Raw genomic sequence first — 56,013 nt, 5'->3', positions numbered from 1 at the left:
CGGCGCGCGGTGCCGACTGCTTCCTGATCCAGAGCCACACGGCGCCGATCAACAAGTGGATCATGGAGCAGCTGATCATGATCGACGCGCTGAAGCGCGCGTCGGCCCGTTCCATCACGGTCATCGTGCCCTTCTACGGTTACGCGCGGCAGGACAAGAAGCACCGGGGACGTGAACCGATCTCGGCGCGCATGGTCGCGGACCTGATGAAGACCGCCGGCGCGGACCGCATCCTCACGGTGGACCTGCACACGGACCAGATCCAGGGCTTCTTCGACGGCCCGGTGGACCACCTGTTCGCGCTGCCGCTGCTGGCGGACTACGTGGGCCAGAAGGTGGACCGCGACAAGCTGACCGTGGTGTCGCCGGACGCGGGCCGGGTGCGGGTCGCCGACCGCTGGTGCGACCGTCTGGGTGCGCCGCTGGCCATCGTGCACAAGCGGCGCGACAAGGACGTGGCGAACCAGGTGACGGTGCACGAGGTCGTCGGTGATGTGAAGGGCCGTATCTGTGTCCTGGTCGACGACATGATCGACACCGGCGGCACGATCTGCGCGGCCGCGGACGCCCTGTTCGCGCACGGCGCGGAGGACGTGATCGTGACGGCCACGCACGGTGTGCTGTCGGGTCCGGCGGCGGACCGGCTGAAGAACTCGAAGGTGAGCGAGTTCGTGTTCACGAACACGCTGCCGACGCCGGGCGAGCTGGAGCTGGACAAGATCACGGTGCTGTCGATCGCGCCGACGATCGCGAGCGCGGTGCGCGAGGTGTTCGAGGACGGCTCGGTGACGAGCCTGTTCGACGAGCAGTGATCCTGTTCGGCCGGCGGTGACACCGGCCGGTGATCCTTTTGGGTGCGGCCTCCCTCTCCGAGTAGACTGCTGAAGTTGCTCGGCGAGGGAGGCCATACTCATGCGGTACGGCGGTCCGTAATCGACGCGCTCTTCGTAGCAGGCCGTTCGTGGCCGGGTGACCACGTCCGTTCTCTGAATTTCTACGAGGAGTGAAGATGTCCGAGGTGAAGCTCGCCGCCCAGACGCGCACCGAGTTCGGCAAGGGTGCCGCGCGCCGTGTCCGCCGTGAGAACAAGGTTCCGGGTGTGCTGTACGGCCACGGTACCGAGCCGCTGCACCTGACGCTGCCGGGTCACGAGCTGCTGATGGCGCTGCGTACGCCGAACGTCCTGATCTCGCTGGACATCGACGGCAAGACCAGCGAGCTGGCCATTCCGAAGGCCGTGCAGCGTGACCCGCTGAAGGGCTTCCTGGAACACGTCGACCTGCTGCTGGTGAAGCGCGGCGAGAAGGTCACCGTCGAGGTTCCGGTCCAGGCCGAGGGTGAGCTGGCCCCGGGTGGCAACCTGCTGGAGCACGTCCTGGTGGCGCTTCCGGTCGAGGCCGAGGCCACGCACATCCCCGAGGCCGTCACCGTCTCGGTGGAGGGCCTGGCGGCCGGTGCCTCGATCCACGCCAAGGACATCACCCTCCCGAGCGGTGTGACGCTGGCCGTCGACGAGGACGCCGTCGTGCTGCAGGTCCTGGCCGCGCAGGCCGAGGAAGCGCAGGCCGAGGAGGCCGCGGGCGAAGAGGCCGCCGAGGCCTGATCCTCACCGTCATCGTTTCGTCAGCCGCTGTTCCCGGGAGGGGCAGCGGCTGGCGCGTATCAAGGAGACATGGACGTGACGACCGATGCGGGCGGTCCCTGGCTGATCGTGGGCCTCGGCAATCCGGGGCCTGATTATGCGATGAACCGGCACAATGTCGGGTTCATGGTGGCCGATCTGCTGGCCGGGCGGATCGGGGGGAAGTTCAAGCGGGCGGGCAAGGCGCAGGCCCAGGTCGTGGAGGGGCGGATCGGTCCGCCGGGGCCGGCGAACCGCCGGGTGATTCTGGCGAAGCCGATGTCCTACATGAACCTGTCGGGTGGCCCGGTGAACGCCCTGCGGGACTTCTACAAGGTGCCGGTGGGCAATGTCGTGGCGGTGCACGACGAGCTGGACATCGACTACGGGACGCTGCGGCTGAAGCTGGGCGGCGGCGACAACGGGCACAACGGGCTGAAGTCGATCACGAAGGCGATGGGCGCGGACTACCACCGGGTGCGGTTCGGGATCGGGCGTCCTCCGGGGCGTATGCAGGTCGCGGATTTCGTGCTGAAGGACTTCTCGCCGGCGGAGCGCAAGGAGCTGGACTACTTCGTGGACCGTGCGGCGGACGCGGTGGAGTGTCTGGTGATCGAGGGGCTGGAGCGGGCGCAAAGCACGTACAACTCCTGACTTGTCGGGGCGCCGGGCGGAGCCGGAGTTGACCAGGCGTGCGGGCATGGCCAAGGATCGCGGCCATGCCTTCTGCCGTCTCCTCCTCTCAGGGTGCCGTCGCGGTGCTGCGGTTCGGGCGGCTCGCGGCGATGGGTACGGTCGCCGCGCTGATCGTCGTCGCGGGTGTCTGGGGTTCGTGGGGCACCGCGCAGTACGTGATGCTGACCAAGGGCCGCGAGCAGGGCACGATGACGGTGGCCCGGTGTTCCGACCACACGTGCAGTGGCCCGTATGTGCCGTCGACCGCGGGTTCGGCGGCCCGGAAGCGTGTCGTGATCGGCGACTCGGTGGCCGTGCGGCGAGGTGAGGTCCTCGCGGTGGCGGTGAAGCCGGAGTCCGACGAGGTGGTGCGGACGGGGCCGGCGGGCATGTTGTACGCCTGGCTTCCGCTGGCCGGTGCGCTGCTGCTGGCCTCGGTGGTGGTGGCCGGCGGGCTGCGGATGACGCGTACCGCCTGGGTGCTGGCGGGGACGGGGTTCGCGATGCTGACGGCGACGTTCTTCGCTCTGCAGTAGTTCTGGCGGGGCAGGGCCTGTTGTGCTGGGGGCGGTGTCCCCCGTACGTCTTACGTCGTACGGGGGACACCGCCCCTGTCGTCATGTGGTGCTGGTTCAGCCGGTGTTGCGCAGGCCGGCCGCCACGCCGTTGACCGTCAGCAGCAGGGCGCGGGCGAGCAGCGGGTCGGGTTCGGCGCCGTCGGCGGCGGCGTCGCGCTGGCGCTTGAGCAGGGCGACCTGGAGGTAGGAGATCGGGTCGAGGTAGGCGTCGCGGATGGCGAAGGTCTGCTTGAGGACGGGCTGGACGTCCAGCAGTTCGCTCTCGTCGGTGATCCGCAGGACCTCGCGGACGGTGAGCTCGTGTTCGGCCTGGATGGTCTCGAAGACGTGCTTCAGCTCGTCGGGTACGAGGGTGTCCACGTAGTGGCGGGCGATCCGCAGGTCGGTCTTCGCGAGGGTCATCTCGACGTTGGAGATGAAGTTGCGGAAGAAGTGCCACTGTTCGTGCATCTCGTGGAGCACGGTGTCGAGGCCCGCCTCGCGCAGTGCCTTGAGGCCGGAGCCGACGCCGTACCAGCCGGGGACGATCTGCCGGGACTGGGTCCAGCCGAAGACCCAGGGGATGGCGCGCAGTCCGTCGAGGCCGGCTCCGGAGTCGGGGCGCCGGGACGGGCGGGAGCCGAGGTGGAGGTCGGCGAGCTGGTCGACCGGGGTGGAGGCGAAGAAGTACGCGGGCAGGTCGGGGTCCTCGACCAGCCGGCGGTAGGCGGCGTGGGCGGCGTCGGAGACGACGTCCATCGCGGCGTCCCAGCGGGCGAGGGCCTCGTCGGACTGGCGGGGGGCGGTGTGCAGGGCGGATGCCTGGAGGGTGGCGGCGACGGTGAGTTCGAGGTTCTCGCGGGCGAGGGAGGGGATGAGGTACTTGTCGGAGATGACCTCGCCCTGCTCGGTGACCTTGATCTCGCCCTCGAGGGTGCCCCAGGGCTGGGCGAGGATCGCGTCGTGGGTGGGGCCGCCGCCGCGGCCGACGGTGCCGCCGCGGCCGTGGAAGAGGCGCAGGCGTACGCCGTAGCGGTGGGCGACGTCGCGCAGCCGGCGCTGGGCGCGGTGGATCTCCCACTGGGAGGTGGTGATGCCGCCGAACTTGGAGGAGTCGCTGTAGCCGAGCATGACCTCCTGGACGTCGCCGCGCAGGGCGACGAGGCGTCGGTAGGAGGGGTCGGCGAGCATGTCCTCAAGGATGGTGTCGGCGGCCTTGAGCTCGTCGGTGGTCTCCAGGAGGGGGACGATGCCGATCTTCGCCCAGCCGGCGTGCAGGTCGACGAGGCCGGCCTCGCGGGCGAGGACGGCGGCGGCGAACACGTCGTCGGCGCCCTGGCACATGGAGATGATGTAGGACTCGATGACCTCCGGGCCGAAGACCTCCAGGGCCCTCTTGGCGGTCTCGAAGACGCCGAGGGTCTTGGCGCCGGCGGCGTCGAGGGGGGCGGGCGTGGGGGCGAGCGGCCGCCGGGAGCGGAGTTCCTTGGCGAGGAGCTTGTGCCGGTACTCGCGGGGCATGTCGTCGTAGCGCCAGGACTCCTCGCCGAGCCGGTCGAAGAGCTGGCCGAGGGCGTGGTGGTGGGCGTCGGCGTGTTCGCGGACGTCCATGGTGGCGAGCTGGAGGCCGAAGGCGGCCAGAGTGCGGATGGTGCGGGCGAGGTGGCCGTCGGCGAAGAGGTGGCCGCGGTGGGCGCGCAGCGAGGTCTGGATGATCCGCAAGTCGCTGAGGAGTTCGGTGGTGCCGAGGTAGTCGCGGCCGGGCTGGTGCGTGGTGCCCTTGGCGAGGCGCTTCTTGGTGTTGACGAGCTTCTGGCGGACGCAGGTCGCCTTGAGGCGGTAGGGCTCCTCGGCGTTCAGGCGCTTGTAGCGGGGGCTGATGCCGGGCAGCCGGTCCAGGTCGGCCTGGAGGGACGCGAGGAGTTCCTCGCTGGCGCCGGTGTAGCGGATGGACTGGGAGAGCAGACCGCGCAGTTCGTCGATCATCTCCAGCGCGTCGTTGATGCCGTGCTCGTGCTGGAGGATGAGGACGTCCCAGGTGACCTGGGGGGTCACGTTGGGGTTGCCGTCGCGGTCGCCGCCGATCCAGGTGCCGAAGGTGAGGGGGCGGGTCTCGTCGGGGAGCTTGACGCCGACGCGCTCCAGTTCGGCGGTGAGGTCCTCCAGGACGTCGCCGACGGCGCCGGCGTGGAGTTCGTCCAGGTAGTAGATGGCGTTGCGCGCCTCGTCGGCGGGTTCCGGGCGGACGACCCTGAGTTCGTCGGTCTGCCAGACGAGGTCGATGTTCTCGGCGAGGCGGGTGTCGTGGCGGCGGCGGTCGCTGTCGAGGACCGGCGTCTCCAGGAGCGCGGCGATGCGCCGCAGCTTGTTGAGGACCGAGCGGCGTGCCGCCTCCGTGGGGTGCGCGGTGAAGACCGGGCGCACGTTGAGGTTGCGGACGGTGTCGCGCACGTGGTCGTGGTCGGCGTCCTTGAGCCGGTCGGCGGTGCGGGCGAGGAGTCCGCCCTCGGCGGCGCGCTTGGCGCGCAGTTCGCGGCCGCGGTGGACCTGCTCGGCGACGTTGGCCAGGTGGAAGTAGGTGGAGAAGGCGCGCACCAGCTTTGCGGCGGTCTCCAGTTCGGTGCCGCGCAGCAGTTCCGCGGCGGCCTCTCCGTCCTCGCGGGTGAGCCGGCGGACTCGCTCGACCAGGTCCAGGAGTTCGGGGCCCTCCTGCCGGACGAGGGTCTCACCGAGCAGATCACCCAGTCGGCGGATGTCGGCGCGCAACTCACTGCTGGTCGTCGTGGTCTGGTCGTCGGCACTGCTCACAGGTGCGGCTCCTTGCAGTGTTGAAGCTCGTCTGGGAGGGGACCCGGACGGGTGCCGCGCGGCGGGTGCCGCATACGGACCGGGCATCCGGGAAGAAAACAGAGCGGACCGCGCTGTCCGACCGATTCCAAGGATAGGTGTCCACGCGGACGCGCAGGCTCTTGGGCTCTTGCCGCTGAGCGACGCACTGCCATACTTACGTCGCCGTAGGTTACGGAACCGTAAGGTCTCCGGTCAGATCCCGGGGGAACCCTGGAACCTGTAGCCCGGCACCCGCCTCGACCCTCGACCCCACAGGGGACGCCGCATGACCACAAGCTCCGATGTGATGGAAGACGCCCCGCAGGCGAACGACGACACTTCGCTGCCCTTGGCGACGCTGGGCGGCGAGCGGAAGGGCTCGATCGAACAGATCACTCTGCTGCTGTTCATCACCGTCCCGTTCCTGGCGCTCGTGGCGGCGGTGCCGCTGGCCTGGGGTTGGGGTCTGAGCTGGCTCGATGTGGGCCTGCTGGTCTTCTTCTACTACCTGGGCTGTCACGGCATCACGATCGGTTTCCACCGTCACTTCACGCACAGCTCGTTCAAGGCGAAGCGGCCGCTGAAGATCGCTCTGGCGATCGCGGGGTCGATGGCGGTGGAGGGGCCGCTGGTGCGGTGGGTCGCCGATCACCGCAAGCACCACAGGTTCTCGGACGCGGAGGGCGATCCGCACTCCCCGTGGCGCTACGGGGAGACGGTGCCCGCCCTGCTGAAGGGCCTGTGGTGGGCCCATATCGGCTGGATGTTCGACGAGGAGCAGACGCCGCAGGACAAGTACGCGCCGGACCTGATCAAGGACCCGGCCCTGCGGGCGGTCTCCCGCCAGTTCGTGCTGTGGACGGCCGCGTCGCTGGGGCTGCCGCCGCTGATCGGCGGCCTGGTCACGATGTCCTGGTGGGGCGCCTTCACCGCCTTCTTCTGGGGGTCCCTCGTCCGGGTGGCGTTGCTGCACCATGTGACCTGGTCGATCAACTCGATCTGTCACGCGGTGGGCAAGCGCCCGTTCAAGTCGCGGGACCGTTCGGGGAACGTGTGGTGGCTGGCGGTCCTGTCGTGCGGCGAGTCCTGGCACAACCTGCACCACGCGGACCCGACGTCGGCGCGGCACGGTGTGGAGCGGGGACAGCTGGACTCCTCGGCGCGGATCATCCGCTGGTTCGAGCAGCTGGGCTGGGCGTACGACGTGCGCTGGCCGTCACGCTCACGTATCGATTCCCGCCGCAGCACCGACGGGGACGGCTCCCGGCGCGGGAAGGCGAACGCCGGCACGGCATGATTGACGATGTGGCGACCGACTCCAGTACTCCCAGCACCGACAAGCCGAGGCGCACCCGACGCACCCGGATGACCGGGGCGGAGCGCCGCCAGCAGCTGCTGGAGATCGGTCGCACGCTGTTCGCCGCGAAGGGGTTCGAGGGCACGTCGGTGGAGGAGATCGCGGCGAAGGCCGGGGTGTCCAAGCCGGTGGTGTACGAGCACTTCGGCGGCAAGGAGGGCCTGTACGCGGTGGTGGTGGACCGCGAGATGCGGCGCCTGCTGGACATGGTGACGAGTTCGCTGACCGCCGGGCATCCGCGTGAGCTGTGCGAACAGGCGGCCTTCGCGCTGCTGGACTACATCGAGGAGTACACGGACGGGTTCCGCATCCTGGTCCGCGACTCGCCGATCCCGCAGTCGACGGGTTCCTTCGCGTCCCTCATCTCGGACATCGCCACGCAGGTGGAGGACATCCTGGGCCGCGAGTTCAAGAGCCGCGGCTTCGACCCGAAGCTGGCCCCGCTGTACGCGCAGGCGCTCGTCGGCATGGTCGCGCTGACGGGCCAGTGGTGGCTGGACGTGCGCCGCCCGAAGAAGGCCGAGGTCGCGGCGCATCTGGTGAACCTGGCGTGGCACGGTCTGGACGGCCTGGAGCCGAAGCCGCGGCTGATCGGTCATCGCAAGAGCTGAGGCACGGGGTGCGCGATCACCCGATGTGATGACCTTTGTCGGCCTCGGCCGCTACGGTGGGTACACGGTCCGAGAATCCCGTTCATGGGAGGAATCACCATGTCTGCCGAGCCGTTCGCCGCACACGAGTCCGAGCCCGGCATCCACCTGCCTGTGCCGCCGCCCGAAGGCTTCACGGTCGACGACCTGTTCACCCTGCCGGACCTCCCGCCGCACACCGAGTTGATCGACGGGAGCTTGGTCTTCGTGAGCCCGCAGCGGAACTTCCACATGCTGATGATCTACTTGCTGGCTCACGGGCTGCGGCTGACGGTACCCGGCCATCTCAAGGTCAAGCATGAGATGACGGTCGTACTCGATCGTCGCAACGCTCCCGAACCGGACATCAGTGTGATCCGTGCGGACGCGGACACCGGACTTGAGCAGACCCGATTCCATGCGGAGGACCTGGTACTCGCCGTAGAGGTCGTGTCCCCGGACTCCGAAGCACGCGACCACGACGCCAAGCCCCTGAAATATGCGGCCGCCGGGATCCCCCATTTCTGGCTGGTCGAGATGGCCGAAGGCAACCAGCACCCGGTGGTCCGCACCTACGAACTGGACCCGGCCACCAAGACCTACACGCTCACCGGCATCCACCACGACAAGCTCGAACTCTCCGATCCGTTCGCCGTCGACATCGACATCACGCTGGACGCTCTCAGGCGTCTGTAGCCACCGGCTCCAGGAACTCCAGCCGGTTCCCCACCGGATCCTCCGAGTAGAAGCGCCGGTGGCCCGGCAGGTTGTCGTCCCAGGTCACCGCCGCTCCCCGCGCGGCGATCCGGGCGGCGTAGGCCTCGATCCCCGTGACCCGCAGCCCCGGGTGCGCCTTCCGCGCGGGCCGGAAGTCCTCCTCGATGCCCAGGTGCAACTGGACGGCCCCCGCCCGGAACCAGCAGCCACCGCGCGCGGCGAGCACCGGCGGCTTGGGGATCTCCGTCATGCCGAGGACGCCGGCGTAGTAGCCGCGCAGCAGGTCCTCGGAGCCGGGCGGCGCCGCGAGCTGGACGTGGTCGACGGCGGCCAGCATCGCTCAGTCCCCCTTCGTGGCGACGGCGAAGATACGGCGGAACGGGAACACCGTGCCGTGGGCGGTGGGCGGGTACGCCTCGCGCAGGGCCGTGCGGTAGTCGGCGAGGAACTCCTCCGCCTCGTCGCCGAGCTCGGTGAGGACGGGCCGCAGTCCGGTGCCCTTCACCCAGTCCAGGACCGGGTCCTCGCCCTGGAGCAGATGCAGGTACGTCGTCTCCCAGACGTCCGTCTCGCAGCCGAGGCCGGTGAGGTGCTCCAGATAGGCGTGAGGGGTGAGCACGGCGTCGTCATGGCGCAGGGTGTGGGCGAGGCGGTCCTTCCAGCGGGCGGAGTGGACGATCTCCCGCAGAAGCTGGTGGCTGGGGGAGTCGAAGTTCCCGGGCACCTGGAAGGCGAAGGTGCCGCCCGGCTCGAGTGCGGCCACCCAGCCGGCGAAGCGTGCCGCATGGTCGGGCACCCATTGCAGGGTGGCGTTGCTGATGATCAGGTCGTACGACTCCGGGGGCGTCCAGGTGCGGGCGTCGGCATGGGCGAAGTTGAGGCGGCCGCCGCCCGCGGTGGGGCCTTCGTGGTGGGTGTGGGCCTGATCGAGCATCTCGGGCGAGTTGTCGTAGCCGGTGATGTGCGCGGTGGGCCAGCGGTCCGCGAGCAGGACGGTGACATTGCCGGGACCGCAGCCGAGGTCGGCGATGCGGGGCGGGTTCTGGCCGCTCGGGTCGGGGACGCGGGCGAGCAGGTCGACGAAGGGGCGGGCCCGGTGCCCGGCGTGGCGCAGGTACTGGGCGGGGTCCCAAAGGGGCGCGGTGGACATGGCGGGGCCTCCTGGTGAACGGCTCGACGTCCTCGTACGGAGGCGTCGCCCCCGTTTGACGACGCCTCCGTACGCAGCGCCATCCTTGTACCCCAACTATCTCGACGTCAAGAGACTCCACATCAAGAGACTTCATGTCGACACAACCACTACACTGATCGTCATGGAGGACGAGGTCGATCGGCTGGTCGCGGCGTGGCGCCGGGAGCGCCCGGACCTCGACGTGGAACCGCTCGAGGTCCTCAGCCGGGTGAGCAGGCTGGCCCGGCACCTGGACCGTGCACGTCGGCTGGCGTTCTCCGAGCACAGTCTGGAGCCCTGGGAGTTTGACGTTCTCACCGCGCTCCGCAGGGCCGGCAGCCCCTATCAGCTCTCCCCGGGCCAGTTGCTGACCCAGACGCTGGTCACCTCGGGCACGATGACCAACCGCATCGACCGCCTGGCGAAGAAGGACCTGGTCGAGCGGCTGCCCGATCCCAGCGACCGCCGTGGGGTGCTGGTGCGCCTCACCGCCGAGGGCCGGGACCGGGCGGACCAGGCGCTCGCCGGCCTGCTCGACCAGGAGCGCGCGATCCTGTCGGAACTGAGTTCGGCACAGCGCGGTGAACTGGCCGCGCTGCTACGCCAGCTGACCGCCCCGTTCGACAACATCCCCGGCTAGGTCGACCGGTCCGACACCGGCGCGGCGGGCGAGGGCGACGGCGGCGAGGGTGGAGTGGACGCCCAACTTGCCCAGCACGTTCTGCATATGGGTGCGCACGGTGTGCGGGGAGAGGAACAGCCGCTCGGCGACGGCCTTGCGGCCCAGTCCCGCGACCATGCAGCGCAGCACCTCCCGTTCCCGGGGGGTCAGCGACTCCACCAGCCGCTCGCTCTCGGTGCGGTGCTTGCGGGCCGCGGTCAACTCGCGCAGAACGCCCGTGAGCAGGGCGGGCGGAAGGTGCGTCTCGTCGCGCAGCACACCCCGGATGACGGTGAGCAGCCGGGACAGCGAGCAGTCCTTGGCGACCCAGCCGGAGGCGCCCGCCTGCAGGGCGAGGGCCGCCCGGCGCGGGTCGTCCTTCTCGGCGAGGACGACGGTCCGCACCCCCGGCTGCGCGGAACGGACGCCGATGACCAGGGAGATGCCGTCGACGAGCCCGTCCTCGTTGGCCTCCTGGACGGGGACCGCCGGGCGCGAACCCGGAAGGTTGCCGCCGAGGTCCGCGTCGACGAGCATCACATCGAATCTGCGGCCCTCCGCGGCCGCCCGGTCCAGGCAGCGCAGAGCGGCCGGACCGCTGCCGGCGGCGGACACGTCGACATCGGGCTCGGCCGCCAGGGCGGCCGCCAGCGACTCGGCGAAGATGCGGTGGTCGTCGACGACCAGGACTCGGATGCGCACCACTGAAACCCCCACTGCTCGGGGGACGTCCGGCGCGAGCACGGCGCCCGGAATGTTCCCCGGTTGTCCGCCTGGGACGGGGCGCCGCAGCCGCACGGCCGCCGCCGTGCTGGAACTGTTACCCCCACCCCGGGCGTCGTACCCGACTGTTTCGCCCCCTGATGAGCACCGGCCCCCACCGGCGCTGTTCACAGGGTAGGGCCGTCGGCCTGGAGCGGAAGGAAATTTGCAGAACTGGTTGGCCAGGGCGTTTATGGTGTGCCGCATGTTTCGTATCGAGACAGAAGTCGACAAGGAGCGGCGCGATCTGCTCCGTACGCGGCTGATGGAGACGAACACGGCGGCCTCACCGGTGCTGCGCGCGCTGCGCGGTACGCCCGCGGAGCGTGAAGTCCCGCTCCAGGTCTGGGCGTTGGATGCGGTGGGGGAGCTGGCGGGCGGACTGGCCGGCCACACCTGGGCGGCCTGGCTGCACGTGGACTACCTGTGGGTGGACGGCCGCCGTCGCGGCGCGGGGCTCGGCTCACGGCTGCTCGCCGAGGCGGAGCGCATGGCGCGCGAGGAGCGCGGCTGCACCGCCGCGCGCCTGGAGACCTGGGACTTCCAGGCCCCGGAGTTCTACAAGAAGCAGGGCTACGACGTGGTGTGCGTGATCCCCGACTATCCGCCGGGGATCACGGAGTACACCCTTACGAAGCGCTTCGGCCGACCTGGTGCGCCCCCTCCGACGGAACCGCCGGGAACACCCGGGGCGCCGTGAAGCCGGCGGCGGCGAACGCCTCCTCGATCGCCTTGGTGACCGTGTCCGCCTCGGTGGCCTCGGTCAGGACGAGCGCCGAGCCGCCGAAACCGCCGCCCGTCATCCGGGCGCCCAGCGCACCGGAGGCGTTCGCGGTGTCCACCACCAGGTCAAGCTCCGGGCAGGAGATCCGCAGGTCGTCCCGCAGGGAGACATGACCCTCCGTCAGCACCGGCCCGATGGCCCGGACGTCGCCCGCGTCCAGCAGGGCGACGACCCGGTCGACGCGGTGGTCGTCGGAGACGACATGGCGCACATAGCGGCGCACCCGCTCGTCCGACAGGCGCCCGAGCGCGGCCTGAAGGTCCTCGTAGGCGACATCCCGCAGATGCGAGACCCCGAGCTGCCGTGCGCCCTCCTCGCACCCCTCGCGCCGCTCGGCGTACGCCCCGTCGCCCAGTGCGTGCTTCACGCGGGTGTCGACGACGAGCAGCGCGAGTCCCTGCGCGGCGAGGTCGAAGGGGATCTGCCGGACGGACAGGTCCCGGCAGTCCAGGTGCAGGGCATGGCCCTCGGTGCTGCACGCGGACGCCATCTGGTCCATGACACCGCACGGCACGCCCACGAAGTCGTTCTCGGCGCGCTGGGCGAGCCGGGCCAGCTCGGGGCGGGTCAGGCCGAGCCCGAACAGGTCGTTCAGCGCGAGGGCGGTGACCACCTCCAGCGCCGCCGACGAGGACAGGCCCGCGCCCGTCGGCACCGTCGAGGACAGATGGAGGTCGGCGCCGGTGACCGGGTGGCCCGCCTCGCGCAGCACCCAGACGACACCCGCCGGGTAGGCGGCCCAGCTGGTGTTCGTCAGCGGCCGGAGCTCGTCGACGCGCAGTTCGACGATCGGGCCGTCGATGTCCGCCGAGTGCAGCCGCAGTATGCCGTCGGTGCGGCGGGAGACCGCCGCGACCGCGGTGTGCGGCAGGGCGAACGGCATCACGAACCCCTCGTTGAAGTCCGTGTACTCGCCGATCAGGTTGACCCGGCCCGGTGCCGACCAGACCCCTTCGGGAGCCGTTCCGTACAGCTCCGTGAAGGCCTCGCGTACGCCCACCTACTGCTCCCTAGAGATGTTCTGCGCGAACTCCCAAGCGTCCGCGACGATGCCCGCGAGGTCCGCGCGGGACGGGTTCCAGCCGAGCCGCTCGCGGGCCGTGGCCGCGGAGGCGACCAGGACCGCCGGGTCGCCGCCCCGGCGCGGGGCCACCACCTCGGGGATCGGGTGCCCGGTGACCCGGCGCACGGTCTCGATGACCTCGCGCACCGAGAAGCCGTTGCCGTTGCCGAGGTTGCAGATCAGGTGCTCGCCGGGCGTGGCGGCGTCCAGCGCCAGCAGATGGGCCTCGGCGAGGTCCGCGACATGGATGTAGTCGCGGACGCAGGTGCCGTCCGGCGTCGGGTAGTCGTCGCCGAAGACCGAGATGGCTTCCCGCCGGCCCTGCGCGACCTGGAGGACGAGCGGGATCAGGTGGGACTCCGGGTCGTGGCGCTCGCCGCAGCTGCCGTAGGCGCCCGCGACGTTGAAGTAGCGCAGGGAGACCGCGCCCAGGCCGTGCGCGGCCGCCTCACCGCTGATCATGTGGTCGACGGCGAGCTTCGAGGCGCCGTAGGGGTTGGTGGGCCGCGTGGGCGCGCTCTCGACGATCGGCACCTGCTCGGGCTCGCCGTAGGTCGCCGCCGTGGAGGAGAAGACCAGCTTGCGCACGCCCGTCTCGCGCATCGCGCCGAGCAGCGCCATGGTGCCGCCGACGTTGTTGTCCCAGTACTTCTCGGGCTTCACGACCGACTCGCCGACCTGCGAGAACGCGGCGAAGTGCAGGACCGCGTCGAAGGTGGGGTCCAGCCACTTGGCGGCGTCGCGGATGTCGCCCTCGATGAGGGAGGCACCCGCCGGCACACCCTCGCGGAAGCCGGTGGAGAGGTTGTCGAGGACGACGACCTCGTGGCCCGCCTCCAGCAGGTGCTGCGCGACCACGCTGCCCACGTAGCCCGCACCGCCGGTCACCAGGTACTTCCCACTCATGAACTCGCTACCTCTCGCAGTCGCTGGGCCGCAGCTTCCGGCGGCACGTCGTTGATGAACACATTCATGCCGGACTCAGAACCTGCGAGGAACTTCAGCTTGCCGGAAGTGCGGCGGATGGTGAAAAGCTCGAGGTGGAGCGCGAAGTCGTCACGGTTGACGCCGTCGAACTCCGTCAGGACGCCGAACGGCGCCTGGTGCCAGGCGGCGATGTACGGCGTCGGACTGTCACTCTCACCGAAAATCCGGTCGAAGCGCGCCAAGAGTTCCAGATAGACCTCGGGGAACTCTGTGCGGGCGGCCTCCTCCAGGGCGAGCAGGTCCGGGACGCGGCGCCGGGGGTAGAGGTGGACCTCGTACGGCCAGTGCGCGGCGTAGGGGACGAACGCGACCCAGTGTTCACCCGTGAGGACGACCCGCTCGTCGGCCAGCTCGCGCTCCAGGACGGTGTCGAAGAGGTTCCCGCCGCCGGTGGCCTTCTTGTGGTCGGCGAGCGAGCGGAGCATGAGGGCGGTACGCGGGGTGGTGAAGGGGTAGGCGTAGATCTGGCCGTGCGGGTGGCCGAGGGTGACGCCGATCTCCCGGCCGCGGTTCTCGAAGCAGAAGACCTGCTCGACGGAGGGCAGATGGGACAGCTCCGCGGTGCGGTCGGTCCAGGCGTCCAGGACCAGGCGCGCCTGCTCCTCGGTGAGATCGGCGAAGGACGCGTTGTGGTCGGAGGTGAAGCAGACGACCTCGCAGCGTCCGGAGTCGCCGGCGAGCGAGGGGAAGCGGTTCTCGAAGACGACGACGTCGTAGGAGGAGTCCGGGATCTCGCTGAGCCGGCCCTCACGGGAGGGGCACAGGGGGCACTCGTCGGCGGGCGGGAGGTAGGTGCGGCCCTGGCGGTGCGAGGCGACGGCGACCGAGTCGCCGAGCAGCGTGTCCCGGCGGATCTCGGAGGTGGTGACGGTCCGCTCCAGCGGCCGGCGGTCGACCGCGTCCCGGACGGCGTCGTCGCGCAGGTCGTAGTAGATGAGTTCACGACCGTCGGCCAGCCGGGTCGGGGTCTTCTTCACGACACCTTGCCTTTCTGCTGCGCGGCCGGGCGCCTCATCCACTCGGATCCGCCCTTCAAACATAACCCAACACAACAAACCACAACCGACCACGCCAGTCAACATCACAATCCAACAAAGAGCATCATCAAAAGTGTTCAAATATCGAACGTCGAGGCGTAGGTTCCGCACTGATTGGTTCACGCAACGAAGCGAGTCATCATGCAGACCCCCACATATCCGGCCGCCGGCCCCACACTTCTGGCAGCCGGCCTACGACTCCCGACCAACGGCCTCGACTACACGATCCTCGGGATCTACTTCGCCGTCGTCCTGGGCATCGGCCTGGCCGCGCGCCGCTCCGTGAAGACCAGCCTCGACTTCTTCCTCTCCGGGCGGTCCCTGCCCGCCTGGATCACGGGTCTCGCGTTCATCTCGGCGAACCTGGCCGCCACCGAGATCCTCGGCATGGCCGCCAACAGCGCCCAGTACGGTGCCTACACCGTGCACTGGTACTGGATCGGCGCCATCCCGGCCATGGTGTTCCTGGGCCTGGTGATGATGCCCTTCTACTACGGCTCGAAGGTCCGCTCGGTCCCCGAGTTCCTGCTGCTCCGCTTCGACAAGTGGGCCCACCTGCTCAGTTCCGCCCTGTTCGCCTTCGCCGCCATCCTGATCGCCGGCGTGAACCTCTACGCGCTCGCGATCGTCGTCCAGGCGCTGCTCGGCTGGCCGCAGTGGGTGGCGATCGTGGTCGCCGGCTTCTTCGTCCTCGCCTACATCACCCTCGGCGGTCTGTCGTCCGCGATCTACAACGAGGTGCTGCAGTTCTTCGTGATCCTCGCGGCCCTCATCCCCCTCACCGTGCTCGGCCTGAAGAAGGTCGGCGGCTGGGGCGGACTGACACACAAGCTCAGCGCGAGCCACGGCCATGACTTCGTCACCGCGTGGGGCGGTACCGGCATCGGCCACGCCAACCCGCTCGGCGCGAACTGGCTGACGATCGTCCTCGGCCTGGGCTTCGTGCTGTCCTTCGGCTACTGGACGACCAACTTCGCCGAGGTGCAGCGCGCCCTGTCCGCGAAGAACCTCTCCGCCGCCCAGCGCACCCCGCTGATCGCCGCGTTCCCGAAGATCTTCATCGTGTTCCTGGTGATGATCCCGGGCCTGGTCGCCGCCGCCCTGGTCCCCGAGATCGGCACCTCCGGCTCCGGCCTGCAGTACAACGACGCCATCCCGTACCTGATGCAGGAGCTGCTGCCCAACGGCGTGCTCGGCATCGCGGTGACCGGACTGCTCGCCGCCTTCATGGCCGGCATGGCGGCCAACGTCTCGTCCTTCAACACCGTCTTCACCAACGACATCTGGGCGAAGTACGTGGTCAAGGACCGCGAGGACGCGTACTACGTGCGGTTCGGCCGCCTCATCACTGCGATCGGCGTGCTGGCCTCGGTAGGCACGGCGTTCCTGGCGTCGTCGTTCTCGAACATCATGAGCTATCTGCAGACGCTGTTCTCCTTCTTCAACGTGCCGATGTTCGTGGTGTTCATCGTCGGCATGTTCTGGAAGCGCGCGTCCGCGAAGTCCGGCTTCTGGGGCCTGCTCGCCGGCACGGTGACCGCGATGGTGAACTACTTCGTCATCTACAAGCACGGCATCATCGGCATCCCCACCGACCAGGGCGCCAACTTCGTCTCTGCGATCGCCGGCTTCGTGGCCGGTGCGGTGGTCATGGTGGCGGTGTCGCTGTTCACCCGGCCGAAGCCGGAGGAGAGCCTGCGGGGTCTCGTGTACGGCACCCGGTCCCCCGGCATGGCCGAGGCGCCCGCCGCGGGCGACGACGCCTGGTACCGCAAGCCGGCCCTGCTGGGCTGGGGCGCGGTCGTCATCGCCGCCGCCTGCTACATCCCGTTCTCGATCTGACCCGCGGGAGGATGGAAAGACCATGTCCGAGTACTCCGAGCACGACGTCCAGCGCACCGTCACCGAGCTGGAGGGCAAGTCCGCGACCGCGGCCCGCATCTTCGACCTGCGCCGCATCATCGGCGGCCTGTTCGTGATCTACGGCGTCATCGTCATGATCGCGGGCTTCACGGCCTCCGACGCCGAGATCGCCAAGGCCGAGGGCGTCAACATCAATCTCTGGACGGGCCTGGGCATGCTGCTGCTCGGCCTGTTCTTCCTGGTCTGGCTCAAGCTGCGGCCGACGGCCCCGCCGGTGGCGGAGGACGACACGTCCGAGTGACCCGCACGGCCGGGGCCCGACTCCGGGCCCCGGCCGGTTCCCGTTCGCCGGGAGGTCCGCGCGCCGGCTACCGAGGAGTTCCCGGGCCCGTCCCCGGCGGGGCGGGTGGTGGGCCCGCCCGGTCCAGCAGGCCGGTCCTCGCCGCGAGGGCCGCCGCCTCCAGCCGGGAGCCGACGCCCAGTTTCATCAGGACCCGCTGGACATGGGTCCGAGCCGTCGACGGGGCTATCCCCATCCCCGCCGCGATCAGCCGGGTGTCCTCGCCGTCCGCGACCCGCACCAGGACCTCCACCTCGCGCGGGGTGAGCATCTGCAGCAGCCGCTGCCCCTCGTCGTCCGGCTGCGCCGCCGGGTTGAGCAGTTCGCTGAACGCGCCCTGCAACAGCTGCGGCGCCACGGCCGCCTCACCCGCCCGCGCCTTCATGATGGCCCGCTCGACGCCCTCGATGCGCTCGTCGTGGCGTACGTAGCCCGCGGCGCCGGCGGCGAACGCGGCCGCGATGCCCCGCGGGTTCGGCACCGGCCCGAGGACCAGCACCGCCACCTGCGGGCGCTCCCGCTTGATGCGCACCACCGGGTCGAAGACCCCCGGCTCGGCGGGTGCCGCCGTGCCCAGCAGGCACACCTCGGGTGCCCTGGTGATCACCAGTTCCGCCGCGCCCGCGGCGGGTGCCGCCGCGGCGAGCACCCGGTGCCCCCGCAGCTTCAGCGCCGAGGCCAGTGCCTCGGCGAGCAGCCGGTGGTCGTCGACCACCATGAGCCGCACTCCCATCGAGCAACCCCCCAGTCCCCCATGGATGCCCACTATGGATGCCCACTGGCCCGCTCGGACAGAGACCCCCCGGCGCATCCCCCGCCCTCCATGTCCCCGGAAGCTACACGCTTGTTCGACGTTGCGCTTCCCTTACCGGTGAGAAGCGCCCCGGATTGCCGAAATCCAACGCATTCGCGCCTGATGAGGGGTACGTGCCGGGTCCCGCTCCTGAACTGGAGCGAGACCCTCCTCACGCGCGCCGGTGTGCTCCTTCACGCCGAAGCGGGCGCGCCGGCCGGACCGCGGGAACGCTCAGGCGTCCTCGGCGAGTTCGAGCCAGCGCAGTTCCAGCTCCTCCCGCTCGCCGCCGAGTTCGCGTAGTTCGGCGTCCAGCTTGGCCACCTTCTCGAAGTCCGTCGCGGACTCGGCGATCTGCTCGTGGAGCTTGGTCTCCCGCTCGGAGATCTTGTCCAGCTGCCGCTCGATCCGCTGGAGCTCCTTCTTGGCGGCCCGGGCGTCGGCGGCGGAGACGGCGGTCTTCGCGGCCACGGGCGCCGGGGTCACGGCCGCGGCGGCCGCCTCCTCCATGCGGTGCCGCCGCTCCAGGTACTCGTCGATGCCGCGCGGCAGCATCCGCAGCGTGGCGTCGCCGAGGAGGGCGTAGACCCGGTCGGTGGTGCGCTCGACGAAGAACCGGTCGTGGGAGATCACGATCATCGAGCCGGGCCAGCCGTCGAGCAGGTCCTCGAGCTGGGTGAGGGTCTCGATGTCGAGGTCGTTGGTGGGCTCGTCGAGGAAGAGGACGTTCGGCTCGTCCATGAGGAGGCGCAGCAGCTGGAGGCGCCGGCGCTCACCACCGGACAGGTCGCCGACGGGCGTCCACTGCTTCTCCTTGGTGAAGCCGAAGGTCTCGCACAGCTGCCCTGCGGTCATCTCGCGCCCCTTGCCGAGGTCGACCCGCTCCCGCACCTGCTGCACGGCCTCCAGGACCCGCCAGCTCGGGTCGAGCTCGGCGACCTCCTGCGAGAGATAGGCGAGCTTGACGGTCCGGCCCACGACGACCCGGCCGCCGACGGGCTGCCGCTCGCCGTCGCTGCGCGCGGCGTCGGCCAGCGCCCGCAGCAGGGAGGTCTTGCCGGCGCCGTTCACCCCGACCAGGCCGATACGGTCGCCGGGACCGAGCTGCCAGGTGATGTGCTTCATCAGCACCTTGGGTCCGGCCTGCACCGTGACGTCCTCGAGGTCGAAGACGGTCTTCCCGAGCCGGGAGGAGGCGAACTTCATCAGCTCGCTGCTGTCCCGGGGCGGCGGCACGTCCTTGATCAGCTCGTTGGCGGCCTCGACGCGGAAGCGGGGCTTGGAGGTGCGGGCGGGCGCGCCGCGCCGCAGCCAGGCCAGCTCCTTGCGGACCAGGTTCTGCCGCTTGGCCTCCTCCGTGGCGGCGATGCGCTCGCGCTCGGCACGGGCGAAGACGTAGTCGGAGTAGCCGCCCTCGTACTCGTGGACGGTGCCGCGCTGCACGTCCCACATCCGGGTGCAGACCTGGTCGAGGAACCACCGGTCGTGGGTGACGCACACGAGCGCGGAGCGGCGCTCGCGCAGATGCCGGGCGAGCCAGGAGATGCCCTCGACGTCGAGGTGGTTGGTGGGCTCGTCGAGGACGATCAGGTCCTGCTCCTCGATGAGCAGCTTGGCCAGCGCGATACGGCGCCGCTCGCCACCGGACAGCGGGGCGATGACGGTGTCGAGGCCCTGCGGGAACCCGGGCAGGTCGAGTCCGCCGAACAGACCCGTGAGCACGTCGCGGATCTTGGCGTTGCCCGCCCACTCGTGGTCGGCCATGTCCCGGATGACCTCGTGCCGGACGGTGGCGGCGGGGTCGAGGGAGTCGTGCTGGGTGAGCACGCCGAGGCGCAGCCCGCCGGAGTGGGTGACGCGCCCGGAGTCTGCCTCCTCCAGCTTGGCGAGCATCCGGATCAGGGTGGTCTTGCCGTCGCCGTTGCGTCCGACGACCCCGATCCGGTCGCCTTCGGACACGCCGAGCGAGACACCGTCGAGCAGTGCACGGGTGCCGTACACCTTGCTGACGTTCTCGACATTGACCAGGTTGACGGCCATTTCACTCCTGCGCACGGGGGTCGGTCAGCCTTCAAGCGTAGGGCCTCCGGGGCCGAGGGCGGTGCGCGAGGGATCTGTCACTCTTTGTGGTGACATGGCCGGTGACCGCGCGGCCCGGGCCGAGGATCTCCGAGCCCCGGCCCCGTCAGGCGGCGGCGCCCCGGTCCCGGCCCGCCCGTTCCACCAGCAGCCAGCCCGCGAGGGTCATCAGCACCGCCACCGGTGCCGTGACATGCACGGCTATCAGCAGGGCCGTACGGCCTTCCAGGAGTCCGCCGAAGCCGACCATCGACAGGCCCAGCACTCCGAACAGGGACAAGGTGACGCCGAGCGCGGCAGCGGGTCCCGCCCAGGCGCGCGGCGCACTGGACTCCCGTACGCCCGAGGGTTTTTCGAACGTACGGAAGGCGGCCACCAGCACCGCGGTGAGCGTCGCGGCGGCCGTGAGCCGCAAGGGTACCTGTATCCACCACACACCCGAGCCGGGCTCCGGCATACGGACACCCGCCGCCAGCAGCACCCCGTAGACGCCGAGCATAGCCGTCAGATGCCACAGGAAGGCGGTCATGGACACGCCCCCCGCCGTGACGACCGCGCGCCACACCCGTGGGCGCCGCAGCCATCGTGCGACGGGGGCGCGCAGCAATTCCACCGCCCCGACCAGCCACAGTCCGTGGCACAGCAGCGCGAGGGTGGGCGGCGCCATGTTGGAGATCCTCTCGCCGGGTATCCCGACCATGGACAGCGGATAGGGCCCGTACGCGACCAGCAGCACGGCCCCCACGAGTCCGGCACCGGCGAGGAGGTACGGCCGGCGCAGTCTGCCGTCCGCGCGCAGGAATCCGAGCTGGTGGATCGCGAGCCAGACGAAGGCGAAGTTGAGGAACTCGACGTAGGGGACGCCCAGGCCGAAGCGGAGCACGTCGACGGCCACGGCGGCGGCGACGAGCCCGCCGAACACGCCCCACCCCCAGCGTTCGTGGAGCCGCAGCAGCGGCGGGGTGAAGGCGACCATCGCGAGGTAGATCCCGACGAACCACAGCGGTTGCGCCACCAGCCGCAGCGCGATGTCGAGCAATCCGCCGCCCGCCCCGGCCAGTTGGAGGACGAGGGCGGCGGCGCCCCACACCCCGATGAACACGACCGTCGGCCGCAGCAGCCGCCGCAGCCGGGCGCGCAGGAAGGCCGAGTAGGCCTTGGGGTTCTTGCGCCGGACGGAACGGCAGGAGAGGGCGTGGGCGAAGCCGCCCACGTAGAAGAACACCGGCATGACCTGGAACAGCCAGGTCAGCGGCTGGAGCCGGGGCTGGAGGGCGAGCAGGTTCCCCACCTGCACCTGCCCGGCGGTGTCCACGGACACGGCCGCCATCAGCCAGTGCCCGAGCACGACGACACCGAGGGAGCCGGCCCTCAGCAGATCGACGTACCGGTCACGGGACTCCGGGGTGGCGGCGAGATCACTGGGTCTCATGGGGGTACGGTCGCGCGGTGCCCGGGGACCCCGGCAGCGCGTTCGTACTCAACCGGCGTCTGAGTACCCGCGTGAAGCGCCGTCCGAGCCCGCGCGCACGCCGGGGCGCACGCACCCGTCACCCGCCGACCGCCTCGGACGACCACCCACTACGACGACTGCCTGGGACGCCCCGCCAAGACGACCGCCTCAGGCCCCCCACTACGACGACCACCTCAGATGACGGTCGCCCCCGGCGCCGGTGCCTGGGCCACCCGGGCCGAGCGGCAGGTGCCCGAGGCCAGCAGGGCCCGCGCGATCTCCGCCGCCGCGGCGGCGTCCTTCGCGAGGAACGCCGTCGTCGGCCCCGAACCGGACACCAGGCCCGTGAGGGCCCCCGCCGCGCGCCCGGCGGCCAGCGTGTCCGCGAGCTCGGGGAACAGGGACAGCGCGGCCGGCTGGAGGTCGTTGGAGACCGCCGCCGCGAGCGCCTCCACGTCGCCCTTCGCCAGCGCGTCGAGCAGTTCCTGCGCGGCGACGGGCTCGGGGATCCGTACGCCCTCGTTCAGCCGGTCGAACTCGCGGAAGACGGCTGGCGTCGACAGTCCCCGCCCGGCCATCGCGAATACCCAGTGGAACGCCCCGCCGACCTCCAGCACCTGGAGCTTCTCGCCCCGCCCGGTGCCCAGCGCCGCCCCGCCCACCAGGCTGAACGGCACGTCACTGCCCAACTCGGCGCAGATCTCGAGGAGTTCCTCGCGAGAGGCACCCGTTCCCCACAGCGCGTCGCACGCCACCAGCGCCCCGGCACCATCGGCGCTGCCGCCCGCCATGCCGCCTGCGACCGGGATGTCCTTGGCGATGTGGAGGTGCACATCGGGTGCCCGGCCGTGGCGCTCGGCGAGCGCGAGGGCCGCACGGGCCGCCAGGTTCGTCCGGTCCAGGGGCACCTCGCCCGCGTCCGGGCCGGAGCAGGTGATCCGGAGCCCCTCGGCGGACGGGGTCGCCGTGACCTCGTCGTGCAGGCCGACGGCGAGGAAGACGTTGGCCAGGTCGTGGAAGCCGTCGGGGCGGGCGGCACCGACCGCGAGCTGGACGTTGACCTTGGCGGGGACGCGGACCGTCACGCTCACTTACTCGGACTCCTCTGTGCGGGATGCGGCCCGTCGCGCAGCGGCCGTCGGTTGCTGTGCCGCGCGCGGTGCCGCGGCCTCGGCGATGCGCGCGAAGTCCTCCACGGTGAGGGACTCACCGCGCGCCTGGGGCGAGACACCGGCGGCGACGAGCGCGGACTCCGCCGCCGCGGCCGACCCCGCCCAGCCGGCGAGCGCCGCCCGCAGCGTCTTGCGCCGCTGTGCGAACGCCGCGTCGACCACCGCGAACACCTCCGCCTTGGACGCGGCGGTCTTGACCGGCTCCGCCCGCCGGACCAGCGAGACGAGCCCGCTGTCGACGTTCGGGGCGGGCCAGAAGACATTGCGCCCGATGGCTCCGGCGCGCCTGACGTCGGCGTACCAGTTGGCCTTCACGGACGGCACCCCGTACACCTTGGAGCCGGGCGCGGCGGCCAGCCGGTCGGCGACCTCGGACTGCACCATCACCAGGGTCCGCTCGATGCTCGGGAACATGTCGAGCATGTGCAGGAGGACGGGGACGGCGACGTTGTAGGGCAGGTTGGCGACGAGCGCGGTGGGCGCGGGGCCCGGCAGCTCCCGCACCTGCAGCGCGTCGGAGTGCACCAGCGCGAACCTTTCGGCGCGCCCGGGCATGCGGGCGGCGACGGTCGCGGGCAGCGCCCCGGCGAGCACGTCGTCGATCTCGACGGCGGTGACCCGCTCGGCGACCTCCAGAAGCGCCAGCGTCAGTGAGCCGAGCCCGGGTCCCACCTCCACCACCACGTCGTCGGGCCGCACCTCGGCGGTGCGCACGATGCGCCGCACGGTGTTGGCGTCGATGACGAAGTTCTGGCCGCGTTGCTTGGTGGGGCGTACGCCGAGGGCCGCCGCCAGTTCACGGATGTCGGCGGGGCCCAGCAGGGCGTCGGGGGTGGAGCTGCTCACGGACCAAGGGTACGGGGCGGCGCGGGGCGCCCGTGTCGGCGCCCGCGCCGCCCGCCCCGCGCATCCGCCCCGCCGCTCGGCGGTACGGCCGCTCAGCGGTACAGCCGCTCAGCGATACAGCCGTCGCCCGCAGTGCGGCCAGGGACTGGATCCCTGGCGCACGTAGAGCTTCTTGGCGCGGTAGGTCTGCTCCTCGACCGGGGCGTCCTGCGGCCGGCCGGCGCCGCCGAGGCTGCGCCAGGTGCGCCGGTCGAACTGGTAGAGGCCGCCGTAGGTGCCGGACGGGTCGACCGCGCCCGGGCGGCCCCGGGACTCGCAGAACGCGAGCCCGTGCCAGTTGAGGCCCTCCGCGCCCGAGACCGACTCCGGGCGCGGGCGGGTGCCCACCCGGATCAGCTCGGCCATGGGCTTCTGCACCACCTCGACCTCGATCCGGCGGGGCCGCTGCCGGATGCCGTTGACCGAGCGCAGCGCGTAGGTCACCCGGCGGGTGCCGGGCTGTCCGGCGCGCGCCACCATCACGGTGCCCCGGAACAGGGTCGGGTCCTTGGTGCGCCGTACGGCGAACGGGATCTGTTCCTCGCGGACCTCCCGGGAGCCCCGCACCCGCAGCACGGTCACCGTCTGCCCGTCGGCCGGGAAGCTTCCCGGTGCCACGGTGGTGGTGTCCTCCCCGCGCAGGGTGATCCCGGCCTGTTCGACGGCCTCCTGAACGGTGGCGGCGTTCGTGCGGATCGTGCGCGGCTGCCCGTCCGCCAGGACGGTCACCGTGCGCTCGGTGCGGACGTCGAGTGTGAGCCCCTCGCGATGGATGGGCAGGGAGCGCGAAGTCGACACGTACGCGCCCTCGGCGCGCACTCCGAGCTGCTGGAGCGCGCCGTCCACCGTACGCGCCGTCGTCCACACCTGCCTCCGGTGTCCGTCGAGGGTGAGGAACACCCGGCGTCCGTAGTGCACCGCGACCTCTTCGCCGCTGGTGAGCGGGGTGCCGGGCGCGGGCACGACCACATCGTGCGGGCCGGCCGCCACACCCTCCTGGGCGAGCAGTTCACCCACGTCCGCGGCGAAGGTGTGCAGGGTGCGGTGTCTGCCGTCCACGATCAGCTCGATCGCCTTGTCCTTGGCGACGAACGCGGTGGTGCCGCCGGCGAGGAAGGCGACCACCAGCGCCTGCGGGAGCAGACGGCGCACGGGATGGCGGCGCGCGCCGCCCTTTCCGCGCCGCGCCGCGTGCCGGGCCTGAGTGCGCCCTACGGGGCGCGGGGGCGCCTCCGCCGGCCGCAGGGGGCCAGTGACGTCCACCGGCCTCCACAGAGGTCCAGTGGCGTCCACCGGCCTCCGCAGCGGGCCTATGGTCTCCGCCTGGCGACGCGGCGGCGTTGCCGTCGCCGCCCTGGCGCGCGCCGCGGCGACCCGCGCCTCGTACGCGGGCCTGTAGGTGTCCTGGTACATCCGGCCGTACGGCACGTGGCCCTCGTACGCCGGTCTGGGGCCGTACGTCCCGTACGGCGGGTACTCCCGGTTGCTCACGACGACACGCTCCAGAGAAGGTCCGAAACGGGCGACCCAACCTAGCGGCTGGTCGTCACTCTCCAAAGCAACGTCGTCACACGGTGTTGCGACACGCCCACGGGCGGTTGCGTGAGGACTCCGGGCGGCCGACGGCCGCCCGGGTCGCTGACGGTCAGTAGCCGAAGGCGCGTGCCGTGTTGTCCGCGAGGGCCGCCGCCAGCTCGTCCTCCGTGATGCCCCGCACCGCGGCCATCGCCCGGACGGTGACCGGGACGAGGTAGGGCGCGTTGGGCCGTCCGCGGTACGGCGCGGGCGTCAGGAAGGGCGCGTCGGTCTCCACCAGGACGAGTTCCAGGGGCGCGACGGCGAGCGCGTCGCGCAGCGGCTGTGCGTTCTTGAAGGTCACATTGCCGGCGAACGACATGAAGTACCCGGCGCGCGCGCAGACCTCGGCCATCGCCGCGTCGCCCGAGTAGCAGTGGAAGACGGTCCGCTCCGGCGCGCCCTCCTCCTTGAGGACGCGCAGCACATCGGCGTGGGCGTCGCGGTCGTGGATGACCAGCGCCTTGCCGTGCCGCTTGGCGATCTCGATGTGCGCGCGGAAGGACCGCTCCTGCGCGGCCTTGCCCTCGGGCCCGGTGCGGAAGTAGTCGAGCCCGGTCTCGCCGACGCCCTTGACCTGCGGCAGTGCGGCGAGGCGGTCGATCTCGGCGAGCGCCTCATCCAGGGCCGCGTCGCCGCCCGGCTCACGTGCGCCCTGCCGGGACCAGCCGTCGGGATCGCCGTGGACGATACGGGGGGCCTCGTTCGGGTGCAGGGCCACCGCCGCGTGCACCGCGTCGTGGGCGGCGGCCGTCTCGGCGGCCCAGCGCGAGCCCCGCACATCGCAGCCGACCTGGACGACCGTCGTCACACCGACCGCCGCCGCCTTGGCGAGGCTCTCCTCGACGGTGCCGGACTGCATGTCGAGGTGGGTGTGCGAGTCGGCGACGGAGATGCCGAGGGGCTCGGGGAGCGGCGGCGGCACGTGCTTGTCGGACGCGGGGGAAGGCATGCCTCGATCCTACGGAAGGGGCATGCCGCCCTGGAAAGGGCCGCCTGCGGGGCTCAGCCCGCCTTGCGGTGGTGGAACAACGGCTGGAGCAGGTCCATCAGATGCCAGTGGTGCTGCTCCCTGGGCTCCGCCGGTTCCGTCCGCGGCTCGTCGAGGTCCTTCCCGACGGCCGCCGACACCGGGCGGTGGTGCCGGTGCAGGGAGTTCTGCGCGGAGGACACCTGGCCGGGACGCATGATGCGCACCACATGGTTGTCGCAGTTCACGCAGGCGGGGCGGCTCAGCGGCGACGGGACCACACGGCCGCCCGCCACGTATATGACGAACTCGTTGCCGTCGCCGTCGACGTGGTGCTCTATCTCGTACGACTGCTCCCAGCCGTGCCCGCAGCGCATGCAGGCGAAGGAATAGGACTCTTGGACGACGGCGGTCGCCGCACCTCGGTCGTACTGCCCGGTGACGTCACCGGCCGCTGCGACCTGGCCGGTCCGCCCTGCGCTCTCACTCATGCCAGCTCCTCTTGTCCGCTGGACAAGCGCCCGGGTGGGGCGGGGTTCCCCCTGAATCCCGCGGGTTCCCACGGTGGGCGAGGGACGGGTACGTCCCTGCCCCCAGTGGACGCCTTCGCCGACGCGAAGGCACAGGGTCCTGTCGAGTGTTGGAGGCGATTTGGATGTCGCTTGCCAAAGTGACCCGGATGGCGGCGTTACGGCTTTGCCTTCCACGACAACCCTTTGCTCTCGCATGGGTCACCCTGCTCATGGGAGATGAGCGCTGCTCAGAGCGGGTGTGAGCGGCGCCACGCACCGTTCGGATACGCGGTGACCGCAGCCCGACCGTCCGTGTTCTCCGCGGCGCCCGACGCCCGATCGTTCGGGTCCTTCGCCGCGCCCGACGCCCGATCGTTAGGGTTCTTCGCCGCGCCCGACGCCCGATCGTTCGAGTCCTTCGCCACGCCCGACGCCCAACCCCTCGTGTTCTCTGCGGCGCGACGACGCCCAACCGCTCGTGTTCTCCGCGGCGCGACGACGCCCAATCGTTCGGGTTTCGGATCCTTCGCCGTGCCCGCCGCCTAGGCGCTCGCGTTCTTCGCGGCGACCACCGCGTCGAAGACCTCCCGCTTCGGCAGGCCCGCCTCCGCGGCCACCGCCGCGATCGCCTCCTTGCGGCGCTCCCCCGCCTCCTCCCGCACCCGGACCCTGCGCACCAGTTCCGCGGCGTCCAGTTCCCCGGCGGCCGGCTCGCCGGCCCCCTCCACCACCACGGTGATCTCGCCCCGGACGCCCTCCGCGGCCCACTCGGCCAGCTCGCCCAGCGGACCGCGCTTGACCTCCTCGTACGTCTTGGTCAGCTCACGGCAGACGGCGGCCCGCCGCTCGGGCCCGAACGCCTCGGCCATGGCGGCGAGGGTCGCATCCAGCCGGTGCGGGGCCTCGAAGTAGACGAGGGTGCGCCGCTCGCCGGCCACCTCGCGCAGCCGCGACAGCCGCTCGCCCGCCTTGCGCGGCAGGAACCCCTCGAAGCAGAAGCGGTCCACCGGCAGCCCGGACAGCGCGAGCGCGGTGAGGACGGCGGACGGACCCGGCACGGCGGTCACCCGGACGTCCTTCTCCACGGCGGCGGCGACCAGCCGGTAGCCCGGGTCGGACACCGAGGGCATCCCCGCGTCGGTGACGAGCAGCACCCGCGCCCCGCCCGCCAGCGCCTCCACCAGCTCCGGGGTGCGGGCGGACTCGTTGCCCTCGAAGTAGGACACGACGCGTCCGGCGGGCTGCACCCCCAGCGCCTGGGTGAGCCGGCGCAGTCGGCGGGTGTCCTCGGCCGCGATCACATCGGCGGTGGCCAGTTCCTCGGCGAGCCGTGGCGGCGCGTCCGCGATGTCCCCGATGGGGGTGCCGGCGAGGACCAGAATTCCGGGCGTTACTGTCACGTTTCCATCCTCGCAGGCGCCATGCACGGGACTCACACAGACGTGTTCCCTACGATGGCGCGGTGACCAGTACCGCGTCCTCCACGGACACCCGGCAGGCCCAGGCCACCGCAGACGAGCGGCTGACGTGGCAGCAGCGGCTGCGGCGGTTCGGCTACGCCGCGCCCCCGAGAAGCGACGTCCGCGACCGGCTGGTGCCGCCCTACAGCGAGCCCAGTCCGCGCATCTGGGCGGCTCTCGGTCTGCGCCAGGGGGCCGCCGACCGCATCACGCGCTGGTCCGCGTGGGGCGGGCCGCTGCTCGTGACGCTGCTGGCCGGGCTGATGCGGTTCTGGAACCTGGGCAGCCCCCGGGCGGTGATATTCGACGAGACGTACTACGCCAAGGACGCCTGGGCGCTGATCCACAACGGCTACGAGGCCAACTGGGCCAAGGACGCCAACGACCTGATCCTGCAGCACAGCGGCCATGTGCCGATCCCCACGGACCCCGCGTACGTGGTGCATCCGCCGGTCGGCAAGTACGTCATCGGCCTCGGCGAGCTGATCTTCGGGTTCAATCCGTTCGGCTGGCGCTTCATGACGGCGCTGCTCGGCACGCTCGCGGTGCTGCTGCTGTGCCGCATCGGCCGGCGTCTGTTCCGCTCGACCTTCCTCGGCTGCCTGGCGGGCGCGCTGATGGCGGTGGACGGGCTGCAGTTCGTGATGAGCCGCACCTCGCTCCTCGACGGCGTCCTGGAGTTCTTCGTCCTCGCGGCCTTCGCCTGTCTGCTCGTCGACCGCGACCGGGCCCGGGCGAGACTGGCGGCCGCGCTCCCCGCGGACGCCGACGGGCGGGTACGTCCCGACGCGCACACCGCCGAGACGGCCCGTCTGGGATGGCGGCCGTGGCGCTGGGCGGCGGGCCTGATGCTCGGCCTCGCCATCGGCACCAAGTGGAACGGCCTCTACATCCTGGCGGCCTTCTGTGTGATGGCGGTGCTGTGGGACGTGGGCGCGCGCCGGGTCGCGGGCGCCCCCCACCCGTACCGGACCGCCCTCAGGCGCGACACGGGCATCACCTTCCTGGCGACGGTCCCGGTGGCCCTGATCGTGTACCTGACCTCCTGGATCGGCTGGATCCTCTCCCCGGCCGACGGCACGGGCGGCTACTTCCGCAACTGGGCCGCCACGGACGGCAAGGGCGGCAACTGGACCTTCCTGCCCGACTGGCTGCGCAGCCTGTGGCACTACGAGCACGAGGTCTATCTCTTCCACGTCCACCTGTCGTCCCCGCACACGTACCAGTCGAACCCGTGGAGCTGGATCGTCCTGGGCCGCCCGGTCTCGTACTTCTACGAGTCCCCCTCACCCGGCCAGTCCGGCTGCCCCTCGGACGCGGGCCAGAAGTGCGCCCGCGAGGTCCTCGCGCTCGGCACCCCGCTGCTGTGGTGGGCGGCCTGCTTCGCGATCCTGTACGTGCTGTGGCGCTGGGCGTTCCGCCGGGACTGGCGGGCGGGCGCGATCGCCTGCGGCATCGCGGCCGGATACCTGCCCTGGTTCATGTACCAGGAGCGCACGATCTTCTTCTTCTACGCGGTCGTCTTCCTGCCGTTCCTGTGCCTGGCGGTGGCGATGATGGTCGGCGCCCTCGTCGGCCCGCCCGGCGCGGACGAACGCCGCCGGGTGGTGGGAGCGGCGGGCGCGGGCGTCCTGGTCCTGCTGGTCGCCTGGAACTTCATCTACTTCTGGCCCATCTACACGGGCACGGCCATCCCGATCGACCAGTGGCGCTCGCGGATGTGGCTGGACACCTGGATCTAGCTGGACGGACACACCACGAGGGCGCGGCAGTCGGCCGCGCCCTCGTGGTCGTTGTTGGTCGTCAGCGGTTGCCGTTGGCCACCCTCGGACGGCCCGGAGACGGCCCGGTTCCGGCGACACGGCAGATTTACAGCGGGCTGGCCCCGTTAGGCCTGAGCAGGCCCCTTTCTCGTTCGTGGCTCCATCGGGGGACACCTGGGGGCCCGAGATGTCCCGCCCCAAGCGATTGAGTTGCGGGCCGTCCCAGACTGTGTGCCGTCCGTGCGCTCGCTTGCACTTCATGCTGCGTTTGGGTGACGAGTGGAGCCGATGCACTGAGATGGTGGTCCCGCTGCGATGTGCCATCCCTTCAGGGCGACGGTATTGCCGTCATCGCCAAGCGGGGCTGCTTGGCGAGAGAGGGCGGGTTGGTATGGAGATTGAGCTGGCGGATGCGGTGGCAGCGTCGCGGGATGAGCTGCTGGAGGCCGCGGCGCGGGGTGCAGGACAGTCTCCGACCTCGCCGTGGCCATCGGGATGCGGGACGCGTCGTGTCGCAGGCGCCGCGTCTGCTGCGGACGGCAGGCACCGTCCAGCGCGAGAAGGACGGCCGGATCGTGCGCTACCGGCTCGTCGACGGCCAGATTACGGTGGCGGCGGCCATCACTGTGCCACCCCCCCGGCTCTACGCCAACGGCTCCCTGTTCGCGACGGGCCCCAAACGGTGCGCGACCTTCAGCGTGCAATGGACCTTCCCGATCAACGAAGGGTTCAGTAACCACACCCAGTTGTGCACTTCGTGGAGCGACGAACCAGGTCTGCGCCCCTGCGAGACCGTCCACGACTGAACCCCCTGCCTGAACAAAGTGCCCGTCGGCTCCGGCTCATCCGTGTGGCTGGACCGGAGCCGACACGGTCTGCGAGTCAGGCCCTCCACCGACACCAAGCCCGGCGAGATGCCCACGGCCGCAGCCAAGACGCTGGCATGTCTGCTGCTGTTGGCGTACGCCGAGGATGCCTCCAACCATGGTCACGCGGCGAATCACGTACATTCTCTTCATAGCGATGTAAGTCACCCGCCGGGGACTTCGGGCGTGGGCGTGACGCCTGCACATACGCAGACCTCCATGTGCAGGTCTGCTGTCTGCACATGGAGGCCCATGCGGAGCGGCGGAGTGCCGCTACTTGGTGCAGACGGTGTGGGGCTTGACCCAGACCTTCTTCACCTTGCCGTGGGATTTGACCTTCTTCCAGTAGCCCTTGACCTTGTGACATTTCTTCGCCGGCGGTGCCAGATGGCTGGACGTCACGCTGGCGGTCGAGGAGGGCGCCGCGGAGGCGGAGCCTGCCGCTGCGGCGGCCACTCCCGTCGCCAGAATGGCTGCGGCGAGACCTGAGGTGAGGCCGCGTGCGATTCGATTCTGCATCGAGAACTCCTTCCCGAATCCGAGCGCCCCGGAAGGTCCGCGCCCGATGGAGCGCTGCGGCCGGTGGGGCTGCCCTTCAGGATTGTCTCGGGTATCCCGAGCACGCATCCGCAGAAAGAAACGTCACCTGATTGGTCCAATCCTCACGCCCCTGACGTGCGGTATTGCGCGTTCGCCCGCATCACACGCCGGTGTATTAATCAGCGGTCTCGCAGACCTGCGAGGCAGAAGAAGCCCACGGCTCTGACCAGTTCAGATGCCGTGGGCTTCTGTCATTGTTGGTCGACGTCGGGTGGCCTCGCACTGTCCAGAGACGGCCCGTGGCAGAGGGTGTGATACTTCCTTGCCACGCCGGGCTATCGTGCCGCCGTGACAAGCGCATCGGAGCGTCCCATCCTCTTCCTCGACGTCGACGGTCCCCTCATACCGTTCGGGTCGTCATCCAGTCGCTTGCAAGCCCCGGTTTCCGGATCCCCGGTGCCCGCCCGGGGGAATCCGCTGCTTGGGCGGCTTGACCCTGGTCTTGGGCCGCGCCTCATGGCCCTGGGCTGTCATCTCATGTGGGCCTCGACATGGATGGAGGATGCAAATGAGGCCGTCGCCCCACGTATCGGACTGACGCGGCTGCCTGTCGTGGAGTGGCCGGACTCCTGCGCCGACGACAGTCCGCGCGGCCTGCACTGGAAGACCCGCCACCTTGTCGAGTGGGCCAACCGCCGGCCGTTCATCTGGGTCGACGACGAGATCAGCGCCATGGACCGCCTCTGGGTCGACGCCCAACATCCTGGGCCGTCGCTTCTTCATCGCGTCGATCCGACCCAAGGCCTCGTAGACGCCGACTTCTCCGCGCTCGCCGGTTGGCTCCGTGCCTTGGCGCCGAGCCGAGTCCCAAGCACAGGTGATTAGACGATGCGGGCACACCCCAGTTGGCTGGGCCAGTGGGTCTGTGGGGCTTCCGTGACAGGCCACCGGGTGCCGTAGGCGTCCGCGCTTGTTGCCGTCACTGCCGTCCGGCCCTCGATACGTGACCACCGCTTTACAAGTTCGGTCCAGCTGCGGCATTGATCCTGCTGGGCTGCTTCCGCTCGCCGGGCCATTTCCGCGAAGCGCCGCCTCAGTCCAGCGTTGTCTGCCCTCGTTGATGTCAACCCTGGATGTCAACCTGCTCGCTCAGGCCGAACCAAGGCAGGCACTCCCGCAGGCCTTCGATCGCCACCGGGACTCGTTGGCTACCTTGCCACTGTTCGGCGCTGAGGCGGAGCCTTTGCAGCACAGCAGGCTTGCTGCGTACGGCGTGTCGCTCGATCCCATCGTCGCGGTAGCCGAGCTTGCGCGATACCCCCAGCGAGGCCGAGTTATCTGTGTATGCCCCGGAGACGGCCTGTTGCGCACCGAGTCCGGCGAAGGCCAAGTGCAGGACCGCTGCGCGCATCTCAGTCCCCAGGCCATGTCCGTGGTAGGCCCTGCCGAGCCACGAGCCGGTACCGACTTCACGACGTACTCCGAAGTCCCGGGCGCTGATGCCCTGTGTCCCCACCACGACGCCGTCTCGCAGTACCACCAAGTTCAGCTCCCAGTCCTCCGGCTTCCACGCGCCCCAGCAGCGCCAGTGGTACTGCAGGACGTTCTGGGCCCGCTGCTCCGGCTCGACATCGGTCCATGCCGCGGTGAATGGCTGCACTGCCGGGTCATGAACACCGTCGGATGCCAAGGAAGCTAGCGCGACCAGCTGATCGAGATTCGGCAATCGCAGTTCCAGTCGTGGCGTAGTCAGCTGCAGTCCCGCCAGAGGCCAGTGGGATACCAAGTTCATGATCAGCGATTGTTCCTGCCCCGGCCCGTCGCGACCAAGGCATTTAGATGGTCCAGAAGTAGAGCAGAGCCCCAGTTTGGAAGATCGCGTATGCGGATGCGCTCTGAGCTGGCAAGTCGCTGACCTGTGCGTTCCTGGGAGGCTCGCCGGTGTTCACCGCCGTTCCCCGTTGGTCGCTGCTCCGTCGGGCACGTTAGGGGCACGGCTTCGTGTCGGGACGAACCGTGCCCCTGGCGCCGCTGACGTCACAAGCCTCGGCGGGAGTTACGCTGAGAGCGCTTCGCTTCCTTCTCCGCTGCTTTCTGCGCCGCCCGTTGCTGCCGCTCCGCCTCACGGGCGGCTGCTGCCGCCTCCTTCTCCTCGGCGCTGTCGTGCAACAGTTCGGCGACGGAGAAGCGGCAGCCAAAGCCGCGCATGCCAGCGTCGTTGACCCGCAGGAAGCCCTCGCCGGTCCGGAACAGCCGGGTCCTTACAGGGTTCAGCGGATGCCGAGCCTCGTAGGAGCGGGCGCGCACCTCCAGGCGGGCCAAGGCCTGCTCGCGCGAGCCGAGGAAGTGCTCGAGAACCGTTGCCGAATAGCTGTGGGTGTACACCCCTTGCACCTCCTCGACAATCAGACCCCACCGCTGTGACATCGCTCCCCCGATCTCAGAGGACATTCTGAACCGATATGCCCCGGTTGCTGCAAAGTGATCCAAGCTCTAACGGGCGAGGAACGGGCCCAGTACCGCAGTGAGTTCGGTGGGCGCGTCCAGTGCGATGAGGTGAGCTGCGGTGGCGAACTCGACCAGGGTGGCATCGGGGATCTCGGAGGCGTAGCGCCGGCCGATGTCCTGGAAGTCGGCAACGTCGAACTTGCCGATCCCGACCAGTGTGGGGACGGAGATGCCGGTGATGTCGCCAGCTGGGGAACCCTGAGAGTACTCCCCGACGATGCCCTGATTCACCAGCGATGTCCGTAGCGGGCCTCGGAGCTGGTCAGCCAGTCCAGCGGCGACGTTCTCCCAGCTTCGAACCGGCCCACGCAGCCACATGTCCAGGTTGATACCGACGGCGGTGTCCAGGTCGCCGACGCTCAGAGCCGCCGTTTCCGCCTCGTCGTAGGCGACCATTTCCGTGGACCAGTGGTATCCCGGCCACGGCGGGGCGAGCACGGCCAGGGAGTGGACCCTGCCCGGATGGGCGAGGGTGAAGTTCACGGCCACGCGGCCGCCCCAGGACGCGCCGACGAGTCGGACACGTTCGTAGCCGAGGTGGTCCAGGAGGCGGCGCAGATCGTCAGTCTCGCTGAACGGGCCAGTCGGTGCCGTGGATTCACCGAAGCCGCGCAAGTCGTACCGGATGACGGTGTGCTGTTCTGCCAGGGCGGGCACGATCGCGTCCCACATGTGGTGGTCGGCGACGCCGGCGTGCACGAGGACGACGGGCGGTCCGTCACCGGCGACGACATAGGAGAGGCAGCCGAGATCATCGGCAAGTGTGGGCATTCGCAGATGCTTGCACCGACGACAGGGCACGTGCCAATCAATATGGGAGGAGCTCCACCCACGTCTGTGCTGCCGCCGTCATCCGGCCTAGCCGTGATCCAAGAAACAGTCCCTGGCCACCGTAAATGTTCGCGGTCGCAGCGGGCGTGCTGAGCCGGACGACGAGTGCGTGGCCGTGATCTACGACTTGATGCGAGAGGCTACGGGCGGCGCCGGGCGAACAGGCCCGGTTCGCGCTCGGCTAGGACACCGAGACTGACCAGGCGCTTGAGCTTGTGCCGGGTGCTCTCGATGTTCTTCGGCATGACGTCGAGGTCGAGGCGCTCGCACAGGTCGCGGGCGCGCATCGGTCCGGCGGCGTCGGCGAATACGCCGAGGATCTGCTGGTAGGCCGGCTGGACCGGCGGCGGATCGGCCGGATCCGGAGCCGTCGGGGGTAGGGCGAGGAGCGTCTTGCGGGTCACCGCCAGGTTCCCGATCTCCTCGTCGAGTTCGCGCAGGCGGGCGGCGAGTTCGTCGATCTGCGTGCGGAGCTGGTCCGCGGGGGTGCCGAGCTCCCGCTCGCGTGCGTCGATCCGCTCCAGGAGCGGTGTGACCTGGGCGTCCACGGGTCACCCGCGCCAGGTGGGCGTGATCTGGCCGGTGAGCCGGCGCGCTATCACGTCGATCATGGCCCAGCGCACCCTGGATTCGGACGACTTCGGCCTGCTCTCGTAGTCCCGTACGAGCCGCCGGAACAGCATGAGAATCCCGAGCGTCTGCTCCACGATCCATCTCTTGGCCTGCGGGACGAAGCCGGTGCCCTTGTCGGCGGGGTTGCGTTCGACGATCTCGACGTCGATGCCGACCGTGGTGCCGTGCTCGACGACGGTCTTCTTGAAGCCCTGGTCGGCCAGGGCTTTCTTGATGGTGCCGATGGGGGCGACCTGGCCGAGCAGGGCGATGCCGACTCGCACCGCCGCATCATCGTCGGCACCGTGTCGGCTGCGCTAAGCGCGGCGGTTGATGACGGGCTACTCGGCAAGAACCCGTGCCGGGCCCGCACGGTGCAGCTCCCGAAGCCTGGCAAGCCGCGGGTCATTCCGTGGACGGCCGCGCAGGTTTTCGGAGTACGCGGTGCTCTCCCCCGCCGCTATCAGGCGGCAGTGGACACCGGGGCGGGCTGCGGGTTGCGCCAGGGCGAGATCTTCGGTCTGGCCGTCGAGGAACTCGACTATGAGGGCGGTTGGCTGGCCGTCGGTCATCAACTCAAACGCATCCGGGGCAAGTACGTTTTCGCCCTGCCGAAGGGCGGCAAGGTCCGGGACGTACCCCTTCCCAAGGCCGTGGCGACCGCGCTCCGGGACCACTCGAAGGAGTTCGAGCCGATCACCGTGACGCTGCCGTGGCGCACGCCCGACGGCCCCCTCGTGACCAAGCGGCTCGTCTTCAGTGGCCCGGAGGGCAATCACGTCCGCGTGAGCAGCTTCAACGACCACCACTGGAAGCCCGCTCTGGCCGCCGCCGGCATCATCCCGGCGCGGGAGGCAGGCAAACGGTACGCGTCGGCCCCCGAACACGGCATGCACGCACTCAGGCACTTCTACGCGTCGGTCCTGCTGGACACGGGCGAGAACATCCGGGCCCTGAGCCAGTACCTCGGTCACAGCGATCCGGGGTTCACCCTCCGGACCTACACGCACCTCATGCCGAGCAGCGAGGGACGCACCCGCAAGGCTGTCGACAGCATCTATCTGGCGCCCACTCCTCAAGATCACGGCCCAGAGACGGCCCAAGCCGCCTGATCCGGCCCCGGCCAGCGCCAAACGCCCTGGTCGGGGCCCTCCGGGGCTGGATCGCGCAGACTTCATCTACTTCTGGCCCATCTACGCGGGCACTGCCATCCCGATCGACTCCTGGCGCTCGCGGATGTGGCTGGACACCTGGATCTAACCGCGCGGACGCGGCACGGGGGCGCGGTGAAGGGCTACTTGTGCTTCCCGCTGCCCTTGCTGCCGCTCGCCCGGCCGTTTCCGGCCGCGTCGGCCGCTCCGTGACGGCCGGTCCCGGGCCGGCCGGCGTTCGTGGCGGCCTCCGTCGGTCTGCCGGTCCTGCCCGGTGCGGTTGCCGTCCGGGCGAGCTGCTCGGAGCAGTACGCGGCGACCTTGTCCGTCCCGCCCGCAGCCGCGACGAGCCGCTGCCAGGCCGTCGCGTCGAGGGCCTTGCCGCGGTCCTTGACATGCTCGTAGGCCCGGCAGTGGGCCTCGGTGTCCTTGGCGGTGGCCGGTCTGTTCCTCGGTCCGAGGGCGCCGGAGGGGGACGGCAAGGTCGCGCCGCCCGGCCGGGCGGGGGCGACCGCCGACGGGCGCCCGGTCTCCCGGCCGGTCTCGGCACGGTCCCGGGACGGCCCCGCCGTGCCGACGACCGCGACCGCGACACCACCGAGGGCGAGGCTCGCGATCACCACGCCGAACGTCGTCTTCACCGGGCGCCCGGCACTCCGCTCGGCGCGCGGCCGCCAGTCGTCCCGGCGCCGGGTGCGCGCCCGGTGCGCGCCCGCGCCGCGGGCGGCCCGGAAGGCGGCCACCGCCCGCTGCTCGGCCTCGGGGTCGAGTTCGCCCTCGCGTACGACCGCGGCCAGCACTGTCTCCAGGACGGAGTCACCCCGCGCGTCCCACGGGCCGGACACGGCGCCGCCAGGGTGCGCAGGGCGACGGCCCGGAACTCCGTCGCCGCTCAGCCGTTCACCCATGTCCGCTTCCGTTCCTGTCCGATCCTGTCCGGCGGGTGCGATCCACTCGGTGTGGCGCCCCGGTGACGGTCCGCCTGTCCAGGGCCGCCGCCGTCGTCGTTCACTTCGACTCCCCCAGCGTCCGGGGAGCCTCGTCCGTCACACCCCCGCCCGTCTCGCCCGCGACGCCCAGCTGGCGGGCGAGACGTTTCAGTCCCCGGTGGGCGGCCGTGCGCACCGCCCCAGGGCGCTTGCGCAGGACCCGTGCGGCGGCGGGGCCGTCCAGGCCGACGACGACCCGCAGGAGCACGGCCTCGGCCTGGTCCTGCGGCAGCCCGCGGACCAGTTCCAGGGCCCGCTCGGTGGACAGGGACTCCAGGGCCTGCTCATGGGTGCTGTGCGGGCCGGGCAGGTCCAGGACGTCCTGTTCGATCGCTCCCTGCCGGGGCCGGGAGCGCTGGCGGCGCAGATGGTCCAGTGCCCGGTGCCGGGCTATGGTCGCGGTCCAGCCGCGGAAGCCGGCCCCGTCCCCTTTGAACCGCCCCAGGTCGCGGGCTATCTCCAGCCAGGCGTCGGACGCCACGTCCTCCGCGTCGTCGCCGACGAATCCGCGCAGATAGCCGAGCAGGCCCGGTTGCACGATCCGGTAGGCGGTCGCGAAAGCGGCTTCGTCCCCGTCCTGGGCCCGCGCGACCGCCGCGCCCAATTCCCCGTCGTACGCCTGTACGTTCCGGGTCTGTCGTCCCTGGCCCAAGACTGTCCTCGTTCGCACCGGGTGCCGTCCGACGCGCTCCGGTCGCATCGACAGCCTCATGGTGACCAGCGTCGGTGCTCACAGATGTGTCACAACTCATCGGGCGCCCTTCACGTCACGCCGCCGTCCGTACCGCCGCGGCCGGTGCCGCCGCGGGCCGTCGGCAGGCCCGGCGCGGACCGGTGTACGCCCCGGCGGAGTGATGCTTCGGCGCCCCCGTGCGCTCCTTCAGTGATGAGTACGCACTTCCATCTGCGAGCGGTGCCGCCGCCGGCACTGCGCAACAGCGTGACCTGGCTGGAACGACTGTTCAACGACGGCTGGGAGGCCGTCCGGCACCGGGTGGACCGGCGCCGTGAGGAGGTACTGGACGAGCGTTACCTGGATCAGGAGCTTCTCTACGCCTGCGCGCCCCCGCAGCGCGGTGAGGGCGGCCCCCGGTCCCAGGTGGTGCTCGGCGGCAGACCGGTGTACCACCCCGACCGGCACAAGCCGCCCTTCCTGGTGCTGACCGCCGCCCAGGCGCACCGGGTGGCCGGATTCCTGGAGACGACCGACTTCGACACACTGTGGATCTCCGCCCGAAAGGACGTGCTGCCGCGCTACGGCGGGATGTCCACGGAGCCCGAGACCCGGGGCGCCTTCGCGGCGGCACACCGGGAGCTGACGGCCTTCTACGCGAAGACGGCCGAGGACGGGGAGGCGGTGGTGAAGTGGCTGCCGGCCTGCTGAGCCGCGCCGACCTGCCCGCTCGGGGCATACGCTCCGCCGCGCGATGCGGCGGGGCCGAGGTGTAACACTTTCGGCCGAAGCGGCTCTGTCCAAACAGTGGAGGGAACGTAAGCGCGCCGAGGTGGCCGGACCCATGGGCGTACGTGTACCGAGAGGACAGTGATCCGAGCCCATGAGCGGAAACCGACGCCGACCGCCGCAGCGCACCCTCGCCGGCGGCCGTGTCATGGGTGACCGCGCCGGGGGCCGCCGGGCCTCCCGGCAGCAGGTCCCCGGACAGGGCACAGCACACCGCGCCCGAAGAGCGGCACCTCAGCAGAAACGTTGGATCGACTACCCGCGCCAGAACCGGACGGGCCCGCGCCGCTGGCTGCCGTCGTGGCGTCACGTTCTGTCGTTCTTCCTGCTCTTCTTCGGCGCCACGGCGGCGGCCGTCGGGTATGCCTACGCCACGGTCACCATCCCCGACCCCAACCCCCGGACGCTGCTCCAGAACAACGTCTACTACTGGTCCGACGGCTCCGTCCTGGCGGCCGACGGCAGCGTCAACCGGCAGAACGTCGCCCTCGCGCAGGTGCCCGCGGACGTGCAGTGGGACTTCATCGCGGCGGAGAACTCGTCCTTCTACACCGACCCCGGCATCGACCCGCAGGGCATCGCCCGCGCCATGTTCCACATGGCCGAGGGCGGCTCCGTGCAGTCCGGATCGACGATCACTCAGCAGTTCGTGAAGAACACCTACCTCGACCAGTCGCAGACGGTCTCGCGCAAGTTCAAGGAACTGCTGATCTCGTCCAAGATCGGCGCCAGCATGAGCAAGCAGCAGATCCTCCAGGGGTATCTGAACACCTGCTTCTTCGGCCGCCAGGCCAACGGCGTCCAGGCCGCCGCCCGCATGTACTACGACCTCCCGGTGGAGAAGCTCAACGTGAGCCAGGGGGCCTTCCTGGCCGCGGCGGTCAACGAGCCGAGCCTCTTCCAGTACGCGGACTCCGACCCCAAGGCCCAGGCGCAGGCGAAGTCGCGCTGGTCGTGGGTGCTCGACCGGATGGTGACGACCGGCAAGCTCACCCAGCAGCAGCGCGCCCGGTACACGGCCGCGGACTTCCCGACGCCCAGGAAATGGTCCCCCGGTTCGGGGTTCACGGGGCAGACCGGCTATCTGGTCCAACTGGCCAGGTCGTACGTCCAGGCGCACGACCCGGCCGTCACCGACGGCAGCCTGAGCCGGGGCGGCTACCAGATCCACACCACGTTCGACAAGAAGAAGACGGCGAAGCTGGCCCAGGCCGTCGCACAGGTACGCAAGGAACGCCTCGACCCCGCCCACCGGCAGGTCGACCGGGACGTCCAGGCCGGAGCCGCCTCGGTGGACCCCAAGACCGGCAAGATCCTCGCCGTGTACGGCGGTCCGGGCTTCGACCAGGCTCACTACTCCGACAACGCCGACACCTCCGGCGTCCCTGTGGGGTCGACCTTCAAACCGGTGGTCCTCGCCTCCGCGCTCCAGCACGGAGCCGTCATGCAGCCCGGCAAGCCCGCACAGCCGATCACCCCGTCCAGCAAGTTCAACGGTGACGACGGCATCCAGATCAAGGACCAGCAGGGCAACTACGTCACCGACACCAAGGACCCCAGCGGGTTCCTCCACCAGCACAACGACACCGACTACCGCTGGGGCTACATCGATCTGCGCAAGGCGATGGAGCAGTCGGTCAACACTCCGTATGTGCAGCTCGGCGAGGACGTCGGCTACGAGAACGTGGCGAACACGGCGAAAAGCCTCGGCCTGCGCTCCGCCAGCCTGGCCGGTCCCAGCGCCGGCTTCTACATCGGCACCTCGACCCCGAGCGCGATCCGCATGGCGGGCGTCTACGGGACCTTCGCGGCGAGCGGCATGCAGGCCACCCCGTACTCGGTGACCGCGGTGACCCACAACGGCTCGGCCCTGTCCGGCTTCACCGCCCCCGCCCCCGTACGGGCCCTGCCGGCGGCGATCGCCGACAACGTGACCGATGTGCTCCGGGGCGTCATCGCCCGGGGCACCGGCACCAAGGCCCAGGCCGTCGGCAGGACGGCCGCGGGCAAGACGGGCACCACCGACGACTACCGGTCGGCCTGGTTCATCGGCTACACCCCCCAACTCGCCACCTCGGTGGTCCTTTTCCGCGAGGACCCGAAACACCCCCAGCTCCAGTCCCTGGTGGGCGTCGGCGGTCTGCAGAAGGTCTTCGGCGGTGACATCCCCACCGAGATCTGGACCCAGTACATGCGCGACGCCCTCGCCGGTGTGCCCGACACCCCCTTCCCGGCGCCCGCGTCCCTCGGCCGCGGCACCGACGAACCCGGCGCGTCCCCCTCCCCCTCCGCGAACCCCCACAAGCAGGACCACAAGGACGACAGGCACAGGAAGGGGGACACCCACACCGCCCCCACCCGGGCCCCCTGGCCGACCGGCCCCAAGTGCCACCACCACAGGTGCGGCTGACCGCACCCGCACCGGGGACCGCCCGCTCGGCCGGTCCCCGGGGTGCACGAATGTGAATGATCTCCCGGCGTGAGACACATCTCTGATCACTATTAGGACAGCAAACCAACACATCGGTCACAGCAGCCCCCTGCTTCGCCTACTGTGCGAGACCAACGGGGAAAGGGGGCGCGCCATGCGCAGGGGGGCCAGGACCGCCGTGGTCGGCGGGGTGTTCGTGGTGCTCGTGGGGGGTGCCGGGTACGGGGCGTACAACGTGCTGTCGGCGCTCCACGAGCCTTCGGGGGGCGGCGGTGCCGGCTCGGCCGCGGCCGTGAAGACCGGGCCGCCGTCCGCGACGGAGGTCAAGGAGGCGAGCGCCGAGTTCTTCGCCGCCTGGGCGAAGGGCGACGCGTCCACCGCGGCCTCGTACACCAACGACGCGTCGGACGCGGAGCCGTTGCTGTCCGCGTACGGCGGCAGGGCGCACATCACCGGGGTGCACATCACGCCGGGGCCGAGCAGCGGGAGGACGGTGCCGTTCTCCGTCAAGGCGACGGTGTCGTACGGCGGACGGTCCAAGCCGCTCGCCTACGACAGCACGCTGACGATCGTGCGCGGGCTGACCACCGGGCGCCCGCTGGTCGACTGGCAGCCGTCCGTCGTGCACCCGGCCCTGGAGAAGGGCGACACGCTCGTCACCGGTGAGGCCGAGGTGCCGCCGATCGAGGCCGTGGACCGCGACGGCGTGGCGCTGACCGCGGACAAGTACCCGTCCCTCGGCCCGATCCTGGACGCGCTGCGCGTGAAGTACGGTGACAAGGCCAGCGGAAAGCCGGGCATCGAACTGTCCGTCGAGCACACCGACGCGAACACGCCCGGCAAGATCCTGGTGACCCTCGCCAAGGGCACGCCCGGCAAGCTGCACACCACCATCAGCGCCGCGGCGCAGGCGGCGGCCGAGCGGGCGGTGCAGGAGTTCCCGGAGTCGTCGGTGGTCGCGGTGAAGCCGAGCACGGGCGAGGTGCTGGCGGTCGCCAACCACCGGCAGGACCAGTTCAACGCGGCCTTCGAGGGGCGTCTCGCGCCCGGCTCCACGATGAAGATCATCACGTCGGCGATGCTCATCGACAACGGTGTCACCACGATGAACGGCCCGGCGCCCTGTCCGCCCTCGGCCACCTGGCAGAGCCAGACCTTCACCAACCTCCAGGGCCTGACGCCGAACGAGCACGCGACCCTCGCCAACAGCTTCATGCGCTCGTGCAACACCGCGTTCATCAAGCTGATCGACGAGAAGCCGCTCACGGACTCCTCCCTGACGGCCGAGGCCGAGGAGCGGTTCGGACTCGGGCAGAACAACTGGAAGACGGGCATCGTCTCCTTCGACGGCAGCATCCCCGCCGTCACGGGCCCGGACCGCGCGGCGGGCGCCATCGGCCAGGGCCAGGTGCAGATGAGCCCGTTGAACATGGCGTCCGTCACAGCCACCGCGACCACGGGCACGTTCCGGCAGCCGTACCTGGTCTCCCCGAAGCTGGACGACCGCCAACTCGCCACCGCCAAGGGACTGCCGTCCGGCACGGTGGCGCAACTCCGGTCGATGATGCGGCTGACGGCGACCGAGGGCACGGCCGCCCGCGCCATGTCCGGGCTGGGCGGTGACATCGGCGCGAAGACCGGGTCCGCCGAGGTCGACGGGCAGGCCAAGTCCAACAGCTGGTTCACCGGCTACCGGGACGACATGGCCGCCGCGGCCATGACCCAGCAGGGCGGGCACGGCGGTGACGCGGCCGGTCCGATCGTCGCAGCTGTGCTACGAACCAGCCGCTGAGGTCACCCTTGTCGGTGCGGGACTCTAGTGTGGTTGTAGTCGTTGAGGAGCGTGAGAGCGCGGGGGACCAGGGGACTGCGGAGGATCGGGAGCAGTGGGCAACAGAAGACGCGTCGCCGAGCGGAACACCAACAACCGGCCGCTGGTGATCGGAGGGCTGATCGCCGCCGTCGGTGTCGTCGGGGCGGTCGGCGGCTACAGCCTGCTGAGCGGGGGTGCGGCGGCCGACGACGGCAAGGCGTCCGCCGCGCACCACAAGACGGTGAAGACCGGCCCGCTGTCCGCCTCCGAGGTCCGCACGGCCGCGACGGCGTTCCTCACGGCCTGGCAGCACGGCGATGTCGCCAAGGCGGCGGCCGCCACGGACGACTCGGCCGGCGCGGCCCCGGTCCTGACGGGCTACGGCAAGGACGCGCACATCACCGGCGTGACTCTGACCCCCGGCACCGCCTCCGGGGCGTCGGTCCCCTTCTCCGTCAAGGCGACGGTGTCGTACCAGGGCAGGAGCAAGCCGCTCGCGTACGAGACGAAGCTCACGGTCGTGCGCCGCACCGAGGACGGCGCGCCGCGGGTGCGCTGGCAGCCGTCGGTGGTGCATCCGGACCTGGCCGAGGGTGACCGCCTGGTGACGGGTGAGGCGGGCACGCCGCCCATCCGGGCGCTGGACCGCGACGGCGGCGAGCTGACGGAGGCGAAGTACCCCTCGCTGGGCACGGTGCTGGACGGCCTGCGCGAGAAGTACGGCAAGCAGGCCGGGGGGAAGGCGGGCATCGAGCTGCGCATCGTGCGCAAGGCGGCGGCGAAGGGCACGCAGAAGACCCCCGACAAGACCCTGCTGACGCTGAGCGAGGGCACGCCGGGCACCGTGCGGACCACGCTGAACCCGGCCCTTGAGGCGTTGGCGGAGCAGCAGGTGGCGCACAAGAACCAGGCGTCCGTCGTCGTCATGCGGCCTTCCACGGGCGAGGTCCTGGCGGTGGCGAACTCGGGTCACGGCTTCAACGTGGCCTTCCAGGGCTCCCTCGCGCCGGGCTCCACGATGAAGATCGTGACGTCGACGCTGCTGTTCGAGAAGGGCCTGGCGAAGCCGGACAAGCCGCACCCCTGCCCCAAGTACGTGACGTACGGCGGCTGGAAGTTCCAGAACGACGACAAGTTCGAGATCAAGAACGGCACGTTCAAGGCGAGCTTCGCGGCGTCCTGCAACACGGCCTTCATCAGCCAGGCGACGAAGCTGAAGAACGACGACCTCACCCAGGTCGCCCAGCAGATCTACGGCCTGGGCATGAACAACTGGGCGATCGGCGTCCCGACCTTCGACGGCGCCGTCCCGGTGCAGAGCCAGGCCCAGATGGCGGCCTCGCTGATCGGCCAGGGCGGTGTGCGGATGAACCCGCTGAACATGGCCTCGGTGATCTCGACGGCGAAGACGGGCGTCTTCCACCAGCCGTATCTGGTCTCCCCGTCGGTGGACCACCGCACCACGGCGAAGGCGACGCGCACCATGTCGGCGTCCACACAGGCCCAGTTGAAGGAGGTCCTGCAGTACACGGCCGCGGCGGGCACGGCCGCCAAGGCGATGGCCGGCCTCGGGCCGGACTACGGCGCGAAGACGGGGTCGGCGGAGGTCGACGGCCAGAAGAAGCCCAACGGCTGGTTCACCGCGTGGAAGGGCGACCTGGCCGCCGCGGGCGTGGTCCAGGCCGGCGGCCACGGCGGTGACACGGCGGGCCCGATCGTGGCGGCACTGCTGCGAGCGGGCAGCTGACGCACGGCAGCGACCGGGTGAGATGCCGCCGAACCCGGTCGCTTGTGTCGTACACCCACCGCTAGCGTGCCTCCCATGACGCCCACGGAATCAGGAGCTCACCCCCGTTTCGCCGAAGCCCTCGAAGAGCTGGGGCTCAACGGCCTCCACGCGCGGATCCGCCGTTTCCCGGACGCGACCCGTACCGCCGCCGAGGCCGCCGCGGCGATCGGGTGCGAACTGAGCCAGATCTGCAAGTCGCTGATCTTCGCCGCGGACGGTGTCCCGGTGCTGGTGCTCATGGACGGCGCCTCCCGGGTCGATGTCGAGCGGGTCCGGGAGGAACTCGGCGCTCGGAAGGTCACCCGGGCGGGGGCCGACCTCGTACGGGAGACCACCGGGTACGTGATCGGCGGTGTGCCGCCGTTCGGGCACCGCACCCGGACGCAGGTGCTCGCCGACCGTTCGCTGCTCGGCCACGACACCGTGTGGGCCGCCGCCGGCACCCCGCACACCGTGTTCCCGATGGACCCGAAGACGCTGATCGCCCATGCGGGCGGCACCCTGGTGGACGTGCGCGAGCGGTCCGCGTGACGCCCGCCGTCACCGCGGCGGTCCTGCTCGCCGCCGTCACGCACGCCTCCTGGAACGCGATCGCGCACCGTATCACCGACTAGCTCCTCGGCTTCACACTGATCGGGGGCGGCGCGCTGATCGGGCTCGCGATGATCCCGTTCACCTCTTTCCCGGCGGCGGGGGCCTGGCCGTTCCTCTTCGGCTCCGCGGCCGTCCACATCGCGTACTACGTCCTGCTGATGCAGTCGTTCCGGCTCGGTGACTTCGGGCAGGCGTACCCGATCGCGCGCGGGACCGCCCCGCTGGTGGTCACCGTGCTGGCGGCGGTCTTCGCGCACGAGATACCAGACGGCTGGGCGGCGGCCGGTGTCGCCGTGTCGTGCGCCGGACTGACCGGGGTGGCGCTGTGGGGGCTGCGCGGCCGCCGGCCCGACTGGGCGGCCATCGGCGCCGCGCTCGCGACGGGTCTGACGATCGCGGGGTACACCGTGCTGGACGGCCTCGCCGTCAGGGCCTCGGGCTCCTCCCTCGGCTACATCGCCTGGCTGACGGCCGTCCAGGGAGTCGTGATCCCCGCCTGCGCCGCCTACCGCCGACGCGGCGAACTCGTCAGCCCTCTACGGCCGTTCGCCCTGCTGGGGCTGCTGGGCTCGGCCCTGTCGGTGGCGGCGTACGCCCTGATCCTGTGGGCCCAGACGCGAGCCGAACTGGCGCCGATCGCGCGCTGCGGGAATCCTCAGTCAAGCTTCGCCCATGCGGTAATAGCTTCGCTGGCCAGAGGGGCTGATGGGGGCCCGGGCCCCGAAGACCGGTGAAGTCTTCATGCGCCTATCGAAGGACGTGCGCGCGCGTTCCCCTGGGAGATTCCTTGAGCAGCAACAAACCGGCGTGGTCCGAGCGTGAGCTGCCAGCGTTCTTCAGGCGATGGCGCGCCGATTGGAAGGACGAGGAGCTCTCCCCGTACGAACCTGGGCGACGATCGGCAGCGCATCGAAGCCGTCACCAACCCCGTCGAGTTGTGGGCCACTTTTGGCAACACTTCCCTGACGGATGACGATCAGCTCGGGGAGGAACTGCCTCAACTCGCGCTGGCTCTCAGGGAGTGCTGGCAGGGAGTGCTGTCCGCGTGCTACCCCGACCGGGAGATCACCGTTGCGGTGAGCGACGAGGAGGACGGCTCCTACGGGCCGACTGTGACCTTCTGGACATCTCCGGCCGTCTCGGACTTCGGCTAGTACTGCAGGTCACTTCCTCCCGTGAGCTGCACGGTCTGAGTACGTGAGCTCGCACCTGGGCGGCGACGAACTGGGGCTCCGTGCCCCGACCCCGCTAACCTCGTGCTCCCCTGTCGGCGTGGAGGTTCGCAGCGCCGTCCAATCCGTCGTAGGTATAGACGCGTCCTGTGAGCGCAGCCACAGGGCCGTTTCGCGTCCGTCGCCCCGCCGGGAGGCGCTCGGTCAAGCCCTGCTGATGCAGTAATTACTTCGCTGGTCCAGCGACTGGATGAACGCTTTCGTACGCTGCGACCTCGTCCGGCGCCGTGAGAGCACGATTGAGATCTACCGTTTCGCTGGCGTCGGCTGGCAACATTCTCACCCCAGCGTGAGCCATCGAATGCCCAGTCGGCTGACATCCAATGCTTCCTCCCTGGTGATCGGCTCCCGCCCCGTCGCCTTGCGCAGGAAGCGAAGCTGCCCCCAGCCCAGCTTCTCCAGTGCTGCTGCCTCATCCGGGCCGAGCAGAAGGTCCTGCACCAAATCTGCGGCCTGAGAAGTCAGCCACGGCTCGCGCCCCAGGGCGTCGGCCAGGTCCAGACCGTGCACGGCGACCTCAACCACGCGTGTCAGCAGGAATTCCGACAGGAGCATCGCGTCGCCGTGCCGGGTGCGAACCACGCGCCCTTCGGGCTCGGTCCGGCACAGTTGGTCCATCTGTTGCCAAGTGGCGTTGAAGTCGTCGGCGAGCGCGGCACCACTGAGCTGTTCGGCCACGTGATCTCGAGCCAACGCGATCCGAGCCGCGTTGGTGTCCGGAGCGAAACGGTCGTCGGGCCGGTAATACTCAACCGCCGAGACCTCGGCACGGGTCGGCGCCGGCGCGGCCAGCATGCCCGGCAACCAGGCAATCACCACCCGGACGTGAGCCAGCAAGTCACTCACTTTCCACGGTGCACACCGCGTCGGCAGACGCCACTCGGGCACCGAGACCCCAGCCATCGCCCGCGCGAGTTGCCCCGCCTCAAGACGAAACGCTTCAACTACCCGCCCGTGATGCATGTCGATCAAGCTACCCGGCCTGGTACAGACGCGCGTCCGCGATGCTGCGGGAATCCTCGATCATCGTCGGCGCGGTGATCGGTGCGGTGTTCTTCAAGGAACGGTTCGGCCTCCCCCGGATCGCGGCGGCTGGGCTGGTCGTCGTCGGGATCGGGCTGATGCTGCACGCCGGGTAGGCGACCGCGGGACAGCTTTCCGCCAGCTGCCGTTCCCGGTGGCGCCTCCTGATCCGACTGGTGTCGGCCAACTCCCGTCCGGCGCAAGCGACTCGTGCGTGCGACTTGCCGACGGTTTGACGATTCGTTCCCCGTGCGTTCAACGAGGCGTCTGTGTGTGCGTTGTGTGCCGTCCCTAGGGTCCCTGCGGATTTCGAAAGAAGGGACTCATGGACGCACTCCTCGCAGTCCGGGCTCGCGGGATCACCAAGTGTTTCGGCGACGTCGTCGCGCTCGACGGCGTCGATCTCGATGTGGCCCGTGGTCAGATCCACGGCCTGGTCGGACCGAACGGCGCGGGCAAGACGACGCTGCTCGGCCTCCTGCTGGGCCTCGCCGTCGCCGACAGCGGCCGGCTCGAGATCCTGGGTACGCAGGTCGGACGGGCGTTCGCCGCTCCCGACGGTGTCGCCGGCTTCGTGGACGGCCCCGGTCTCTACCCCTCGCTCACCGCCCGGCAGAACCTCGCCGCGCTGGCCGATCTCCGTGGCGACGACGCGCGGACGGCGGGCATCGACGACGTGCTCGACGAGGTCGGGCTCACCGATGTCGCCGACGACCGCACCCGCGGCTTCTCCCTCGGCATGCGGCAGCGGCTCGGGCTCGCCGCCGCTCTGCTCACCAGGCCCCGGCTGCTCGTGCTCGACGAGCCGTCCAACGGCCTCGACCCGGCGGGCAAGAGACACGTCCACGGTGTCCTCACCCGGCTCGCGGCGGACGGCACCAGCGTCGTGCTCTCCAGTCACCGCATGGACGACCTCGAGGCGCTGTGCTCGGAGGTCACCATCCTCGCCACCGGACGGGTCGTGTTCTCCGGCCCGCTCACCAAGCTGGCCGCCGAGAACCGTGAACTCGACTACCGGGTGCGCACCTCCGACGTGCAGGCCGCGCGCCGGCTGGCTGCCGACACCGCCGGGATCCGCGTCGTCGAGGACGCCGGGTACCGGCACGACACCGAGGTACTCGTCGTGCGCGCGCTGGTGCCCGCCCTTGACGAACTGGTCGCGGGGCTCGTGCAGTCGGGCATCGCGGTGCGCGAGCTCGCACCCGTGGTGTCGCCGCTGGAGGCCGCGTTCCTCGCCCTCACCGAGAAGCAGGAGGCCGACGGATGACCGCGACCGTCGCCGAGGCCGGCGTTGCCGGTGCCCGCCGGGTGTCGGTTCCGCGCGGCTACCGCTTCGAGCTGGTCAAGCTGGTCTCGCAGTGGCGGATCCGTCTGCTGGTGCTCGCCTGCTGGATCGCGCCGGCGCTCTTCGTCGCCGGGGTGAGCCAGCAGAGCACGCTCCCCTCGGACACCCTCTTCGGCCGCTGGATGCACGCCACCGGCTGGGCCGGACCGCTGGTGATGCTGGGTTTCGCGGGCACCTGGGCGCTGCCGCTGCTGACCTCGATCGTCGCCGGTGACGTGTTCGCCTCCGAGGACCGGCTCGGCACCTGGCGCCATCTGCTCGTGGCGGTCCGCTCGCCCCGGCGGATCTTCGTGGCGAAGGCACTGGCCAGCCTCACCGTCATCCTGCTGCTCGTGGCCGGGCTGGCCTGTTCCAGCGCGACCGGCGGGCTCGTGTCGGTCGGCGACCAGCCGCTGGTCGGCCTCGACGGCCATCTGCTGACGCCGGGGGACGCCGCGGGCAGGGTCCTGCTCGCCTGGGTCTGCACCCTCGCCCCGACCCTGGCGCTCGCCGCGATCGGACTGCTCGGGTCGGTCGCGCTGGGGCGGTCCCCCATGGGACTGCTGCTGCCCCCGCTGGTCGCGCTCACGATGCAGATCGCCCAGATGCTGCCGCTGCCCGTCGCGGTGCGTCTCGCCCTGCCCGGCTACGCCTTCATCTCCTGGAACGGGCTGTTCACCAGCCCGGCACAGCTCGGCCCGCTCCTGATCGCCATCGCGGTGAGCCTGGTGTGGGCCGTACTCGCGACAGCGCTGGCGTATCTCCTCTTCCTGCGGCGCGACTTCACCAACCTGGCCTACGACGGCTCCGGGCGCCGCGCGGTCGCCGTCGGACTCCTGCCGCTCGTCGGACTGTTCGCCGCCACGGTCGCGGTGGTCGGCGTGGCGACCCCGTCGATGGGCTCCGGGATCGAGCAGGACAAGGTCCAGCGCTCCCTCGCCACGGCGTTCGCCCACCTGTACCGCATGCAGACCCAGCAGCTCCACCGTCCCGCCGTCACCGAGGCGCAGCTGCGGGTCACGGCGGCGTGCAACAAGGGCGACAGCCAGGTCGCCCCCGAGGGGGCGGGCAACGACTGGCGTTGCGTCGTCACCTGGCATCTCCCCGGCGTCGCGGCCGCGGGGACGGCCATATACCAGCTCGACATCGGCTCGGACGGGCGGTACGTCGCCGACGGCGACGGACCGAAGGAAGTCAACGGCTACTTCCTGGTGCGGATCCCCATCGGGGACGCGCCGAACCCGCTCTGGCAGTTCGACGGCAACGTCGAACTGCTCGACACCACCCTGAAGGGATGATTTCCATGCAGGTAACTCGGCAGCGCCGGATGACCGAGAAGGAGCAGATCAGCGTGTTCGGCAGACGCGTCGGGCGCCGGACCGTGCTGGTGACGGCGGGCATCGCCGTCGCCCTGGCCGTGACGGGTACCGCCGTTGCCCAGACGCATCAGTTCGGCACCCAGCAGGTCGGCCAGGTCACCGCCGACGGACAGGTCGTCTCCGCCGACCAGTACATCGCCCCGTACGGCAGCCGCACCGTCATCAATGACGGCAAGATCATGTCGTCCTCGGTCAGCCCGGACGGCAGCCACCTCGCGGCCTCGGTCGCCGACGGCGATGCGGCGCTGGTCATCATGGACCTCAAGACCGGACAGGTGAAGCAGCGGGTCGGCACCAACGCGAAGGACGACCTGCGCATCAAGAGCGGCTCCGTCGGCCAGGAGGGCCCGACGTACTCGCCCGACGGTTCGCAGCTGTGGCTGGGCCAGAGCGACGGCTACACCAAGTTCACCGTGAACGCGGACGGCACCCTCACCAACCCGCAGACCGTCTCGATCCCGGCCGACGGCACCAAGCACGCGCTGGTGGGCGCGGCGGTGTTCTCGGCCGACGGCTCCACCGTGTACTCCGCGGTCAACGGCCAGAACCGGGTGGTCGCCATCGACGCGGCGACCGGGACCGTCAAGCAGAGCTGGGCCGTGGGCAACGCCCCCCGTGGCATGGCCATGGTCGGCAAAAGGCTCTACGTCAGCAACGAGGGCGGGCGTCCGGCCAAGGCCGGCGACACCACGATCAACTCCTACGGCACCCAGGTGCCGGCCAACCCGAAGACCGGGGCCACCACCACCGGCACGGTCAGCGTCATCGACCTGGCGGACCCGTCCGCCGCCGTGGGAAGCATCGACGTCGGTCTGCACCCGACCGCGGTGTACGCGAAGAGGGGGGCGGTGTTCGTCACCAACACCGCCGACAACAACGTGTCGGTCATCGACAGCCGCAAGAACAAGGTCGTGCAGACCATCGCCACCCAGCCGTGGCCGGAGGCGTCGGTCGGCTACGAGCCCAACGCGGTGTCGCTCACCGACGACGGTCATCTGCTGGTGACGCTCGGCCGCGCCAACGCGGTCGCCGTCTACCGCTACACCTCCCCGCAGCAGCCGGCCAGTTACGTCGGCCTGCTCCCCACGGACTACTTCCCCTCGGAGATCGCCACCGTGGGCAAGAACGTGGTCGTCTCCAACACCCGTGGTGTGGACGCCCGCCGCCCCGACAGCGCCGGCCACGGCACCCACGACACGACGTCGAGCCTGACGCAGTTCACGCTGCCGGACGACCGGGTCATCAAGGCCCAGACGGCCAAGGTCTTCAAGCAGAACGGCTGGACCCGCGGCTCGGTCACGCAGGCCCGGGGCAAGAGCCACGCGAAGCCGGTGCCGGTCCCGGTGCGGCTCGGCGACCCCTCGACGATCAAGCACGTCTTCCTGCTCGTCAAGGAGAACCGGACCTACGACCAGGTCTTCGGTGACATGCCGCAGGGCAACGGCGACGCGTCGCTGACGCAGTTCGGCGAGAACGTGACGCCGAACCAGCACGCGCTGGCCCGGCAGTTCGGACTGTACGACAACTTCTACGACGTCGGCACGAACTCCGCCGAGGGCCACAACTGGCTGATGCAGGCCGACAACCCGGAGTACACCGAGTCCTCGGCCGGCGAGTACACGCGCAGCTACGACACCGAGGACGACGCTCTGGGTCACCAGAAGTCCGGGTTCATCTGGAGCGGTGCGCAGGCGGCCGGGAAGTCCGTCAAGGACTACGGCGAGTTCCAGTCGTTCGAGAGCAAGCCGTCCGACGCGACCTGGCAGAACCTGTACTGCGACGCCAAGAACATGGACGCGACCGGGCAGAAGACCGCCTACCCCATACAGACGGGCTCGGCGATCCCCTCGCTCAACAAGGTGTCGGTCCCCGGCTTCCCGCTGTTCGACCTCAACGTCCCGGACGTGTACAAGTACCAGATCTGGAAGCAGGATTTCGAGAAGAACGGTCCGGCGGACCTGAACATGTTCTGGTTCTCCAACGACCACACCGGTGGCCCGGCGAACGCGGCCGCCGAGGTCGCGGACAACGACCTCGCGGTCGGCAAGATGGTGGACCAGATCACGCACAGCAAGTACTGGAAGGACTCGGCGATCTTCGTCGTCGAGGACGACTCCCAGGCCGGCCTCGACCACGTCGACGGCCACCGTGCCCCGGTCCAGATCATCAGCCCCTGGGCCAAGCACGGCACCGTGGACAACCACTACTACTCGCAGATCACGATGATCCGCACCGTCGAGCAGATCCTCGGGATCCACCCGATGAACCAGAAGGACAGCGCGGCCACCCCCATGTACGGGGCGTTCACCGGGCACGCGAACAACACGCCGTTCACGGCGGTGCCCAACCGGACCTCGCTGACCCTCGGCGTGAACCCCCAGCCCTCCTGCGGCTCGGACACCCCGGCGCCGCAGAACGCCAAGGCGGCGCCCGCGCCGACATCCGCGAAGGTGCCGGCGGCCCAGCAGAACGTCGCTTCGCAGTGGAAGGCCTGGGAGTCGCACCAGCGGCTGACCGGACCGAACGCCGTGCCCGACTACGCGAACCCCGAGCAGATGAACCACTTCACGTGGTACCAGACGCACAACTGGACCGAGCCGTACCCCGGCGAGAACAAGATCTACGCGCCGAACGACGTGCCGGGCGCCTACATCCCGTCGTCGGAGTCCGACGGCTGACAGAGCCTCATCGCGTCAATAAGGCCCCTGGCCGGCGTCACCGCCGGTCAGGGGTCTTTTCCTGTCCTCGGGCCGGTCCCTCACCGGGAACCGGACCAGTGGACCCCCGATGGCCGGCGCTCCTACCGTCGACGCGTCGCCGAGTGGCGACGGCACACACCGCGTCCGACGATGCAGCCAGAGGGCCATCCGCTCGCAACGGCCGCCAGGCCCGGCTCGCCACGCTTGTGCGCGCCGCCGCCGGGAAGGTTCACGGTTGAACTGACACGCCGAGCCGCAGTGTCGACCGTATGGATCAGGAAGTTGAGGTCATGACCGACAAGCTCACCGTGAGCGTCCTGGGCACCGGGATCATGGGGGCCGCGATGGCCCGCAACATCGCTCGCGCCGGACACACCGTCCGCGCCTGGAACCGGACCCGTGCCAAGGCCGAACCGCTGGCCGCCGACGGCGCGCAGGTCGTCGAGACGCCCGCCGAGGCCGTACAGGGCGCGGATGTCGTCCTGACCATGCTCTACGACGGCCCCGCGGTCCTTCAGGTGATGCGCGAGGCCGCCCCCGCTCTGCGCCCCGGCGCCGTCTGGGTCCAGTCGACGACGGTGGGCCTCGACTCCGTCGGCGAGCTGGCCGGCTTCGCCCGGGAGCACGGACTGGTGTTCTACGACGCCCCGGTGCTCGGCACCCGCCAGCCCGCGGAGGCCGGACAGCTGACCGTGCTGGCCGCGGGCCCCGCCGCGGGCCGGGACACGGTCGCGCCCGTCTTCGACGCGGTCGGCGCCCGCACGATGTGGATCGGCGAGGACGGTGCCGAGGCCGGTGCCACCCGTCTGAAGCTGGTGACCAACAGCTGGGTCCTCGCGGTGACCGCGGCGGGCGGTGAGGTGCTGGCGCTGGCCCGGGCCCTGGACGTGGACCCCGGGAACTTCTTCGATCTCGTCGGCGGCGGCCCGCTCGACATGGGCTATCTCCGCGCCAAGGCCGAGGTGATCCTCGGCGACAAGCTCACCCCGGCCAGTTTCGCGGTGACGACCGCGGAGAAGGACGCCCGCCTGATCGTGCGGGCAGGGGAGAGCAACGGCGTCCGCCTCGACGTGGCCGCCGCGACCGCCGAGCGGATGCGGCGCGCGGCCGAGCAGGGCCACGCGGACGAGGACATGGCCGCCGCCTACTTCGCCAGTTTCGACGACGACCCCCGTTCGTGACCGCGGTCCCCCTCCCCCGACCACAGCCCCGTCCCTGTCCCCGAAGCCGAGGAGTCCCCATGTCCAAGCCGCCCCTTCCCGCCGAGGCCGTCGAACTGCTGCGACGCGCCAACCCCAGCGTCATCGCCACCCTGCGCTCGGACGGCGCGCCCGTGTCCACCCCCACCTGGTATCTCTGGGACGACGGCCGCGTGCTCGTCAACATGGACGAGGGCCGGGTCCGGCTGAGGCATCTGCGCCGGGACCCGCGCGCCACCCTCACCGTCCTCGACGGGAGCGACTGGTACACGCACGTCACGCTCGTCGGCCGGGTCACGGAGATGTACGACGACGAGGGCCTCGCCGACATCGACCGCGTCTCCCAGCACTACATCGGCAAGCCCTACCCGAGGCGGGACCGGGCGCGCGTCAGCGCCTGGATCGAGGTCGACCGGTGGCACGGCTGGGGCGAGTTCAAGGACAACGACCAGGCGTGAGCCGATGCCGGCGCGGCGCCGGACCCGCTCAGACCGTGCGTCCGAGGGCGAGGAGGAGCACCCTGGAATCAGCGGTTCCGGAGGTGATCGTCATGATGCACACCGCAGTCGGATGGCATGTGGAGCTGGAATTCGAGGAAGATGACGAGCGGACGCGGGCGGCGGCACTCGTGCGGCTTCCCGACGGGAACGAGGTACGGTCCCGCGGGTACGCCAGCCGCCACCACACCGACTCCAATCAGCCCCGTGTCGGGGAGGAGATCGCGGGGGCGCGCGCACTGAACGAGCTGGCGATGCAGCTCCTCACCAAGGCGCACGAGGAGATCGACGAGGCGTCGGGCAGGACCTCCCGCCCACTGACGCACTGAATCCCCAAAGCGATGCCCGTACGCGACCACGCGTCCGGGCATCGCCGCACCCGGTCCCGCGCCGCCCCGGACCGCCGTCCGCGCCGTCCGGACCGTCTACGCCAGCGACGTGCGCACCGCGCGGACCAGCGCCTGGGCCCTCGGGTCCGCCGTCACACTCTTGCGGAAGCCGTTGGTGACGTAGCCGAAGGCGATGCCCGACTCGGGATCCGCGAAGCCGAGCGCCCCGCCGCGGCCCGGGTGGCCGAAGGAGCCGGGGCCGAGCAGCGGGGACGCACCGCCGTGCAGCATGTAGCCGAGGCCGAAGCGGGTGGTGACCACCAGCACCCGGTCGGGGCCCGCCGACGCCTCCGCACGGGCCTGTTCCCTCGTCTCGGGGGCGAACAGCCGTATCCCGTCGACCCCGCCGTTCAGCGCCGCGTAGAAGCGCGCGAGACCGTCCGCCGTCGCCACGCCGTTCGACGCGGGCAGGACCGCCGCACGATAGGCGGGGTCGTTCTCGTCGGGCTGCGGGGTGATGGCGGCGAAGGCGCGGCAGGTGAGGCTCCCGGGGTCGGCGTACGCCTCGGCGACCGCGCGCTTGGGCCGGGCGCGCAGCGCGCCGTCCTGCGCCGGCGCCTCCACCGGACCGACCCGCCCCACCCGGTGCGCCTGCGCCTCGGGCAGGCCCACCCACAGGTCCAGGCCCAGCGGCCCGGCGATCTCGGCGGCGATCCACTCGCCGATCGAACGACCGGTGGTCCGCCGCACCAGCTCGCCCGTCAGCCAGCTGTACGTCTGGGCGTGGTAGCCGTGGTCCGTGCCGGGCTCCCAGGCGGGCGCCTGCGCGGCCAGTACGGCGGCGGCGAGATCGGGGTCGGCGGCCTCGGCGGGCGTGAGCGTACGGTCGAGCGCCGGTACCCCGGTGCGGTGCGCCAGCACATGCCGCACCAGCGCGTGCTCCTTGCCCCGGGCCTTGAACTCCGGCCAGTAGGCGCCGATCGGCGCGTCCAGGTCCAGTTCCCCGCGCTCGGCCAGCATCAGCAGGACG

The 56,013-nt window shown here is 70.5% G+C and carries 51 protein-coding genes and 4 pseudogenes (2 of these 55 running past the window's edge); 29 read left to right on the top strand and 26 right to left on the bottom strand.

Translation table 11 applies throughout. The features are described 5' to 3' along the window. From ACFYX0_RS10825 to ACFYX0_RS10810, 4 genes are all read left to right on the top strand, one after another. Nucleotides 1-812, top strand: the 3' portion of a protein-coding gene (locus ACFYX0_RS10825; protein ID WP_311697567.1) for a ribose-phosphate diphosphokinase. It extends 163 nt beyond the left edge of the window; the window shows 812 of its 975 coding nt (coding positions 164-975); its start codon lies off the left edge, out of view; it ends in the stop codon at nt 810-812. Nucleotides 813-1,009: 197 nt separating this feature from the next. After that, nucleotides 1,010-1,603: a 50S ribosomal protein L25/general stress protein Ctc gene (locus tag ACFYX0_RS10820; protein ID WP_388969020.1), complete on the top strand. Its 594-nt coding sequence runs from the start codon at nt 1,010-1,012 to the stop codon at nt 1,601-1,603. Nucleotides 1,604-1,672: 69 nt separating this feature from the next. Beyond that, nucleotides 1,673-2,275 (top strand): aminoacyl-tRNA hydrolase, encoded by a 603-nt coding sequence (gene pth / locus ACFYX0_RS10815; protein WP_388969017.1) that lies wholly within the window; start codon nt 1,673-1,675, stop codon nt 2,273-2,275. 65 nt (nt 2,276-2,340) lie between these two features. Further along, the gene (locus tag ACFYX0_RS10810; protein ID WP_388969014.1) at nt 2,341-2,832 is read left to right on the top strand and encodes a hypothetical protein; all 492 of its coding nucleotides are present in this window, start codon (nt 2,341-2,343) and stop codon (nt 2,830-2,832) included. A 96-nt stretch (nt 2,833-2,928) separates the two neighbouring features. Here the strand turns inward: ACFYX0_RS10810 and ppc are convergent, their stop codons facing one another. Continuing rightward, entirely contained in the window at nt 2,929-5,661 is a 2,733-nt protein-coding gene (gene ppc / locus ACFYX0_RS10805; protein WP_388969011.1) for a phosphoenolpyruvate carboxylase, read from the bottom strand. Between the two features lie 307 nt (nt 5,662-5,968). Here ppc and ACFYX0_RS10800 point away from each other — a divergent pair, with 307 nt between their 5' ends. From ACFYX0_RS10800 to ACFYX0_RS10790, 3 genes are all read left to right on the top strand, one after another. Beyond that, a complete protein-coding gene (locus ACFYX0_RS10800; protein ID WP_388969008.1) occupies nt 5,969-6,979 on the top strand; it encodes an acyl-CoA desaturase in 1,011 nt (336 codons plus the stop codon). Beyond that, the gene (locus tag ACFYX0_RS10795; RefSeq protein ID WP_355917165.1) at nt 6,976-7,650 is read left to right on the top strand and encodes a TetR/AcrR family transcriptional regulator; all 675 of its coding nucleotides are present in this window, start codon (nt 6,976-6,978) and stop codon (nt 7,648-7,650) included. The genes ACFYX0_RS10800 and ACFYX0_RS10795 overlap by 4 nt, the downstream gene beginning before the upstream one ends. 99 nt (nt 7,651-7,749) lie before the next feature. Then, entirely contained in the window at nt 7,750-8,364 is a 615-nt protein-coding gene (locus ACFYX0_RS10790; RefSeq protein WP_388969005.1) for a Uma2 family endonuclease, read from the top strand. Here ACFYX0_RS10790 and ACFYX0_RS10785 read toward each other — a convergent pair. Together ACFYX0_RS10785 and ACFYX0_RS10780 are read right to left on the bottom strand one after the other, a co-directional pair. After that, a complete protein-coding gene (locus tag ACFYX0_RS10785; protein WP_355917171.1) occupies nt 8,351-8,722 on the bottom strand; it encodes a glyoxalase in 372 nt (123 codons plus the stop codon). The genes ACFYX0_RS10790 and ACFYX0_RS10785 overlap by 14 nt on opposite strands. 3 nt (nt 8,723-8,725) lie before the next feature. Continuing rightward, nucleotides 8,726-9,535, bottom strand: a complete 810-nt coding sequence (locus ACFYX0_RS10780; protein WP_388969002.1) for a trans-aconitate 2-methyltransferase — start codon at nt 9,533-9,535, stop codon at nt 8,726-8,728. A gap of 163 nt (nt 9,536-9,698) precedes the next feature. Between ACFYX0_RS10780 and tamR the strand changes: the two genes are divergently transcribed. Continuing rightward, complete coding sequence (tamR, locus tag ACFYX0_RS10775; RefSeq protein WP_388968999.1) at nt 9,699-10,196, top strand: MarR family transcriptional regulator TamR; 498 nt, start codon at nt 9,699-9,701, stop codon at nt 10,194-10,196. On the opposite strand, the gene ACFYX0_RS10770 is transcribed toward tamR, so the two are convergent. Further along, nucleotides 10,155-10,922, bottom strand: coding sequence for a response regulator transcription factor (locus tag ACFYX0_RS10770; protein WP_311697578.1), 768 nt, complete (start codon nt 10,920-10,922; stop codon nt 10,155-10,157). The genes tamR and ACFYX0_RS10770 overlap by 42 nt on opposite strands. A gap of 250 nt (nt 10,923-11,172) precedes the next feature. Between ACFYX0_RS10770 and ACFYX0_RS10765 the strand changes: the two genes are divergently transcribed. Then, nucleotides 11,173-11,679 (top strand): GNAT family N-acetyltransferase, encoded by a 507-nt coding sequence (locus tag ACFYX0_RS10765; protein WP_388969223.1) that lies wholly within the window; start codon nt 11,173-11,175, stop codon nt 11,677-11,679. On the opposite strand, the gene galK is transcribed toward ACFYX0_RS10765, so the two are convergent. The 3 genes from galK to galT are packed head-to-tail and all read right to left on the bottom strand — an operon-like array spanning nt 11,609 to nt 14,790. Beyond that, nucleotides 11,609-12,763, bottom strand: a complete 1,155-nt coding sequence (gene galK / locus ACFYX0_RS10760) for a galactokinase (protein ID WP_388968996.1) — start codon at nt 12,761-12,763, stop codon at nt 11,609-11,611. The genes ACFYX0_RS10765 and galK overlap by 71 nt on opposite strands. Next, on the bottom strand, nt 12,764-13,732 hold the full coding sequence (galE, locus tag ACFYX0_RS10755) for a UDP-glucose 4-epimerase GalE (RefSeq protein ID WP_355917184.1): 969 nt from the start codon (nt 13,730-13,732) through the stop codon (nt 12,764-12,766). It lies immediately after the preceding gene. After that, entirely contained in the window at nt 13,729-14,790 is a 1,062-nt protein-coding gene (gene galT / locus ACFYX0_RS10750; protein ID WP_388968993.1) for a galactose-1-phosphate uridylyltransferase, read from the bottom strand. The genes galE and galT overlap by 4 nt, the downstream gene beginning before the upstream one ends. 201 nt (nt 14,791-14,991) lie before the next feature. Here galT and ACFYX0_RS10745 point away from each other — a divergent pair, with 201 nt between their 5' ends. Together ACFYX0_RS10745 and ACFYX0_RS10740 are read left to right on the top strand one after the other, a co-directional pair. Then, the gene (locus tag ACFYX0_RS10745) at nt 14,992-16,692 is read left to right on the top strand and encodes a sodium:solute symporter family protein (protein ID WP_388968990.1); all 1,701 of its coding nucleotides are present in this window, start codon (nt 14,992-14,994) and stop codon (nt 16,690-16,692) included. Nucleotides 16,693-16,714: 22 nt separating this feature from the next. Further along, the gene (locus ACFYX0_RS10740) at nt 16,715-17,014 is read left to right on the top strand and encodes a hypothetical protein (RefSeq protein ID WP_311697583.1); all 300 of its coding nucleotides are present in this window, start codon (nt 16,715-16,717) and stop codon (nt 17,012-17,014) included. A 67-nt stretch (nt 17,015-17,081) separates the two neighbouring features. Here ACFYX0_RS10740 and ACFYX0_RS10735 read toward each other — a convergent pair whose 3' ends face one another. From ACFYX0_RS10735 to rsmI, 9 genes are all read right to left on the bottom strand, one after another. Continuing rightward, complete coding sequence (locus ACFYX0_RS10735; RefSeq protein WP_388968986.1) at nt 17,082-17,786, bottom strand: LuxR C-terminal-related transcriptional regulator; 705 nt, start codon at nt 17,784-17,786, stop codon at nt 17,082-17,084. A gap of 294 nt (nt 17,787-18,080) precedes the next feature. Next, nucleotides 18,081-19,886, bottom strand: coding sequence for an ABC-F family ATP-binding cassette domain-containing protein (locus ACFYX0_RS10730; RefSeq protein ID WP_355917193.1), 1,806 nt, complete (start codon nt 19,884-19,886; stop codon nt 18,081-18,083). A gap of 145 nt (nt 19,887-20,031) precedes the next feature. Then, entirely contained in the window at nt 20,032-21,357 is a 1,326-nt protein-coding gene (locus tag ACFYX0_RS10725; RefSeq protein WP_388968983.1) for an acyltransferase, read from the bottom strand. Between the two features lie 215 nt (nt 21,358-21,572). Next, nucleotides 21,573-22,469, bottom strand: a complete 897-nt coding sequence (locus ACFYX0_RS10720; RefSeq protein WP_388968980.1) for a 4-(cytidine 5'-diphospho)-2-C-methyl-D-erythritol kinase — start codon at nt 22,467-22,469, stop codon at nt 21,573-21,575. Continuing rightward, nucleotides 22,470-23,396, bottom strand: a complete 927-nt coding sequence (rsmA, locus tag ACFYX0_RS10715) for a 16S rRNA (adenine(1518)-N(6)/adenine(1519)-N(6))-dimethyltransferase RsmA (RefSeq protein WP_388968977.1) — start codon at nt 23,394-23,396, stop codon at nt 22,470-22,472. 108 nt (nt 23,397-23,504) lie between these two features. Beyond that, nucleotides 23,505-24,848 (bottom strand): ubiquitin-like domain-containing protein, encoded by a 1,344-nt coding sequence (locus tag ACFYX0_RS10710; RefSeq protein ID WP_388969220.1) that lies wholly within the window; start codon nt 24,846-24,848, stop codon nt 23,505-23,507. 232 nt (nt 24,849-25,080) lie between these two features. Then, nucleotides 25,081-25,962, bottom strand: coding sequence for a TatD family hydrolase (locus ACFYX0_RS10705; RefSeq protein ID WP_355917205.1), 882 nt, complete (start codon nt 25,960-25,962; stop codon nt 25,081-25,083). 53 nt (nt 25,963-26,015) lie between these two features. Further along, nucleotides 26,016-26,471 carry a hypothetical protein gene (locus ACFYX0_RS10700; RefSeq protein WP_388968974.1) on the bottom strand — a complete coding sequence of 152 codons (456 nt, stop codon included), beginning with the start codon at nt 26,469-26,471 and terminating at the stop codon, nt 26,016-26,018. 563 nt (nt 26,472-27,034) lie between these two features. Further along, entirely contained in the window at nt 27,035-27,892 is an 858-nt protein-coding gene (gene rsmI, locus ACFYX0_RS10695) for a 16S rRNA (cytidine(1402)-2'-O)-methyltransferase (protein ID WP_355917211.1), read from the bottom strand. A 62-nt stretch (nt 27,893-27,954) separates the two neighbouring features. Between rsmI and ACFYX0_RS10690 the strand changes: the two genes are divergently transcribed. Next, nucleotides 27,955-29,694, top strand: a complete 1,740-nt coding sequence (locus tag ACFYX0_RS10690; RefSeq protein ID WP_388968971.1) for a dolichyl-phosphate-mannose--protein mannosyltransferase — start codon at nt 27,955-27,957, stop codon at nt 29,692-29,694. Between the two features lie 530 nt (nt 29,695-30,224). Then, complete coding sequence (locus tag ACFYX0_RS10685) at nt 30,225-30,521, top strand: hypothetical protein (protein ID WP_388968968.1); 297 nt, start codon at nt 30,225-30,227, stop codon at nt 30,519-30,521. Nucleotides 30,522-30,854: 333 nt separating this feature from the next. On the opposite strand, the gene ACFYX0_RS10680 is transcribed toward ACFYX0_RS10685, so the two are convergent. Next, nucleotides 30,855-31,100 (bottom strand): hypothetical protein, encoded by a 246-nt coding sequence (locus tag ACFYX0_RS10680; RefSeq protein ID WP_388968965.1) that lies wholly within the window; start codon nt 31,098-31,100, stop codon nt 30,855-30,857. A gap of 369 nt (nt 31,101-31,469) precedes the next feature. Between ACFYX0_RS10680 and ACFYX0_RS10675 the strand changes: the two genes are divergently transcribed. Beyond that, nucleotides 31,470-32,006, top strand: a complete 537-nt coding sequence (locus tag ACFYX0_RS10675; RefSeq protein WP_388968962.1) for a hypothetical protein — start codon at nt 31,470-31,472, stop codon at nt 32,004-32,006. A 238-nt stretch (nt 32,007-32,244) separates the two neighbouring features. On the opposite strand, the gene ACFYX0_RS10670 is transcribed toward ACFYX0_RS10675, so the two are convergent. From ACFYX0_RS10670 to ACFYX0_RS10650, 5 genes and pseudogenes are all read right to left on the bottom strand, one after another. Beyond that, nucleotides 32,245-32,913, bottom strand: a complete 669-nt coding sequence (locus ACFYX0_RS10670) for a GNAT family N-acetyltransferase (protein ID WP_388968959.1) — start codon at nt 32,911-32,913, stop codon at nt 32,245-32,247. Nucleotides 32,914-33,158: 245 nt separating this feature from the next. Continuing rightward, nucleotides 33,159-33,572 (bottom strand): hypothetical protein, encoded by a 414-nt coding sequence (locus ACFYX0_RS10665; RefSeq protein ID WP_388968956.1) that lies wholly within the window; start codon nt 33,570-33,572, stop codon nt 33,159-33,161. Between the two features lie 42 nt (nt 33,573-33,614). Beyond that, nucleotides 33,615-34,400, bottom strand: coding sequence for an alpha/beta fold hydrolase (locus tag ACFYX0_RS10660; RefSeq protein ID WP_388968952.1), 786 nt, complete (start codon nt 34,398-34,400; stop codon nt 33,615-33,617). Nucleotides 34,401-34,600: 200 nt separating this feature from the next. After that, the gene (locus tag ACFYX0_RS10655) at nt 34,601-35,008 is read right to left on the bottom strand and encodes a hypothetical protein (protein ID WP_388968950.1); all 408 of its coding nucleotides are present in this window, start codon (nt 35,006-35,008) and stop codon (nt 34,601-34,603) included. A 3-nt stretch (nt 35,009-35,011) separates the two neighbouring features. Then, a pseudogene (locus tag ACFYX0_RS10650) lies at nt 35,012-35,368 on the bottom strand (IS5/IS1182 family transposase); the annotation flags it as partial. Between ACFYX0_RS10650 and ACFYX0_RS10645 the strand changes: the two are divergent. Beyond that, nucleotides 35,345-36,184 (top strand): annotated as a pseudogene (locus tag ACFYX0_RS10645) (tyrosine-type recombinase/integrase); the annotation flags it as partial. The pseudogenes ACFYX0_RS10650 and ACFYX0_RS10645 overlap by 24 nt on opposite strands. A gap of 182 nt (nt 36,185-36,366) precedes the next feature. On the opposite strand, the gene ACFYX0_RS10640 reads toward ACFYX0_RS10645, so the two are convergent. Together ACFYX0_RS10640 and ACFYX0_RS10635 are read right to left on the bottom strand one after the other, a co-directional pair. After that, on the bottom strand, nt 36,367-37,131 hold the full coding sequence (locus ACFYX0_RS10640) for a hypothetical protein (RefSeq protein WP_388968947.1): 765 nt from the start codon (nt 37,129-37,131) through the stop codon (nt 36,367-36,369). Between the two features lie 100 nt (nt 37,132-37,231). Then, nucleotides 37,232-37,924 carry an RNA polymerase sigma factor gene (locus tag ACFYX0_RS10635; RefSeq protein WP_388968944.1) on the bottom strand — a complete coding sequence of 231 codons (693 nt, stop codon included), beginning with the start codon at nt 37,922-37,924 and terminating at the stop codon, nt 37,232-37,234. Between the two features lie 174 nt (nt 37,925-38,098). On the opposite strand from ACFYX0_RS10635, the gene ACFYX0_RS10630 reads away from it, so the two are divergent. From ACFYX0_RS10630 to ACFYX0_RS10600, 7 genes and pseudogenes are all read left to right on the top strand, one after another. Continuing rightward, on the top strand, nt 38,099-38,596 hold the full coding sequence (locus tag ACFYX0_RS10630) for a DUF1877 family protein (protein WP_388968941.1): 498 nt from the start codon (nt 38,099-38,101) through the stop codon (nt 38,594-38,596). Nucleotides 38,597-38,768: 172 nt separating this feature from the next. Further along, nucleotides 38,769-41,084 carry a transglycosylase domain-containing protein gene (locus tag ACFYX0_RS10625; RefSeq protein ID WP_388968938.1) on the top strand — a complete coding sequence of 772 codons (2,316 nt, stop codon included), beginning with the start codon at nt 38,769-38,771 and terminating at the stop codon, nt 41,082-41,084. Nucleotides 41,085-41,259: 175 nt separating this feature from the next. Beyond that, nucleotides 41,260-42,897, top strand: coding sequence for a penicillin-binding transpeptidase domain-containing protein (locus ACFYX0_RS10620; RefSeq protein ID WP_388968935.1), 1,638 nt, complete (start codon nt 41,260-41,262; stop codon nt 42,895-42,897). 94 nt (nt 42,898-42,991) lie between these two features. After that, nucleotides 42,992-44,665, top strand: a complete 1,674-nt coding sequence (locus ACFYX0_RS10615; protein ID WP_388968932.1) for a penicillin-binding transpeptidase domain-containing protein — start codon at nt 42,992-42,994, stop codon at nt 44,663-44,665. Between the two features lie 75 nt (nt 44,666-44,740). Further along, nucleotides 44,741-45,238 carry a YbaK/EbsC family protein gene (locus ACFYX0_RS10610; RefSeq protein WP_388968929.1) on the top strand — a complete coding sequence of 166 codons (498 nt, stop codon included), beginning with the start codon at nt 44,741-44,743 and terminating at the stop codon, nt 45,236-45,238. Nucleotides 45,239-45,369: 131 nt separating this feature from the next. Then, nucleotides 45,370-46,007: pseudogene (locus ACFYX0_RS10605) on the top strand (EamA family transporter). Between the two features lie 229 nt (nt 46,008-46,236). Then, nucleotides 46,237-46,455 carry a hypothetical protein gene (locus ACFYX0_RS10600; RefSeq protein ID WP_388968926.1) on the top strand — a complete coding sequence of 73 codons (219 nt, stop codon included), beginning with the start codon at nt 46,237-46,239 and terminating at the stop codon, nt 46,453-46,455. A 357-nt stretch (nt 46,456-46,812) separates the two neighbouring features. Here the strand turns inward: ACFYX0_RS10600 and ACFYX0_RS10595 are convergent, their stop codons facing one another. Next, nucleotides 46,813-47,496, bottom strand: a complete 684-nt coding sequence (locus tag ACFYX0_RS10595; RefSeq protein ID WP_388968923.1) for a maleylpyruvate isomerase N-terminal domain-containing protein — start codon at nt 47,494-47,496, stop codon at nt 46,813-46,815. Nucleotides 47,497-47,534: 38 nt separating this feature from the next. Between ACFYX0_RS10595 and ACFYX0_RS10590 the strand changes: the two are divergent. The 7 genes and pseudogenes from ACFYX0_RS10590 to ACFYX0_RS10560 all read left to right on the top strand — a co-directional run. Further along, nucleotides 47,535-47,672: pseudogene (locus tag ACFYX0_RS10590) on the top strand (EamA family transporter); the annotation flags it as partial. 209 nt (nt 47,673-47,881) lie between these two features. Beyond that, complete coding sequence (locus tag ACFYX0_RS10585; RefSeq protein ID WP_388968920.1) at nt 47,882-48,823, top strand: ABC transporter ATP-binding protein; 942 nt, start codon at nt 47,882-47,884, stop codon at nt 48,821-48,823. Beyond that, nucleotides 48,820-50,178 (top strand): ABC transporter permease, encoded by a 1,359-nt coding sequence (locus tag ACFYX0_RS10580; RefSeq protein WP_388968917.1) that lies wholly within the window; start codon nt 48,820-48,822, stop codon nt 50,176-50,178. Before ACFYX0_RS10585 ends, ACFYX0_RS10580 begins: the two co-directional genes overlap by 4 nt. A gap of 5 nt (nt 50,179-50,183) precedes the next feature. Continuing rightward, a complete protein-coding gene (locus ACFYX0_RS10575; RefSeq protein WP_388968914.1) occupies nt 50,184-52,937 on the top strand; it encodes an alkaline phosphatase family protein in 2,754 nt (917 codons plus the stop codon). Nucleotides 52,938-53,248: 311 nt separating this feature from the next. Continuing rightward, on the top strand, nt 53,249-54,139 hold the full coding sequence (locus ACFYX0_RS10570; RefSeq protein WP_311695589.1) for an NAD(P)-dependent oxidoreductase: 891 nt from the start codon (nt 53,249-53,251) through the stop codon (nt 54,137-54,139). Nucleotides 54,140-54,198: 59 nt separating this feature from the next. After that, entirely contained in the window at nt 54,199-54,615 is a 417-nt protein-coding gene (locus tag ACFYX0_RS10565; RefSeq protein ID WP_388968911.1) for a PPOX class F420-dependent oxidoreductase, read from the top strand. Between the two features lie 92 nt (nt 54,616-54,707). Continuing rightward, nucleotides 54,708-54,983, top strand: coding sequence for a DUF1876 domain-containing protein (locus ACFYX0_RS10560; RefSeq protein WP_355917258.1), 276 nt, complete (start codon nt 54,708-54,710; stop codon nt 54,981-54,983). Nucleotides 54,984-55,079: 96 nt separating this feature from the next. On the opposite strand, the gene ACFYX0_RS10555 is transcribed toward ACFYX0_RS10560, so the two are convergent. Then, on the bottom strand, nt 55,080-56,013 hold the 3' portion of the coding sequence (locus ACFYX0_RS10555; RefSeq protein ID WP_388968908.1) for a serine hydrolase domain-containing protein. 224 nt of this gene lie beyond the right edge of the window; the window shows 934 of its 1,158 coding nt (coding positions 225-1,158); its start codon lies off the right edge, out of view — the gene reads right to left on this strand; it ends in the stop codon at nt 55,080-55,082.

It is taken from the genome of Streptomyces sp. NPDC002573, from assembly GCF_042889625.1.
Taxonomy (GTDB): domain Bacteria; phylum Actinomycetota; class Actinomycetes; order Streptomycetales; family Streptomycetaceae; genus Streptomyces; species Streptomyces gibsoniae.
The sequence above is the reverse complement of the archived record's forward strand: the minus strand, read 5'-3'. Positions and strand labels throughout refer to the sequence as shown.

Excerpts from the sequence above, each read along its gene's own strand:
- ACFYX0_RS10820 (WP_388969020.1), top strand. The coding sequence starts at position 1,010 with ATGTCCGAGGTGAAGCTCGCCGCCCAGACGCGCACCGAGTTCGGCAAG.
- pth (WP_388969017.1), top strand. The coding sequence starts at position 1,673 with ATGGACGTGACGACCGATGCGGGCGGTCCCTGGCTGATCGTGGGCCTC.
- ACFYX0_RS10810 (WP_388969014.1), top strand. The coding sequence starts at position 2,341 with ATGCCTTCTGCCGTCTCCTCCTCTCAGGGTGCCGTCGCGGTGCTGCGG.
- ACFYX0_RS10800 (WP_388969008.1), top strand. The coding sequence starts at position 5,969 with ATGACCACAAGCTCCGATGTGATGGAAGACGCCCCGCAGGCGAACGAC.
- ACFYX0_RS10795 (WP_355917165.1), top strand. The coding sequence starts at position 6,976 with ATGATTGACGATGTGGCGACCGACTCCAGTACTCCCAGCACCGACAAG.
- ACFYX0_RS10790 (WP_388969005.1), top strand. The coding sequence starts at position 7,750 with ATGTCTGCCGAGCCGTTCGCCGCACACGAGTCCGAGCCCGGCATCCAC.
- ACFYX0_RS10785 (WP_355917171.1), bottom strand. The coding sequence starts at position 8,722 with ATGCTGGCCGCCGTCGACCACGTCCAGCTCGCGGCGCCGCCCGGCTCC.
- ACFYX0_RS10780 (WP_388969002.1), bottom strand. The coding sequence starts at position 9,535 with ATGTCCACCGCGCCCCTTTGGGACCCCGCCCAGTACCTGCGCCACGCC.
- tamR (WP_388968999.1), top strand. The coding sequence starts at position 9,699 with ATGGAGGACGAGGTCGATCGGCTGGTCGCGGCGTGGCGCCGGGAGCGC.
- ACFYX0_RS10765 (WP_388969223.1), top strand. The coding sequence starts at position 11,173 with ATGGTGTGCCGCATGTTTCGTATCGAGACAGAAGTCGACAAGGAGCGG.
- galE (WP_355917184.1), bottom strand. The coding sequence starts at position 13,732 with ATGAGTGGGAAGTACCTGGTGACCGGCGGTGCGGGCTACGTGGGCAGC.
- ACFYX0_RS10745 (WP_388968990.1), top strand. The coding sequence starts at position 14,992 with ATGCAGACCCCCACATATCCGGCCGCCGGCCCCACACTTCTGGCAGCC.
- ACFYX0_RS10740 (WP_311697583.1), top strand. The coding sequence starts at position 16,715 with ATGTCCGAGTACTCCGAGCACGACGTCCAGCGCACCGTCACCGAGCTG.
- ACFYX0_RS10735 (WP_388968986.1), bottom strand. The coding sequence starts at position 17,786 with ATGGGAGTGCGGCTCATGGTGGTCGACGACCACCGGCTGCTCGCCGAG.
- ACFYX0_RS10730 (WP_355917193.1), bottom strand. The coding sequence starts at position 19,886 with ATGGCCGTCAACCTGGTCAATGTCGAGAACGTCAGCAAGGTGTACGGC.
- ACFYX0_RS10725 (WP_388968983.1), bottom strand. The coding sequence starts at position 21,357 with ATGAGACCCAGTGATCTCGCCGCCACCCCGGAGTCCCGTGACCGGTAC.
- ACFYX0_RS10710 (WP_388969220.1), bottom strand. The coding sequence starts at position 24,848 with ATGTACCAGGACACCTACAGGCCCGCGTACGAGGCGCGGGTCGCCGCG.
- ACFYX0_RS10705 (WP_355917205.1), bottom strand. The coding sequence starts at position 25,962 with ATGCCTTCCCCCGCGTCCGACAAGCACGTGCCGCCGCCGCTCCCCGAG.
- ACFYX0_RS10700 (WP_388968974.1), bottom strand. The coding sequence starts at position 26,471 with ATGAGTGAGAGCGCAGGGCGGACCGGCCAGGTCGCAGCGGCCGGTGAC.
- ACFYX0_RS10680 (WP_388968965.1), bottom strand. The coding sequence starts at position 31,100 with ATGCAGAATCGAATCGCACGCGGCCTCACCTCAGGTCTCGCCGCAGCC.
- ACFYX0_RS10670 (WP_388968959.1), bottom strand. The coding sequence starts at position 32,913 with ATGAACTTGGTATCCCACTGGCCTCTGGCGGGACTGCAGCTGACTACG.
- ACFYX0_RS10665 (WP_388968956.1), bottom strand. The coding sequence starts at position 33,572 with ATGTCCTCTGAGATCGGGGGAGCGATGTCACAGCGGTGGGGTCTGATT.
- ACFYX0_RS10660 (WP_388968952.1), bottom strand. The coding sequence starts at position 34,400 with ATGCCCACACTTGCCGATGATCTCGGCTGCCTCTCCTATGTCGTCGCC.
- ACFYX0_RS10640 (WP_388968947.1), bottom strand. The coding sequence starts at position 37,131 with ATGGGTGAACGGCTGAGCGGCGACGGAGTTCCGGGCCGTCGCCCTGCG.
- ACFYX0_RS10635 (WP_388968944.1), bottom strand. The coding sequence starts at position 37,924 with ATGAGGCTGTCGATGCGACCGGAGCGCGTCGGACGGCACCCGGTGCGA.
- ACFYX0_RS10630 (WP_388968941.1), top strand. The coding sequence starts at position 38,099 with ATGAGTACGCACTTCCATCTGCGAGCGGTGCCGCCGCCGGCACTGCGC.
- ACFYX0_RS10625 (WP_388968938.1), top strand. The coding sequence starts at position 38,769 with ATGAGCGGAAACCGACGCCGACCGCCGCAGCGCACCCTCGCCGGCGGC.
- ACFYX0_RS10620 (WP_388968935.1), top strand. The coding sequence starts at position 41,260 with ATGCGCAGGGGGGCCAGGACCGCCGTGGTCGGCGGGGTGTTCGTGGTG.
- ACFYX0_RS10610 (WP_388968929.1), top strand. The coding sequence starts at position 44,741 with ATGACGCCCACGGAATCAGGAGCTCACCCCCGTTTCGCCGAAGCCCTC.
- ACFYX0_RS10595 (WP_388968923.1), bottom strand. The coding sequence starts at position 47,496 with ATGCATCACGGGCGGGTAGTTGAAGCGTTTCGTCTTGAGGCGGGGCAA.
- ACFYX0_RS10585 (WP_388968920.1), top strand. The coding sequence starts at position 47,882 with ATGGACGCACTCCTCGCAGTCCGGGCTCGCGGGATCACCAAGTGTTTC.
- ACFYX0_RS10580 (WP_388968917.1), top strand. The coding sequence starts at position 48,820 with ATGACCGCGACCGTCGCCGAGGCCGGCGTTGCCGGTGCCCGCCGGGTG.
- ACFYX0_RS10575 (WP_388968914.1), top strand. The coding sequence starts at position 50,184 with ATGCAGGTAACTCGGCAGCGCCGGATGACCGAGAAGGAGCAGATCAGC.
- ACFYX0_RS10570 (WP_311695589.1), top strand. The coding sequence starts at position 53,249 with ATGACCGACAAGCTCACCGTGAGCGTCCTGGGCACCGGGATCATGGGG.
- ACFYX0_RS10565 (WP_388968911.1), top strand. The coding sequence starts at position 54,199 with ATGTCCAAGCCGCCCCTTCCCGCCGAGGCCGTCGAACTGCTGCGACGC.
- ACFYX0_RS10560 (WP_355917258.1), top strand. The coding sequence starts at position 54,708 with ATGATGCACACCGCAGTCGGATGGCATGTGGAGCTGGAATTCGAGGAA.